53 protein-coding genes (1 of these 53 only partly in view) are annotated in these 57090 nt (G+C 71.4%); 32 read left to right on the top strand and 21 right to left on the bottom strand.

The features are described from left to right. A protein-coding gene (locus AB0B57_RS30285; RefSeq protein WP_357077385.1) for an AAA family ATPase crosses the window boundary here: on the top strand, positions 1–1078 show its final stretch. It extends 1619 nt beyond the left edge of the window; 1078 of the gene's 2697 nt are visible here — the last part of the coding sequence; its start codon lies beyond the left edge, outside the window; it ends in the stop codon at positions 1076–1078. Positions 1079–1142: 64 nt separating this feature from the next. Here AB0B57_RS30285 and AB0B57_RS30280 read toward each other — a convergent pair whose 3' ends face one another. From AB0B57_RS30280 to AB0B57_RS30260, 5 genes are all read right to left on the bottom strand, one after another. Continuing rightward, positions 1143–1790: an SRPBCC family protein gene (locus AB0B57_RS30280; protein WP_357077382.1), complete on the bottom strand. Its 648-nt coding sequence runs from the start codon at positions 1788–1790 to the stop codon at positions 1143–1145. Next, on the bottom strand, positions 1787–2272 hold the full coding sequence (locus tag AB0B57_RS30275) for an SRPBCC family protein (protein WP_357077379.1): 486 nt from the start codon (positions 2270–2272) through the stop codon (positions 1787–1789). The genes AB0B57_RS30280 and AB0B57_RS30275 overlap by 4 nt, the downstream gene beginning before the upstream one ends. Positions 2273–2432: 160 nt before the next feature. Further along, positions 2433–2753: an NAD(P)-binding domain-containing protein gene (locus AB0B57_RS30270; RefSeq protein WP_357077376.1), complete on the bottom strand. Its 321-nt coding sequence runs from the start codon at positions 2751–2753 to the stop codon at positions 2433–2435. Continuing rightward, entirely contained in the window at positions 2750–3658 is a 909-nt protein-coding gene (locus AB0B57_RS30265) for an SDR family NAD(P)-dependent oxidoreductase (RefSeq protein ID WP_357077373.1), read from the bottom strand. Before AB0B57_RS30265 ends, AB0B57_RS30270 begins: the two co-directional genes overlap by 4 nt. Positions 3659–3705: 47 nt before the next feature. Beyond that, on the bottom strand, positions 3706–4512 hold the full coding sequence (locus tag AB0B57_RS30260) for a helix-turn-helix transcriptional regulator (RefSeq protein WP_357077370.1): 807 nt from the start codon (positions 4510–4512) through the stop codon (positions 3706–3708). Between the two features lie 210 nt (positions 4513–4722). Here AB0B57_RS30260 and AB0B57_RS30255 point away from each other — a divergent pair, with 210 nt between their 5' ends. The 8 genes from AB0B57_RS30255 to AB0B57_RS30220 all read left to right on the top strand — a co-directional run bounded on the left by AB0B57_RS30255 (position 4723) and on the right by AB0B57_RS30220 (position 13975). After that, positions 4723–5526, top strand: a complete 804-nt coding sequence (locus tag AB0B57_RS30255; RefSeq protein ID WP_357077368.1) for a hypothetical protein — start codon at positions 4723–4725, stop codon at positions 5524–5526. Between the two features lie 1490 nt (positions 5527–7016). Further along, on the top strand, positions 7017–8780 hold the full coding sequence (locus AB0B57_RS30250) for an acetyl-CoA carboxylase carboxyltransferase subunit alpha/beta (protein ID WP_357077365.1): 1764 nt from the start codon (positions 7017–7019) through the stop codon (positions 8778–8780). Beyond that, complete coding sequence (locus AB0B57_RS30245; protein ID WP_357077362.1) at positions 8777–9259, top strand: biotin/lipoyl-containing protein; 483 nt, start codon at positions 8777–8779, stop codon at positions 9257–9259. The genes AB0B57_RS30250 and AB0B57_RS30245 overlap by 4 nt, the downstream gene beginning before the upstream one ends. A 69-nt stretch (positions 9260–9328) precedes the next feature. Beyond that, positions 9329–10015, top strand: coding sequence for a TetR/AcrR family transcriptional regulator (locus AB0B57_RS30240; protein ID WP_357077359.1), 687 nt, complete (start codon positions 9329–9331; stop codon positions 10013–10015). Between the two features lie 151 nt (positions 10016–10166). Further along, the gene (locus tag AB0B57_RS30235; RefSeq protein ID WP_357077356.1) at positions 10167–11804 is read left to right on the top strand and encodes a PQQ-binding-like beta-propeller repeat protein; all 1638 of its coding nucleotides are present in this window, start codon (positions 10167–10169) and stop codon (positions 11802–11804) included. Positions 11805–11910: 106 nt separating this feature from the next. Next, complete coding sequence (locus tag AB0B57_RS30230) at positions 11911–12387, top strand: MarR family transcriptional regulator (protein WP_357077353.1); 477 nt, start codon at positions 11911–11913, stop codon at positions 12385–12387. A 53-nt stretch (positions 12388–12440) separates the two neighbouring features. Then, complete coding sequence (locus AB0B57_RS30225) at positions 12441–13130, top strand: hemerythrin domain-containing protein (protein ID WP_357077350.1); 690 nt, start codon at positions 12441–12443, stop codon at positions 13128–13130. After that, a complete protein-coding gene (locus AB0B57_RS30220; protein ID WP_357077347.1) occupies positions 13127–13975 on the top strand; it encodes an SDR family NAD(P)-dependent oxidoreductase in 849 nt (282 codons plus the stop codon). Before AB0B57_RS30225 ends, AB0B57_RS30220 begins: the two co-directional genes overlap by 4 nt. Positions 13976–14053: 78 nt before the next feature. Here the strand turns inward: AB0B57_RS30220 and AB0B57_RS30215 are convergent, their stop codons facing one another. The 5 genes from AB0B57_RS30215 to AB0B57_RS30195 form a co-directional block, all read right to left on the bottom strand. Next, positions 14054–14902 carry an LLM class flavin-dependent oxidoreductase gene (locus tag AB0B57_RS30215; protein ID WP_357077344.1) on the bottom strand — a complete coding sequence of 283 codons (849 nt, stop codon included), beginning with the start codon at positions 14900–14902 and terminating at the stop codon, positions 14054–14056. Between the two features lie 8 nt (positions 14903–14910). Continuing rightward, on the bottom strand, positions 14911–15666 hold the full coding sequence (locus AB0B57_RS30210) for a TetR/AcrR family transcriptional regulator (protein ID WP_357077341.1): 756 nt from the start codon (positions 15664–15666) through the stop codon (positions 14911–14913). Then, entirely contained in the window at positions 15663–17051 is a 1389-nt protein-coding gene (locus tag AB0B57_RS30205; RefSeq protein ID WP_357077338.1) for a biotin carboxylase N-terminal domain-containing protein, read from the bottom strand. The genes AB0B57_RS30210 and AB0B57_RS30205 overlap by 4 nt, the downstream gene beginning before the upstream one ends. An 18-nt stretch (positions 17052–17069) precedes the next feature. Then, positions 17070–17558, bottom strand: a complete 489-nt coding sequence (locus AB0B57_RS30200; RefSeq protein WP_357077336.1) for a biotin/lipoyl-containing protein — start codon at positions 17556–17558, stop codon at positions 17070–17072. A gap of 556 nt (positions 17559–18114) precedes the next feature. Then, positions 18115–19164 carry a methyltransferase gene (locus tag AB0B57_RS30195; RefSeq protein WP_357077333.1) on the bottom strand — a complete coding sequence of 350 codons (1050 nt, stop codon included), beginning with the start codon at positions 19162–19164 and terminating at the stop codon, positions 18115–18117. Between the two features lie 406 nt (positions 19165–19570). Here AB0B57_RS30195 and AB0B57_RS30190 point away from each other — a divergent pair, with 406 nt between their 5' ends. The 7 genes from AB0B57_RS30190 to AB0B57_RS30160 are packed head-to-tail and all read left to right on the top strand — an operon-like array spanning position 19571 to position 26107. Beyond that, entirely contained in the window at positions 19571–20683 is a 1113-nt protein-coding gene (locus AB0B57_RS30190; protein ID WP_357077330.1) for a Gfo/Idh/MocA family oxidoreductase, read from the top strand. After that, positions 20680–21015 (top strand): antibiotic biosynthesis monooxygenase family protein, encoded by a 336-nt coding sequence (locus AB0B57_RS30185; protein WP_357077327.1) that lies wholly within the window; start codon positions 20680–20682, stop codon positions 21013–21015. The genes AB0B57_RS30190 and AB0B57_RS30185 overlap by 4 nt, the downstream gene beginning before the upstream one ends. Further along, positions 21012–22265: an FAD-dependent oxidoreductase gene (locus tag AB0B57_RS30180; protein WP_357077324.1), complete on the top strand. Its 1254-nt coding sequence runs from the start codon at positions 21012–21014 to the stop codon at positions 22263–22265. Before AB0B57_RS30185 ends, AB0B57_RS30180 begins: the two co-directional genes overlap by 4 nt. Further along, positions 22265–22996 (top strand): SchA/CurD-like domain-containing protein, encoded by a 732-nt coding sequence (locus tag AB0B57_RS30175; RefSeq protein ID WP_357077321.1) that lies wholly within the window; start codon positions 22265–22267, stop codon positions 22994–22996. The genes AB0B57_RS30180 and AB0B57_RS30175 overlap by 1 nt, the downstream gene beginning before the upstream one ends. Next, on the top strand, positions 22993–23967 hold the full coding sequence (locus AB0B57_RS30170) for an NAD(P)-dependent oxidoreductase (protein WP_357077316.1): 975 nt from the start codon (positions 22993–22995) through the stop codon (positions 23965–23967). Before AB0B57_RS30175 ends, AB0B57_RS30170 begins: the two co-directional genes overlap by 4 nt. Further along, entirely contained in the window at positions 23964–25067 is a 1104-nt protein-coding gene (locus tag AB0B57_RS30165; protein ID WP_357077313.1) for an amidohydrolase family protein, read from the top strand. Before AB0B57_RS30170 ends, AB0B57_RS30165 begins: the two co-directional genes overlap by 4 nt. Beyond that, complete coding sequence (locus AB0B57_RS30160; protein ID WP_357077310.1) at positions 25064–26107, top strand: methyltransferase; 1044 nt, start codon at positions 25064–25066, stop codon at positions 26105–26107. Before AB0B57_RS30165 ends, AB0B57_RS30160 begins: the two co-directional genes overlap by 4 nt. Before the next feature lie 57 nt (positions 26108–26164). Here AB0B57_RS30160 and AB0B57_RS30155 read toward each other — a convergent pair whose 3' ends face one another. Continuing rightward, positions 26165–26935: an SDR family oxidoreductase gene (locus AB0B57_RS30155; RefSeq protein ID WP_357077307.1), complete on the bottom strand. Its 771-nt coding sequence runs from the start codon at positions 26933–26935 to the stop codon at positions 26165–26167. Positions 26936–27423: 488 nt separating this feature from the next. Between AB0B57_RS30155 and AB0B57_RS30150 the strand changes: the two genes are divergently transcribed. From AB0B57_RS30150 to AB0B57_RS30115, 8 genes are all read left to right on the top strand, one after another. Next, entirely contained in the window at positions 27424–27888 is a 465-nt protein-coding gene (locus AB0B57_RS30150; protein WP_357077304.1) for a cupin domain-containing protein, read from the top strand. Beyond that, positions 27885–29153: a beta-ketoacyl-[acyl-carrier-protein] synthase family protein gene (locus AB0B57_RS30145; RefSeq protein ID WP_357077301.1), complete on the top strand. Its 1269-nt coding sequence runs from the start codon at positions 27885–27887 to the stop codon at positions 29151–29153. The genes AB0B57_RS30150 and AB0B57_RS30145 overlap by 4 nt, the downstream gene beginning before the upstream one ends. Continuing rightward, positions 29150–30400, top strand: a complete 1251-nt coding sequence (locus tag AB0B57_RS30140; RefSeq protein ID WP_357077297.1) for a beta-ketoacyl synthase N-terminal-like domain-containing protein — start codon at positions 29150–29152, stop codon at positions 30398–30400. The genes AB0B57_RS30145 and AB0B57_RS30140 overlap by 4 nt, the downstream gene beginning before the upstream one ends. A gap of 36 nt (positions 30401–30436) precedes the next feature. Then, positions 30437–30691, top strand: a complete 255-nt coding sequence (locus AB0B57_RS30135) for a phosphopantetheine-binding protein (RefSeq protein WP_357077294.1) — start codon at positions 30437–30439, stop codon at positions 30689–30691. Position 30692: 1 nt separating this feature from the next. Then, complete coding sequence (locus AB0B57_RS30130) at positions 30693–31166, top strand: SRPBCC family protein (protein WP_357077291.1); 474 nt, start codon at positions 30693–30695, stop codon at positions 31164–31166. Continuing rightward, positions 31163–32353 carry an acyl-CoA dehydrogenase family protein gene (locus tag AB0B57_RS30125; RefSeq protein WP_357077287.1) on the top strand — a complete coding sequence of 397 codons (1191 nt, stop codon included), beginning with the start codon at positions 31163–31165 and terminating at the stop codon, positions 32351–32353. Before AB0B57_RS30130 ends, AB0B57_RS30125 begins: the two co-directional genes overlap by 4 nt. A gap of 53 nt (positions 32354–32406) precedes the next feature. Beyond that, a complete protein-coding gene (locus tag AB0B57_RS30120) occupies positions 32407–33591 on the top strand; it encodes an acyl-CoA dehydrogenase family protein (protein ID WP_357077284.1) in 1185 nt (394 codons plus the stop codon). Between the two features lie 117 nt (positions 33592–33708). Continuing rightward, positions 33709–34491, top strand: a complete 783-nt coding sequence (locus tag AB0B57_RS30115; RefSeq protein WP_357077281.1) for an SDR family oxidoreductase — start codon at positions 33709–33711, stop codon at positions 34489–34491. A 66-nt stretch (positions 34492–34557) separates the two neighbouring features. On the opposite strand, the gene ahcY is transcribed toward AB0B57_RS30115, so the two are convergent. The 4 genes from ahcY to metK are packed head-to-tail and all read right to left on the bottom strand — an operon-like array spanning position 34558 to position 38451. After that, positions 34558–36045, bottom strand: coding sequence for an adenosylhomocysteinase (ahcY, locus tag AB0B57_RS30110; protein ID WP_357077278.1), 1488 nt, complete (start codon positions 36043–36045; stop codon positions 34558–34560). Beyond that, positions 36042–37049 (bottom strand): carbohydrate kinase family protein, encoded by a 1008-nt coding sequence (locus AB0B57_RS30105; RefSeq protein WP_357077275.1) that lies wholly within the window; start codon positions 37047–37049, stop codon positions 36042–36044. Before AB0B57_RS30105 ends, ahcY begins: the two co-directional genes overlap by 4 nt. 27 nt (positions 37050–37076) lie before the next feature. Then, positions 37077–37256, bottom strand: a complete 180-nt coding sequence (locus AB0B57_RS30100; protein ID WP_357077272.1) for a hypothetical protein — start codon at positions 37254–37256, stop codon at positions 37077–37079. Position 37257: 1 nt separating this feature from the next. After that, the gene (metK, locus tag AB0B57_RS30095; RefSeq protein WP_357077269.1) at positions 37258–38451 is read right to left on the bottom strand and encodes a methionine adenosyltransferase; all 1194 of its coding nucleotides are present in this window, start codon (positions 38449–38451) and stop codon (positions 37258–37260) included. Positions 38452–39060: 609 nt separating this feature from the next. Between metK and AB0B57_RS30090 the strand changes: the two genes are divergently transcribed. Both AB0B57_RS30090 and AB0B57_RS30085 read left to right on the top strand, forming a co-directional pair. Then, positions 39061–39648 (top strand): NAD(P)H-dependent oxidoreductase, encoded by a 588-nt coding sequence (locus AB0B57_RS30090; protein ID WP_357077266.1) that lies wholly within the window; start codon positions 39061–39063, stop codon positions 39646–39648. A gap of 321 nt (positions 39649–39969) precedes the next feature. Beyond that, complete coding sequence (locus tag AB0B57_RS30085; RefSeq protein WP_357077473.1) at positions 39970–40329, top strand: TcmI family type II polyketide cyclase; 360 nt, start codon at positions 39970–39972, stop codon at positions 40327–40329. A 78-nt stretch (positions 40330–40407) separates the two neighbouring features. On the opposite strand, the gene AB0B57_RS30080 is transcribed toward AB0B57_RS30085, so the two are convergent. The 4 genes from AB0B57_RS30080 to AB0B57_RS30065 form a co-directional block, all read right to left on the bottom strand. Continuing rightward, positions 40408–41841, bottom strand: a complete 1434-nt coding sequence (locus tag AB0B57_RS30080; protein WP_357077262.1) for an MFS transporter — start codon at positions 41839–41841, stop codon at positions 40408–40410. Next, positions 41838–42467: an NAD(P)H:quinone oxidoreductase type IV gene (gene wrbA, locus AB0B57_RS30075; protein WP_357077259.1), complete on the bottom strand. Its 630-nt coding sequence runs from the start codon at positions 42465–42467 to the stop codon at positions 41838–41840. The genes AB0B57_RS30080 and wrbA overlap by 4 nt, the downstream gene beginning before the upstream one ends. Positions 42468–43054: 587 nt before the next feature. Then, positions 43055–43873, bottom strand: a complete 819-nt coding sequence (locus tag AB0B57_RS30070; protein WP_357077256.1) for an MOSC N-terminal beta barrel domain-containing protein — start codon at positions 43871–43873, stop codon at positions 43055–43057. 1013 nt (positions 43874–44886) lie between these two features. Continuing rightward, positions 44887–45594, bottom strand: coding sequence for an SDR family oxidoreductase (locus AB0B57_RS30065; protein WP_357077254.1), 708 nt, complete (start codon positions 45592–45594; stop codon positions 44887–44889). Between the two features lie 930 nt (positions 45595–46524). Here AB0B57_RS30065 and AB0B57_RS30060 point away from each other — a divergent pair. The 5 genes from AB0B57_RS30060 to AB0B57_RS30040 all read left to right on the top strand — a co-directional run bounded on the left by AB0B57_RS30060 (position 46525) and on the right by AB0B57_RS30040 (position 51445). After that, positions 46525–47196, top strand: coding sequence for a Crp/Fnr family transcriptional regulator (locus AB0B57_RS30060; RefSeq protein ID WP_357077251.1), 672 nt, complete (start codon positions 46525–46527; stop codon positions 47194–47196). 110 nt (positions 47197–47306) lie between these two features. Continuing rightward, positions 47307–48128 carry a hypothetical protein gene (locus AB0B57_RS30055; RefSeq protein WP_357077248.1) on the top strand — a complete coding sequence of 274 codons (822 nt, stop codon included), beginning with the start codon at positions 47307–47309 and terminating at the stop codon, positions 48126–48128. An 89-nt stretch (positions 48129–48217) separates the two neighbouring features. Continuing rightward, a complete protein-coding gene (locus AB0B57_RS30050) occupies positions 48218–50179 on the top strand; it encodes a hypothetical protein (RefSeq protein ID WP_357077245.1) in 1962 nt (653 codons plus the stop codon). Position 50180: 1 nt separating this feature from the next. Then, positions 50181–50939 (top strand): hypothetical protein, encoded by a 759-nt coding sequence (locus AB0B57_RS30045; protein ID WP_357077242.1) that lies wholly within the window; start codon positions 50181–50183, stop codon positions 50937–50939. Beyond that, positions 50936–51445: a Pycsar system effector family protein gene (locus tag AB0B57_RS30040; RefSeq protein WP_357077239.1), complete on the top strand. Its 510-nt coding sequence runs from the start codon at positions 50936–50938 to the stop codon at positions 51443–51445. Before AB0B57_RS30045 ends, AB0B57_RS30040 begins: the two co-directional genes overlap by 4 nt. Before the next feature lie 183 nt (positions 51446–51628). Here AB0B57_RS30040 and AB0B57_RS30035 read toward each other — a convergent pair whose 3' ends face one another. Together AB0B57_RS30035 and AB0B57_RS30030 are read right to left on the bottom strand one after the other, a co-directional pair. Continuing rightward, entirely contained in the window at positions 51629–52831 is a 1203-nt protein-coding gene (locus AB0B57_RS30035) for a peptidoglycan DD-metalloendopeptidase family protein (RefSeq protein WP_357077236.1), read from the bottom strand. Between the two features lie 618 nt (positions 52832–53449). After that, a complete protein-coding gene (locus AB0B57_RS30030; RefSeq protein ID WP_357077233.1) occupies positions 53450–54580 on the bottom strand; it encodes a LacI family DNA-binding transcriptional regulator in 1131 nt (376 codons plus the stop codon). 561 nt (positions 54581–55141) lie between these two features. Between AB0B57_RS30030 and AB0B57_RS30025 the strand changes: the two genes are divergently transcribed. Continuing rightward, positions 55142–57090, top strand: a 1949-nt coding sequence (locus AB0B57_RS30025) for a glycoside hydrolase family 2 TIM barrel-domain containing protein (protein WP_357077230.1), incomplete at its 3' end; no start/stop codon positions are given.

The following is a 57090-nucleotide window of genomic DNA, read 5'->3' as shown; positions in this document are numbered from 1 at the left end:
CGACGCCTTCCGGGACCACGCCCGCACGTCCGACGCGGATCCGTGGTGGATGGAACGTGCCTGCGTGTTGAGCGTCGACCTCGGTGACAGCGACGCCATGGAGGAGATCGCCGACCGTCAGGTGGAGCTCGCCCGGGCACAGGGCGCCTACGCGATCCTTCCCCATGCACTGCGCTTCCAGGCGGTCGCCCGGACAATAGTGGGCCGCTTCGCCGACGCGCAGGTCAGCATCATCGAGGCGCGTGCGGTCGACGAGGCCGCCGGGACGTCAAACCTCGTCGGGTCCGACCTGATGCTTGCCGCCTGGAGCGGGGACGTCGAACGGTTCCGCGAGATCCGGGAGAAGCTGCGCGACTGGGTGGGGGTGAAACCCACCGCGCTGCACTACGCGATCGGGGTTCTGTGCAACGGCAGCGGCGACCATGAGGCCGCGATCGACGCGTTGCTGCTCGTACGGGATCAGCACCAGCGCGGGGCGTACGCCGCCTCCGTCTTCCACCACGAGCTGGTCGAAGCCGCCGCGTTCGTCGGACGTCCCGAGGAAGCCAAGGAATCGGCTGAATGGATCGGGGATGTCGCACGGGTCAATCCGAACGCGTGGACGACCGGTGCGCAGCTACTGGCGAGTGCGCTGCTCGATCCGGGGCTCGGCGCGCAGGACCACTACCGTGCCGCGATCAGCCGGTTCGCCGGGAGCAGGATGCGAGTCCACCACGCGCGTGCCCGACTGCTCTACGGGCAGTGGCTGCGACGGGTCGGCCGTCGCGCCGAGGCGCGGGTGGAGCTGCGCGCCGCGCACGAACTGCTCTCCACCATCGGCGCGCGCGGGTTCGCCGGCCGCGCCGCCCGCGAACTGGATGCCATCGGCGAGCCGACCCTGGCCGACGACGCCGATCCGCTCGCGGGGCTGACCGCCCGCGAACTACTCGTCGCCCGCAAGGTCGCCTCCGGCGCGGGCACCAAGGAGGTCGCCGCGCTGCTGTTCGTCAGCCCGCGAACGATCGACGCCCACCTGCGCAACCTCTACCGCAAGCTGGGCATCACCTCACGCCGGCAGCTACGAGAACTACTCCGCTGACGGAGCCGGGCCGACCGGGCGACGAAAGGGCCCCGCCGGTCCGAGACCGGCGGGGCCCGCCGGGTCACGTCAGCGCTGGGCGCCGGGCCCGGTCACACTCCCGTTCGGCACGCGTCTTCAGCTCCGTCAGCCACGTCTCCAGGCCCGCCCCGAGAGCCATGGTGGAGAAGGCGACGTCCTGCTCCACCTGGTCCCCGCGCCACGTCTCCTCGGTACGCACGAGAACGCGACCGTCGATCTCGGTGAACGTCCACACGTGCACCCCCTCGTCGATGCGCAGCCCCGCACCGATCGCCGGGCCGTCCCACCGAAGGCACCTCTGGTGTTGAAGCTGCCGGACGGTGGACGTGACGACGAGGGTCGTGGCGGGATTCAGCGCGGTCTCGAGGACCGGTGTCGTCCATCGGAAGGATGAACCGGGACGCAGTGGGCCACGATCGAGCCGCTTGCTGGAGGAAACCGGCTTCTGCCACGACGGCCAGCGTTCCACGTCAGTCTGCAACTTCCAGACGGTTCGCAGCGGAGCGTCGATCGTCGTCTCCGTCCGATAGCGAATCTTCGCCGCGGTGTCGACAGTCCGTCCCGCACATCGCACCGTCGCGTGGTCGGCACTGACATCGCGCCTGACCTCGGCCCGAGCCGGCGCACCCGCGGTGCCCACGAGGCCGGCCACGACCACTGCCGTCGCGACGGCAAACACACGATTCTTCACGGGGCGGTCACCGCCTCGGCGGTGGCCTTGAGTCGTTCCAGCCACCTGGCGAGGGTCGTGTCGAGGCCCTCCTGGAAAGGCCCAGGGTCGGCATCGACAGGCGGGCCGGCGAAGGACTCCTCGGTCGACACCTGCACGCCGTCGCCGGCCGGAGTGAGCGCCCAGACGTGGACACCGAGGACCCCGTCCGGTCCGTCACCGTATCCCCGCCACACGAGGCGTTCCCGCGGCCGTACCTGAACGATCGTCGACTCGATCTCCATGCCCGCGGCCGACCAGCGGAACACGGAGCCCGGGGCGAGCGGACCGGGTGTTTCCACGCGTGCGTACGGGATTTCTGGCAGCCAGGTCGTCCACGCGTCGATGTCGGTGAGGATCCGCCACACGGCTTCCGCCGACGCGGTCACCGTGACGCTGTGGCGGCTGACCACCGGTGCCGACACGTCAATGCCGGCTTCGCCGGTGTCCGTAATGTTCTCCATCGTGAAGCCCCTCTGCGGTCACTGACCATCGGATCGCCGGGCATGAGCGAGCCGCTAGATCCACACCCGGCAGAAGCGATCGTGCCAAGACGGCAACGGCTACACATCGGCAAGAACTACCTAGTGTGCGGTACGTGGGGGCCGCCCACGGGAAAGATCCTTACCTCCGTGCCTGCACCGGCCTCAGCCCGACAGGTTTTCGTCGAGTCGCAGCGGCGCTGCTGGGATTATCCCGGGACTCCTTGCCGTGCTGATGCTCGAGTTCGGCGTGAGTGGCAGGTGGGTTGTCTCCGCGGTGCCTCTCGATGTCGGCGTGAGCGGCGAGGTCGGCAGGGCTGTCGGCGACGGTGTGCGGGCTGCCGTCCAGGGCGCGGTAGGAATCGGGTCGGCGGGCCCACACGTACAGATCGAAGCCCTTGTCGGCGATCGCCCGCGCCATCGGTGCGCCTTGGTCGCCCCGGCCGATGAAACCGACGGTCATCGCTTCAGCAGACCCCTGGCAACGTCCCACAGGTGAGCGGCGTTGTCGGCGTCGACGGCCCAGGCGGCGACACCCTTGCCGAACATCTCTGGCGGGGCGGTCAGGGTCGGGGACTCGTTGCAGTCCTCGAAGTAGCGGCCGCCGACGCCGTCGAGCAGCGGGGAAGCGGCGAGCAGGACCGAGGTGGCGGCGCCCTGTGGCGGGGTCTTGCGCAGGTGTTCGGGCGTGCGCAGGCCGCCGGTGTGCTTTTGCAGGCCGGTGGCGATCGCTCCGGGGTTGAGCGAGTTGGCGACGATGCCCTCGGCGTTCCACCGGCGAGTGGCCTCGACGGCGAGCAGGACGTCGCCGGTCTTCGACTGGCCGTAGGCGGTCCAGGGGTTGTAGTCGCGGTGGACGTAGTCGATGTCGTCGTAGGTGATGTCGGACATGAAGTGGGCGTTGGAGGAGACCGACACGATCCGTGCTTCGCCGGCGGCCGCCAGGACGTCGTGTAGGCCGACGGTCAGCGCGAAGTGGCCGAGGTAGTTGGTGCCGAACTGCAGTTCGTGGCCCTGGGCGGTGAGCCGCCGGTCGGGTACGGCCATGACGCCGGCGTTGTTGACGAGGATGTGCAGCGGGCCCTGCCAGGCGCGGGTGAAGGCGTCGACCGAGTCGAGGTCGGCCAGGTCGAGGGGGACAACCCGAATGTCGCCCGGCGTGCTCTCGGCGACCTGTCGGCCCGCGTTCACGTCGCGGGTCGCGATGGTGACCTCGGCGCCGGCCGTGGCCAGGGCGCGGGTCGTCTCGCGCCCGATGCCGGTGGCGCCGCCGGTCACGATGGCGCGTTTGCCGGTGAGGTCGACCCCGGCGAGAACCTCGTCGGCGGTGCTCTCGAACCCGAATGGAGTGGTAATCAGATTGGACATGTCAACGACGGTACGGCCGTGCGGGCGGACGTACCTGGGGTTGTCGTTCATAGGAACGTCGCGCGCAGTTTCGCCAGTTTCGACTCCGACTCGCTGCCGGGGCGGGCGTGGTGGATGACGAGGAACTGGGCGTCGGTGCCGGTGATGTGCAGCCGCTCGTACATCAGCTCAAGGTCACCCACGGCCGGGTGGTGCAGGGTCCGAACGCCGGCGGCGGTCTCCCTCACGTCCTGCCGGTCCCAGATGGCACGGAAGTCGTCGTCGGTGGTGCGCAGCTCGTCCACCAGATCCTTGAGCTGCTCGGAGCCGGCGTCCGCGCCGAGGACGAGTCGGGCGTTGGCGACGACCTCGGCGACCACCGTGGACCACTGGTCGTACATTGCACGGACCGTGGGGTCGGTGAACGCCACCCGCAGCAGGTTGGCCCCTTCCGGTTGGCCCGGGAACAGCGCCCCGGCGAGCGGGTTGGCGGCCAGGACGTCCAGGTATTTGCCGTGGGCGAAGACGGGCACCTCGTGCAGCCCCTGGATCAACAGGCGGATGCCTTCCGGCAGCTGCTCGCGATCGTCGGAGGCGGGGGTGGTCCGGGGCTGGTCGGCGAGCTTGCGCAGGTAGCTCGCGCCGTCCTCGTCCAGTTGCAGGGCACGGGCGAGCGCATCGACCACCTGCGGGGACGGGCTGTCGTTGCGGCCCTGCTCCAGACGTACGTAGTAATCGGGGCTGATCGAGGCCAGCTTCGCCACCTCCTCGCGGCGCAACCCGCGGACGCGCCGCAGCTTGCCGTCGCGTTCGACGGGACGTAGGACAGCGCGCCGCGCGCGGAGGAAGTCACCCAGGGGCGTCGGCTCTGGCACGGGACCAAATCTACCGATGACCGAGCCGTTTCGTACGGACACGCCGACCCAGTCCAGGCGGGTCGATCGTCGTGGCGAGGCTCATCTGCGAGGTTTCGGCCGGCACGCTGGGTTGCGGTGCCGCCGGGGTGAGCGGGTAGATCGCGGTCTCGGCTTCGATGGTCCACGCGTGGTGGTCACAGACAATGATCTCTCGCAGCGTGCAGCCTAATGCTCCAGGGCATCCCCGTGCACCTGTTCACCGCCAACAGTGGCTGCTCGCTGCGCCGTGAGAGCGAACTGCTGCTCTACCTGCGTCGCCGCACCGAGCCGGCGGCCTGGAAGTATCGCGCCGTTGACGAACTCGACCTCTTCCTGCTCTTTCTGCACGGAGGACGCTATGTAGAACCGGACCCGCAGAGGAGATCGGAGGCGCTGCCGTGGGCGGCGCCCGCGTCTCCCGCAGACCTTCGTCGTTTCGAGGAACAGCAGCCCGAACTCGTCTGCAGCTATACAGAACCACTTGATGCTTGGTATGACGCGCAACTCGATCCGAACGAGGCTCCGGCAGACAAGTCACGTCTCACCGCAGACCAACGGCTCCTGGAACTTGTCGATCAGGTCACCGCGACCGGAGCATCGGGCTGGCTATCGACATCGACAGCACTGCTGGAAGGCAACTGGAAAGTCCAGCAGTCATTCGGCCGATACGCCGCCGATCTCGCCAAACTCGTGCGCCGCGACCGACAACATCACTCCATCACACATCTGATGGGCGAGACTTCCGGTAAGCCTGTCCTACTTGTATGGGCATGCCACGCTCCAGAGGAAGACGCCGGCACCGCCGCCTCCTACCTGATGCCATACCTGCAAGCAAAGAGGCACCAGACAAGCGGATGCAGAGCCACATGTCTGCTTTTCGACCCCACCGGCCGACATCTCACGCGTCTTCTATTCGACAACCGGCTACCTGGACCGGACTCCCTGCTCGACCAGGCTGCGGCTCGTCTCGTCTCGTCCCGCTCGAACGAATGAAGCAGGCCACGCCCCCGGCCCATCCGGCTACCGAAACCCCGTCGATGAACCCCGCCCAGCCTTGTGGTGGGGCCGGGATTGACCACCCGATGCCGAGGTGGGACCGGATTCGACGGCTATGCCGAGGGTCCAAAACCTACGAATATCGCCGTTTCGGAATCCGTCCCGCGTGGGGCTAGGTATCGATCCCCCCTCGGAGACAAACCATTACCTCACGGTGCGCGCCGAGATCGACCGCAGCGCGCACCGTTTGCGTTTCAGGCTGGTCGTTCAGCCGGCGGCCGAGTTGCCGGCCGTGTCGCACCTGCCGGGCGACGAAGGGTGAGCGACGGAATAGCCGGGCGGTTGCAGGTTTCCTACGGCGGGCGGGGCCCGTGCGGCTAATTGCACCACGCCCTGCGGGTGACTGTCGTATCCGTTCCGATCGGCGCCAGCGTCTCCCCGGCGACCCGCCGGAGGGTCACCGGGTCGGGTCCCGCGTGGGCCGCAGACGAGCCCGGGCCCTTCGCGGCACGACGCCGTGCCGGTCTGCCGACCCGTCGGCCTGCGGGCTCACCGACGCGAGGCCGCGCGAATGTCGACCCAACGGCCGACGATCCGCCGAATTTCCGGGAACGCGCCGACGGGGTGGCAGCCGACCATTCTTTGAGCACCGGCGAACACCGCTCGAATATTGGTGAACAATGGCGAGAGATTGTTCTCTCAGGTTTTTCGTGACCCGTCACAGGAAAGGTTGCTGCGATCTGGGCCGCCAGTGACGCGAAATGAGAGGGTGAATCTCTTGCCAGTCGTTTGCGGGCGGTCTGGTCATGGCGCGGCGACCGGTGCGGGTGTGTCAATTCCGGCGCCGGTGCGTCCGGTCGCCTCCCGGGATTCTGGGGACGGACACCCCTCGGCCGCACCGGCCCGGTGATCCGCTGCGGGCCGTCGTGGTGGTCGTCGCCGCTCGGCGGGCGTCCGCGCCGGTGAGCCGGTGCTGGTGCGCCGCCGTGCAGCGGGGCGGTGCTGACCTGCGGCGTAAGCGCTGTTCAGGAGGGCTCGCGGTGCTGGCTCGACCCGGTTCGTCCGGAAGGGAGGGGCCGGGCCGGGTGCGCGGGGAGCGCCTGCGGGGCGCCCGTCGGCGGCGCCGGGCACCCGGCCCGGCCCACGCCCGGCGCCGAATGGAGGAGCCGGGATTATGTCGGTGGTGGTTGCCCCGGGCAAAGGATCAAATCAGTCTCGCCATCGTCTCGAAACTGTGCTATCGCGCCTCGGGCGCCGTCGGATAATGGCCTCGGGTCGATTCCGCAGGATGCCGCTTTTGGCTTGGGGCTTTCTGCGCTACCGTTCGTGCAGGCACCGCTGCGGCCGTGCGGCTGGGTTGATAACCATCAGTGCTAGTCGATACGAAACGGGGGCGATTCTAATCCTTGCACATGGACCTGAGTCAGTAAGTATTCGACCAGGCGTGACGAAAAGTTGCGCGTGCGGCAGCAGACGGGGAGGAAATCGTGTCGGTCGGTGAGGTGGAGGTGGGCGAGCGGTCCGGCTGGCTGAGCTGCGCCGGGTGTCGCCAACTGGTCTACGGCAAGCGGTGGACGCGGAACCTCGGCGTCTGCCCGTTCTGTCAGCATCACGGGCGGCTCACCGCCCGGGCCCGGATCGCCGGTCTGGTCGACCCCGGGTCCTTCGCGGAGATCACCGCCCCCGAGGGGGCCGTCGACCCGCTGGGCTTCGTGGACTCGATGCCGTACCCGCAGCGACTCGCGCGGGCCCGGGGTGCCACCGGCGAGCGGGAAGCCGTGGTGGGTGGAACGGCCACGGTGGACGGCCACCCCGTGGCCCTCGCGGTGATGGACTTCCGTTTTCTGGGCGGCAGCCTCGGCACCGGCACCGGTGAACTGATCACCCGGGTCGCCGAGGAGGCCCTGGCGCGCGCGGTGCCAGTGCTGCTGGTCCCGGCCTCCGGCGGGGCGCGGATGCAGGAGGGCATCCTGTCGCTGTTGCAGATGGCCAAGGTCAGTCAGGCGCTGGACCGCCTGCACGAGGCCGGTCTCCTGGTGGTCTCGATCGTTACCGACCCCACGTACGGCGGGGTGGCGGCCTCGTTCGCCACCCAGGCCGACGTGATCCTTGCCGAGCCCGGTGCCCGGCTGGGGTTCGCCGGCCCCCGCGTCATCCGCGACACCATCGGCCAGGAGCTGCCGCTGGGCTTCCAGACCGCCGAGTTCCTCCGCGAGCACGGGCTGGTCGACCTGGTCGTCGACCGTTCCCGGCTGCCGGAGGTCGTCGGTCGACTCCTGGCGGCGGCAGGGCGCACCCCTCGTGCGGCGCGCGGACACGGTCCGGTCGGGGCTGCCGCGCCCGCGCCCCGGCCGCTCGAGCGGCCGGTGCGGCCCGGCACGGACGCCTGGGCGGTGGTGCAGCGCGCCCGCGCCCTGGATCGGCCCACGGTACGGGACTACGCGGGGCGGATCTGCGACTGGTTCCTGGAACTGCACGGCGACCGTCTCGGCGCGGACTCCGCCACCATGGTGGGCGGCCTGGCCCGCATCGGTGACCGGCACGTCGTGCTCGTCGGCACGCAGAAGGGGCACAGTACCCGGGAGGTGCTGGCGACCAACTTCGGGATGGCGGGCCCCGAGGGCTACCGCAAGGCGATCCGCCTGTTCTCGCTCGCCGAGAAGCTGCGGCTGCCGGTGGTGACGCTGGTCGATACCCCCGGAGCGTACCCGGGGCTGGACGCCGAGCGGCACGGGCAGGCGCACACCATCGCGGCGAGCATCCTGCGGTTGGTGGGTCTGCGGACGCCGGTGGTCTCGGTGATCACAGGGGAGGGGGGCAGCGGTGGCGCGTTGGCACTCGCCGTCGCGGACCGCACGTTCATGCTGAGCAACGCGGTGTACTCGGTCATCTCCCCGGAGGGCTGTGCGGCCATCCTGTGGAGTGCGCAGGACGCACCCCGGGCGGCCGCCGCCCTGCGGCTGACCGCGCCGGACCTGCTGGACCTCGGTGTCATCGACGGTGTCGTGCCCGAGCCGGACGGCGGTGCGCAGCGTGACCCGGACGGGACGGCGGTCCGGCTGCGCCGGACGATCGAGGACGCCCTCGCCGCGCTCGACGGCGTCGACGTCCAGGAGGTCGTGGCGCGGCGCCGCGCCCGGCTGCGAGCGATCGGAGCCCCCGGGGAGGCTGCGGTACCCCCGCCGGACGGGACGGTCCCCGACGGTGAGCGGCCGAGCGTCGGCTACCTCGTCGGGCCGGTGGCCCGATGAGCCGCGACGAGGCGGCCCCGCTGGCGGCGTTGCGCTCCGCCGCGCAGCGGATCGCCGGGGACGTGCGGGGTCCGCTGCGTCGGATCCGACTGACCGACGGGGCGGCGACCCTGGAGATGGTGTGGGCCGACGGCGACCACGTCGGCGAGGTCGCCGGAGCGGTCGCCGGGCACCCCGTCGCCGCCCGGGAGGTGTCGGAGCAGGCCGAGCCGCCGGCCGGCACCGTGCTCGTCCCGGCGCCCCTGGCCGGGACGTTCTACCGGGCGCCGGAGCCCAGTGCCGCGCCGTTCGTGCTGGCTGGCGACATGGTGGGCCGGCGGACGCAGGTCGGGATCATCGAGGCGATGAAGCTGATGATCGAGGTTCTCGCCGACGCGGAGGGCAGCGTCGTCGACGTGCTCGTGGGCGACGGTGAGCTCGTTCAGCACGGGCAGCCGTTGATGGTCCTGCGGGTGCCGGTCGGGGCGGAGAGGGGTTGAGGGTGATGGGGGAGCACGTGCGCGTTTCCACCGGTGCCCGGCCGGCACGGGGACCAAGGAGGGCCGGCGGTGACGAGTGATGTCGCGTACTGGCGGGTCGCGAAGCCGTCGCGCGCACGCGGACGCCCCCGCAAGTCCGAGGTGGATCGGGCGCTCCTCGCCGCCACCGTCCAGTTGCTCGCCGAGGGCCTCACTCTGGACGCGCTCTCCTTCGGCAAGATCGCGGATCGGGCCGGTGTGAGCAAGGCGACCATCTATCGCCGGTGGCGGGACAAGCGGGGGCTGTTGGAGGCCGCGCTCAAGGATCTCGAACGGCGCCCGGTGCGCCCCCTGCCTCGGGCCGGTTGCGCACACGACGATCTCGTGATGACGCTGCGGCAGATCCGCCAGTGGCTGCACGAGAGCCCAGAAGCGCAGATAATGCCGCAGTTGGTGGGCGAAATCCGACGTAATCCGCGACTGGTGGAGAACTATTTCGTCCGGATTCTCCAGACCGAGCGGCATCGGCTGCGGCAGATACTCGACCACGGCGTGGCGACCGGTGACTTTCGTCGGGATCTCGACACCGAACTGGTCAGTCGGATGCTCTACGGCATGCTGATGGTCGACATGTGGCGGCTGTTCCACCCGGGGCCGCCCGAGGCGGTGCCCGCCGTGGACGAGACCGAGCGGGCGGTCCGTGAGCTCACCCGGGGGTTGCTGTCGACGCAAGTCGGCCCTGCTCGGCGCCCGGTATTTAGCCGGCAAAAGGCATAGTGGCGCGGGGTGGCGATGCGGCCCTGATCGATGTCCGATTCGAGCAGTTAGCCCGCTATCTTTAGCCAATTATTTCCTGTTGATCACTTTATCCGTTCGAAGTATGCTGCCCTCGATTCTTGTCCGGTAGCAAGCTAACTATGGGGGATTCATGGGGTACGGAATTTTCAGTATGCGACGACGAGGGAGATCCGCCGTCGCCCTCGCGGTCCTGGCGCTGATGGGGACGACGCTCACCGCGGCGCCGGCGCCGGCGGCCGCCCCCGGGGCAGACAGCCGTCCGGCGATCTTGCTGAACGGCAACTGGCCGGGCTGGCAGAAGGACGTCCTCGGAACGCGCTTCAACCCGGCCGAGAAGAAGATCACCCAGTCCACCGTCGGCAACCTCAAGCTCAAGTGGGCGTTCGTCTTCCCGGACATCGACGGCGCCAACGGATCGCAGCCGGCGGTGGTGGACGGCGTCCTCTACGTGGGCTCCCGCGACTCGAAGTTCTACGCGCTCGACGCGGTGACCGGCGCCACCAAGTGGGTCTTCGACCGCACGCCGATCGCCGGTCCGTCCGATGTAAACAATCCCAACCCGTCACGCAGCGGCCCCGCCGTCTCCGGCAACCTGGTGGTCTTCGGTGACAACCGCGGCTACCTCTACGCGCTCAACAAGGAGACCGGGGCCCTGGTCTGGCAACGGCGCCTCTCCGACCACCCCGCGACGGTGGTGACCAGTTCGTCGCTCATCTTCAACGGCAAGGTGTACGTCGGGGTCTCCAGCAGCGAGGAGCAGTACGCCGCCAACGACCAATACCCGTGCTGCACGTTCCGGGGTCAGCTCGTCTCGCTCGACCTGAACACCGGTGCCGTCGTCTGGCGGCACTACACGATGCCGCCGGCCGTGCAGGTCGGCACGACCCCGGACGGCGTCGCCCGGTACGAGTCCTCCGGCGCGGCGGTGTGGGGCAGCCCCGTCATCGAGCCCATCTCCCGGACGGTCTACTTCGCCACCGGCAACAACTACACCGGCGCGGGCGGTGACGGGGACACCGTGGTCGCGGTGAACGCCGACACCGGAGCACTGCGCTGGAAGCAGCAGATGACCGAGTCCGACTCCTGGACCGTCGGATGCCTCCTGCCAACGCCCAAGCCCAACTGCGAGGGACTCGAGGACGGCACCAACCTCGACTACGACTTCGGCGCCACGCCCAACATCTTCTACGCCAACAACCGCCTGCTGGTGGGTATCGGCCAGAAGAGCGGCATCTACCACACCTTCGACGCCCGGACCGGCCAGGTCGTCTGGCAGCAGCAGCTCTCGATCCCACAGCCCAACGGTGGCAAGTCGGGTATCCAGTGGGGTTCCAGCTACGACGGTCGACGGCTGTACGTGGCCACCTGGGAGGCCAACCCGGGCACGCTGTTCGCGCTCAATCCGGCCACCGGCGCGATCCAGTGGACTACGCCGAACCCGTCGAACGGGTGCAGCACCGGCGGGGCGGTCGCGTTCCCGGACAACTGCCACCTGGCTCACATCTCGGCGGTGACCACCACGCCGGGCCTGGTCTACGAGGGCAGCGCCGACGGGAAGTTCCGCGTCTACAACTCGAACACCGGCGCGGTGCTGTGGTCCTACGATACCGTCCGCACGTTCACCGGGGTCAACGGCGAGACCGGGTCGGGCGGCTCGGTCTCCGGCAACGGCGGGGCCGTCGTCGCCAACGGCATGGTCTACGTGCAGTCCGGCTACTACAACTTCTACGGGATCCCCGGGCGGGTGCTGCTCGCCTTCGGGCTCTGACGATTCGGACAACGGTGCCGGTACCATCTGTGACCGGATGGTACCGGCACCGGTCCGGCCACCGACTCATTGGCTCGACCTTCCGTTACTTGGCTACGCTGCCGGGATGGCCGGCAATCCTGTTGATCGAAACTTCCTCACCACGCTGAGTCTGGTCTCGCGGCGGCTGAAGAGCGAGGCCGAACGCCGCCTCGTCCAGCACGGCGTGCACGCCGGCCAGCAGTTCATCCTGGAGTGCCTCTGGGACCGCGACGGCCTCACCCCCGGTGAGATCGCCCAGCGGATCAAGGTCGAGGCGCCCACCGTCACCCGGGCGATCCAACGCATGGAGGCCTCCGGCCTGGTGGTCGTCGGCGCCGACGAGTCCGACGGGCGGCGGATCCGGATCTGGCTCACGAACAAGGGAACCTCGCTGCGCAAGGTCGTTCCGCAGGTGGTGGCGAGCCTCGCGGCCGACGCCCTGGCGCAGCTCACCGCAGACGAACGCGACGAATTCGTACGGCTGCTCGGCCTGGTCTCCGACGCTCTCGCATCGACGGCGTCGGGCCGGCCGGCAGACGAGGCCCCGGCCGGGGTCCGCTGACCCAGGGGACGTCGGCCGGCTCCTCGGCCGTCCTGCCGAGAGGAGCGAACGACGTGCCCACCGAACCGATGTACCAGGGCGACCTGATGCCCTTCCTGCGTGCCCACGACTGCTTCCGGCGAGACCTCGCCCGGGTGGAGGCGCTGCTGACCGCCGACGAGCCCCTGACCGGGGCGCGCGCCGAGGCCCTGGCCGCCTACTGGGACGGTGTCGTCGAGCTGCTGGAGCACCACCACCGCACCGAGGACGACAACATGCTCCCCGCGCTCGTGGAACGGATGCCCTCGGCCGCCCGGATCGTCGACGACCTGGAACGGGAACACGTCGAGCTGCAACACCTGCTCGACGAAACCACTCCGCTGGTCACCGCCCTGGCCGGGCCGCAGGCCGACCGCCCGGCCGCCGCCGAACGGGTGACCCGGCTGCGCCGGCTCGTCGAGACGCACCTCGATCGGGAGGAGGAGACCTTCGTACCCCTGTTCAGCCAGGCCTTCACCCGCGCCGAGTGGTTCGACATCGAGGCCCGCACCACGGCGGCGCTCACCCGCGACGGGCTGCTGCCCTTCGCGCTTCCCTGGGCCGCGGAAGGGCTCGACCCGGCGGTCATGGACCTGGCCCTCCAGACGCTGCCCGGGGAGACCCGGGAGGCCTACCACCGCGACTGGCTCGCACGGCACCTCGCCCGCGTCCGGCTGATCTGGGGCGCCGCCGACCCCGCGCCGGCGGCGGAGACCCCGGCGTGAGCCGGACGACGCCCGGCACCGTGCTGGTCACCGGTGCGACAAGTGGCATCGGCCAGGCCACGACCGTCCACCTCGCCGAGGCCGGGTGGACCGTGCTGGCGCACGGCCGCGAGCCGGCGGGCGCCGAACGTGCGTGCCGGGCCCTGGCGCAGGCCGTTCCCGGCGCGCGGGTCGAACCGCTCGCGGCGGACCTCGGGTCGCTCGCGGAGGTGACGTCCCTGGCCCGGCAGGTGGCCGACCGCCCCGATGGCCTGGACGCCCTGGTGAACAACGCGGGTCTCTTTCTCGCCAGCGACGACCCGACCCGGCGGCGCACCTCCGCCGACGGCTTCGAACTCACCTGGGCGGTCAACCACCTCGCCGCCCTCGCGCTGGCACTGGACCTGGTCTCGGCGTTCGGCGACGACCGGCTGCGGCACGTCGTCAACCTCAGCTCCGGCATGCACCTGCGGGCCGACATCGCCTGGGAGGACCCGGACCTGCGGCGCGGCTGGGACGGGCGCGTCGCGTACGCCCAGTCGAAGCTCGCGCTCACCGCGTGCGCGGTCGAGCTGGCCCACCGCCGCCCGGCGGGTCCGGCGGTGACCGCCGTCAGCCCCGGCTATGTGGACACCCGGCTGGTGCGGGCCGCGTTCGGCGGGCCCGCCCTGCCCCCGGCGGTGGGCGGCTGGCACGTCGCCCGGCTGCTGATCGAGGATCCGTTCCCCGGGGTGCAGGGCGCCTACGTCGACCGTGTGGCGCTCGCCGAGCCGCACCCGCTGGTCGGTGACGCCGCCGCCCGCGACCGGCTCTGGGAGCTGAGCACCGGTCAGCTCGCCGCCGCGCGGGACCGCGCCCGCCAGTGACACCCGCCCGCGCCGGGTGCGCGGACGGCGAACGCTTCGGTGACACGGGCATCCGTGTCACCGAGGCGTCGCGTGCGCTCAGCGGAGCGCGTGGGCGAGCAGGTCGACCTGCTGCGGATCGGTGGTGCAGGGGAACAGGATCAACTCCGCGCAGCCGGCCTTGGCGAAGCCGGCCACCGCCGCGCGGAGCGAGTCCTCGTCGGTGAGTGCTCCGGCGGCGATGAACTGCGCCGCCGGGCCGAGGAACGAGTAGTAGTCGGTGAGGTACCGCTGCGCCGCGCCGCGCGCACCGGCGCCCAGCGCGAAGTGGCCGATGCTCACCAACCGGGGATCCCCGTCGCGCCCGTGCCTCTGCCAGGCCTGCCGGACCTTCTCGGCGAACTGCTGGAAGATGGCCGCGTCGCCGCCGGCCGCAATCCATCCGTCGGCCTGCCGGGCCACCCGCTCGATGGCGGCGTCGGCCCGCCCGCCGAGCAGGATCGGGCAGCCGGCGGCCGGACCGGCCGGTGCGTCGTGGCCCGATCCGTCGGTCCAGGCCCGGCGCAGGTCGTCGATCACCCGTGTCAGGCGGGCGCCGCGCTGCTCGTAGCGCGCCCCGGCGACGTCGAAGTCGTCGCGCCGCCCGCCCGCGCCGAGACCGAGAACGACCCGCCCGCCACTGAGTTCCGTGAGTGCCGCGACCTGCTTGGCGAGCAGCGCGGAGCTACCCCGGTACGGGGCCACCAGTACCGACGTGGCGAGCCGGATGCGGGAGGTGACCGCCGCGGCGGCCGCCAGAACGGTGAGCGGTTCCAGGTTGGGGTAGACGAGTCGGTCCAGGACCCCGAGCGAGCTGAAGCCGAGCGCTTCCGCGCGCCGGGCCCATTCCGTCACGTCCGCGCCGCGTACGCCGGGTACCGCCGCGGGCAGGCCGATGCCGATGTCCATGTCGCTCCTCACTGTGCCGGCCGGTGGCCGTTCGGGCCGGCGTTCGCGCCGACCTCCAGCCCGGTCAGGAATAGGTCGACGATCCGGGCCGCCGTCGCCTCGGGGTCCGGGACGATCCCGGAGGTGCCGTCGGGCTGCCCGTCGGGAAGCATCAGCCGGGACATGACGGTGCCGGCGAGCACCGTCACCGTCAGCTCCACGTCCAGGTCGCCCCGCAACTCGCCGCGGTGCACGCCGCGGCGCAGGGCCGCCCGCAGCGCGGCCATCCGGGGTTCGAGGACGACCCGGTGGTACTCCTCGCCGATGATCGGTGCGGCCCGCATGCCGCTGAGCAGGTGCGGCAGCGCCCGCGCCGACGGGCTGTGGGCGGCCCAGGTGAGGAGTTCTCGCAGGACGCCGACCAGTACCTCGCGGACCGGGCCGCCGGTCACCTGCGTCGGAGCCTCGCGCAGTTCGGAGAGGGCAGCGGCCACCATGACGTACTTGTTCGGCCAGCGCCGGTAGACCGTGGCCTTGCCCACGCTGGCCCGGGCGGCGACCGCCTCGACCGACAGGACGTCGACGGACACCCCCTCACCGAGCATCTCCAGCGTCGCCACCATGATCGCCTGGTTGGCCGTCTCACTGCGGGGTCGCCCCGGCGCTCGGCGGCCGTTCTGGCCGACGGCCTCGCGCCGCGGATGCTCCGGCCCGTAGTGCTGCTGCGCCGGCCAGCGGGCGACCCGACGCCGAAGCGGCTCCTCGGTCTCCGCCCCGGCGCTCATCGGGCACCCGCCCCGGCGTCCCCGGCGGGCCGCGCCGCGGTGCCGAGCAGCTGGGTCAGCAGGTCGGTCGAGTGCCGGCCGGCCGCGAAGTCGGCGCTGCGCAGCACCTGCCGCAACAGGTCCCGGGTGTGCCGGATGCCGGAGCCCTCGATGACCACCTCGGCCAACGCACGGTCCATCCGGGCCAGCGCCGCCGTCCGGTCCGGCCCCCACACCACGATCTTGCCGAGCAGCGAGTCGTAGTCGGCGGTCACCACGGTCCCGGGTGCGACATGGGTGTCCACCCGGGTGAACGGCCCGGCGGGCAGGCGTACGGCGTCCAGCCGGCCCGGAGTGGGCAGGAAGTCGCGGTCCGGGTCCTCGGCGTTGAGCCGGCACTCGACGGCGGCACCGCGCGCCACGGCGGACGACTGTTCCAGGGCCAGTGGCTCCCCGGCGGCCAGCCGGATCTGCTGGGCCACGATGTCCACGCCGGTGACCATCTCGGTCACCGGATGCTCCACCTGGAGCCGCGGGTTGACCTCCATGAAGTAGAAGTTCTCGTGCTCGTCGACGAGGAACTCGACGGTGGCCGCGCCCACCAGCCCGGCGGCCTTCACCCCGGTCAGCGCGGCCTCGGCCATGGCCTGCCGGGTCTCGGGGGACAGCCCGGGAGCCGGGGTCTCCTCGACGAGTTTCTGGTGCCGGCGCTGTACCGAGCAGTCGCGGTCCCCCAGGTGCACAGCCGCCCCGTACCGGTCGCCGAGCACCTGGAGCTCGACGTGGCGGGCGTGGCGCAGGTAGCGCTCCAGGTAGACGCGGTTGTCCGAGTAGAGGGCCTGCGCGGCGGCGCGGGTGTCCCGGACGGCGCCGACCAGCTCCCCGGGGTCCCAAGCCACCCCCATGCCCTTGCCGCCGCCGCCGGCGACCGCCTTGACGATGACCGGGTAGCCGATCCGCTCGGCCGTACGCAGGCCGTCGGCCTCGTCGAGCAGGATCGAGTCACCGCCGGGTAGCAGCGGCACGCCCACGCCGCGCATCAGGTCGCGCGCCGACGCCTTGTTGCCGAGGCATTCGAGGACGGCGGCGGCCGGCCCGATGAAGGTGAGCCCCTCCGCCGCGCACACCTCGGCGAAGTCGGGGTCCTCGGCGAGAAATCCGTAGCCGGGGTGGACGGCGTCGGCCCCGGTCATCCGGGCGGCTTCGACGAGGGCCGGAACGTTGAGGTAGCTGCGCGCGGCGGGGGCCGGTCCGATGTGGACGGCCTCGTCGGCGAGGTGGGTCACCGGTGAGCCGGCGTCGGCGCTGGAGTAGACGGCGACGCAGGGGATGCCGAGTTCGCGACAGGTACGCGCGATTCGGAGGGCCACCTCGCCGCGGTTGGCGATCAGGATCTTCCGGAACATGTGGCGACTCCTCGCGGGTCAGATGGCGTGGCCCGGCTGCGCGGCCGCGACCTCGACAAGTGGTTGGCCGTACTCGACCGCGCGACCGTCGTCGACGAGCACCCGGCACACGGTGCCGTGCACCCCGGCGGGGACCGGGCTGCCGACCTGCATCGACTCCAGCAGCCCGACCGGTGTGTCCGGATCGACCGGCTGGCCCGGTGTGACCAGCGGTGGGGCGCCCGGTTCGGGGGCGAGGCGGAAAACGCCGACGGTCGGCGCGGTGACGACCACCGGCACCTGCGCCGGGGGGTCCGGCTCGGGTGTCTCCGGTTCCGGTGTGCCGGGGAAGTCGGCAGGGGCCCACTCGATCTCCACCTGGGCGTCGCCGACCGACAGGACGACCGAGCGTAGTCGCCCGGTGGCGTCCACGGCGAGCTGTCGCGCCTCGTCGGCCAGGGCCGCGACCAGCGGGGACGGCAGGTCGGGCAGGGGCGTCGTGGCGATGGGATGCTCTACGTTGATCATTGCTTCCTTCCGGGTCGGATCGAGGCGCGGCCAGCACGGGTCGGCTCGATGAGGGAGGAGGGGCGGTGCCGTGCGCGGCTCGGGTGACGGGGCGACCGGTGTGGTCTCATGCACCTGGTCTCTCAGGTGACCGGATGTCATCGCCGAGCTATCGAGCAATCGCGGACCGTCATCAGAAAACCCCAGAAGGTGCGCCGCCTGCAAGTTCCAACATCGATTTACGAACCGCCGCGATCTCGTTTTCCCGACACCTACCGGACACATCGGCATGTCGTCGGGGTGGGCGCCCGCGGCGGGCGTGGCACACGCGACGCGGAGGTGACACCGGTGGTCTCAAAAATGGGGTTGCCACTGCCGGTCGGACGCCCGGCGGAGGCTCCCCGGGGGGCGATGCGCCGGCGGCGCCCCGGCCCCGCCGCTGGGGGGCGGGCGCGCGGGATCACCCTGCCGTGGTGACCTGGACCGCGACGCGCCGACGACCCGGCACCCTGGGCGGGGGGCCGGGTCGTGGGACGGCTGCGGGTGCCCGCGCCGACGGGCGTGGGACGGGTGCCGCTCAGTCGGCGGGCAGCGCCTCGATCAGCGACTCGGTGCGCGGGCTCACGCGTGCCTGGCTGGTCCGGACGCCGTTGACCCGGAACCCGCTCTGCTCCAGCAGCGCGCGCATCTCCGCCTCGGTCCGGTCCTGACCGCCGAGGACCACGAGCATGTGCAGGTCGGCGAGGACGCCGGGATGGAACCCGTCGGTCGTGGGAAGCAGGTGGTCGATGACGATCAGCCGCCCGTCCGGGCGGATCGCGTCGCGCACCGAGCGCAGCAGCCGCAGCGCCTCGTCCTCGGCCCAGTTATGCAGGACACGGGACAGGAGGTAGGTGTCGGCGCCCTGCGGGACGGAGTCGAAGAAGCTCGCCGCGACGATCTCGCACCGATCGCGTACGCCCTGCTCGGCGAGGTGCGCCGGTGCGTCGGTGACGCAGGAGGGCAGGTCCTGGAGGACGCCACGGGCGGTCGGCTGCCGCCGCAGGACGGCGGCCAGCAGCGTCCCGATTCCCCCGCCGAGATCGACCACCTGCTCGCAGCCGGAAAAGTCGTACTCGTCGAGGACGCTCGGCGTCGAGTCGGTCACCCCCATCGTCTTGTTGAAGATCTCGTTGAGCTCGGGATGGGTCTCCAGGTAGGCGAAGAAGGGTTCGCCGAAGACGTGCTCGAAGGCCGGCCGGCCCGTCCGTACGGTGTGCATCACGTCGGCCCACGCCCGGAACGTCTCGCTGCCGTGCAGCATTGTGCCCCAGCGCAGGCTGCGCGGTGCGTCCGAGCGCAGGGTCGCGCCCATCGGCGTGATGCTGAACGCCCGGTCGGGGTGCTCCCGCAACACGCCGAGCGCGGCGAGCGTGCGGCAGAATCGGTAGAGCGCGCCCTCGTGGGCCTCGCACACCTTGGCCAGGTCTGTCACCGGCGTCGGCTTGTCGCCGAGGTGGTCGGCGACGCCGAGGGTGGAGGCGACATAGATGGACTGTGCGATCCACGGCCCACCCATCAGGTGCAGCCGCAGCATCTCCTCGGTCGGGTCCTTCGGGGTGGGGTCGGTGCGGTCGGTTCCGGTCATGAACGCCACCTCTCTCGACATACTTTCCAGGCTAACGGAACACGATTCGCGCCCGGGTGGTCAAGAGCGCGACCGGTGCGAGATGTGAAGCCTCCGCGCCGGACAGTTCAGAATGGACCGCGCGCAACTTCTTGAGAACCGTTACGGAAGCGCTCCGTATTGCAATTTGTCAATTAATTCTCTGCCTTGACCGGCGGCCTACTGCGCCGGCATGATGAGGCAATCAGCGAATTCGAAACTGCGGCCACCGCCTGAACAGACGGTGTGCCCGGGCCCGTGTGCACTCCGGCCGCCGCAGGATCGTCCATCAACTTTTTCCAGCATGCGGCACCCGTCCGACGTCGACGGCGGCGCCGCACGGCTGGCCGTCCGACCACCATTACCGTGACCTCGAAAGGTGTACCGGATGTCGCAGCAGTTACGTATCGGAGTGCTCGGCGCGGGCTGGGGCGCCGGCCTGCACCTGGAAGGCTTCCGGCGGGTACCGGGCGTCACGCTCGCCGCCCTCAGCAGCCGGACCCGTTCCCGTGCCGAGCGGCGGGCCGCGGAGTTCGGCGTCCCGCTGGTAACCGACGACATCGACGAGCTGATCGAGGCCGTCGACGTGGTCTCGGTCGCGACCCCGCCGGCCGCCCACCTCGACGCCGTGCTCGCCGCCGTACGCGCCGGCCGGCACGTCCTGTGCGACAAGCCGGTCGCGCTGACCGCACCCGACGCCCGCGCCATGCTCGACGCGGCCGAGCGTGCCGGGGTACGACACGCGAGCGGCTTCATCTGGCGCAACGATCCCGCCCTCGTTGAGCTGCGACGGCTCCTGCGCGAGGGCGCGATCGGGCCGGTACTGGAGGTCCACTCGACCGGCGCGCTCGGCGTCCCGGTCCTGCCCATGACCTGGATGTACGAGGCGGGTGACGGCGGCGGGGCGCTGGCACAGCACGGCAGCCACGTCATCGACCGGGCGCGCTGGCTCGTCGGCGCGGAGGTGACCGCGGTCTGCGGCCGGCTGCACCACGACGTCAAGGAGGCCGTGGTGGCGGCCGACTTCCACGACATCACCGACGCCTTCGCCTGGGCCCGCCAACACCACGGCACCACGGTGGACGCGCCCCGCGCCCCGGTGCGGGCCGACACGGGGTACGACTTCGTGGCGACCTTCGACAGCGGCGTGCGGGCGCGGTTCTGGGAGGCCTGGCACCTGGCCGGACCGGCCGAGGACGAGGTCGTGGTCTTCGGGGAGACCGGCACGCTGCGCTGGCGGGGTGCCAGCGGTCTGACCCTGCACCGCATCGGCGCCGCCCCGGAGGTACGCGACGTGGACCGGGCCGCCGGCTCGGGCGCCAACACGCCCCGCGAAGTCGGGCTGGCCCGCTGGGGCGAGCTGGCCACCGCCTTCGTGGCGGCGATCAACGGCGCGGCGGACACCGGGCACCCCACCCTCACCGACGGCTGGCGGGTGGCGGGGATCTCCGACGCCGTACGCCGCAGCCACCACAGCGGACGGTGGGAGGAGGTCCGATGACGACCGACGACCAGCGCGTGCGCATCGTGTTCCTGCTCCGGCTGCGACCGGACTCGGCCGAGCGCTTCCGGGCCGCCTACGAGGCGGTCCGCTGGAACGTGGCCCGGACCGACGGGCACCTGGGCGACCAGCTCTGCCAGTCGGTGGGCGACCCCGACCAGTGGATGATCACCAGTGAGTGGGAGAGCCTGGAGCACTTCCTGGCCTGGGAACGGACGGACGCCCACCGGGAACTCGCGGCGCCGATGATGGCCTGCGTCGTGGAGCGATCCTCGCTGCGCTTCGTGGTGCGGGCGGCCACCTCCGGCGCCGCGTCGGGAGCGCGGTCGTGACCGCCCCGGGCCCGGTCGTCGTCGCCGGCGGCGGCGTGGCCGGGCTGGCCACGGCGCTCGGGCTGGTCCGCCTCGGGCTGCCCGTGACCGTGGTGGAGCGCGACCCCGAACCCGCGAGCGGCGGTGCCCTCGGCGTGCAGAGCAACGCCGTCCTGGCGCTGCGCTGGCTCGGCATGGCCGACCGGGTCGTCGCGGCCGGAGTGCCGGTCGAGGACTACGTTCTCACCTCGTGGCGCGGACGGCCGCTGGCCCGGTGGTCGCCGGGCGTGATCGGGCGGGAACTGGGCGCGCCGAGCGTCACCGTACCCCGCGCGGTGCTGTCCCAGGTCCTGCGTGCGGCCCTGCCGGCCGGTTGCCTGCACGCCGGCACGGTCACCGGGTTCGAGTCGCGACCCGACGGGGTGCGGGTGCGGTTGGCCGACGGCACCACGCTGGCCGGTGCGCTGCTGGTCGGCGCCGACGGCGTGCACTCCCGCATCCGCGAGCAGGTCGTCGGTACCGCCGCACCGCTGCGGCACGCCGGCTACACCTCCTGGCGGGGCACCGCGGAGACCACCACCGACACGATCCGGCGCGGCACGGCGCGGCACGTCTTCGGCGTCGGTCGGACCGTCGGCATGTGGCCGCTGCCCGGCGCGCGCACCTACTGGGTGGCCACGGTGGCCGCGCCGCCGGACCCGGACGGCACGCGCCTGCTCGACGGGAGCGGTTACGCCGAGCTGCGCCGAGCCCTGTCCGGTGCCCCCGAGCCGGTGGCCGCGCTGCTCGACCACACCGCGGCCGAGGGGGTGCTGCGTACCCCCATCTACGACCGGGACCCGGTCACCCGCTGGCACGTGCCGGGCGCCGTTCTGGTCGGCGACGCCGCCCACCCCATGCAACCGACCACCGGCCAAGGCGCCGCGCAGGCTCTGCTGGACGCGGTCGCGCTCGTCACCGAGCTGGCCGCGGCGGACTGGTCGGCGCCCGGCTCCCTCGACGCGGCGCTCGCCCGGTACGCCGCGGTACGCCAGCCGGCCACCGCCGAGGCCGTCCGGGACGCCCGCGAGATCGGACGGCTCCAGCACGCGGACAGCCCGGTCGCCGGATTCGTCCGCGACACGGTCCTACGGCTGACCCCGGGACGGGTCTGGCAACGCCGGGCCGCTGCCCGCCTCGACGAACTGGACCTGCTGCGCCGGGCCGGAGAGCGCACCGTGCTCCCCGTCCGCCCGGGCAGCGCCCCCACGACCGACGATGGAGGAGTGTGATGGAACGCTACGGCCTGACCTTTCCGGTCCGACCCGAGGCCGTCGACGAGGTGCGGCGCGTCCTGGCCGACTACCCCCGGCCGCAGACCCGGATCGCCGACGGGGTCGCCCTGCTCGCGACGACGGTCTTCCTCTGGCGTGACCGGGTGGTCCGGATCATCGACGTGACGGGTCCGTTCGAGCGAATCATGGCCCACCTCTCGGCCGACCCGGCGATCCGCGCGACCGAGGCGGCGCTCAATCCGTACCTGGTGGAGCAGCGGGACCTCGACCGTCCCGAGGCGGCGCGCGGCTTCTTCCGGCGGGCCATGATGCGCCGGGTCGTGCACCGCGAGACCGCGCCGGAGCTGCTGCCCAGCGACCCGACCGGACCACGGACGAGGCTCGCCCTGGCCTATCCGACGAGCCCCGGTCGGGGTGACGACCTGGCCGCCGTCCTCGCCGAGGCGGGCGAACTGCCGGTAAGGGCCGCCCCGCGAACGGCACTGGCCAACACCACCGTCTTCCAGCACGGCGACCTCGTCATCCGGTTCGCCGAGGTGGCGGGTGACCTCGACACGGCCCAACGGCATCTCAGCCAGGCGGTGAGCCGGGCCGCCACCACCGGCCGCCTCACCGGCCTGCTGCGACCGGGCACCGACCTGGGCACGCAGGCGGGCTTCGCGGAGTTCTTCCGCGACCACCGGTTGACCCTCGTCGCCGACCGCCGGGCCGAGGAGGTGGTCCGGTGACCCGCCCCGGCGGGGAGGGGCAACGCGGCCCCGGTGGGCGCGGCGGTCCCGGTGGGCGCGGCGGTCCCGGCGCGACGAGCACGCCACCGGACCTGTCCGACCGGACCGTGGCGGTGATCGGGCTGGGCACCATGGGCAGCGGCATGGCGAGCCGACTCGCCGCGACCGGTGCCACCCTGCGCGTGTTCAACCGGTCCCGGGCCGCGGCGGAGGCGTTCGCGGCGAGCCACGCCGCCACCGCCGCCGCCACACCTGCCGAGGCGGTCGACGGAGCGGACCTGGTCCTCGTCTCGGTCGCCGACGACCAGGCGGTTCGTGACGTGCTCCTCGGCCCCGCCGGGGTCCATGCCGCCCGTCGTCCGGCCGGGGTGGTGCTGAACACGAGCACCGTGTCCCCGGCGACCCTGGACGCCGTGGCCGCGCACCTGCCGCTGCTGGCAGCCGGCATCCTCGGCAACGGCGAGCACGCCCGGGAGGGCCTGCTCCGCTGGTACGTCGGCGGGCCGGAGCCGCTGCTGCGGCGGGCGGAGCCGGTGCTGGCGGCGCTCGGCCAGCAGGTGCGCCACCTGGACGGACTGGCCGCCGGGATGCGCCTCAAGATCGCCATGAACCTCCTGATGGGCCTGGAGATGCAGGCCATGGCGGAGGTGGTCGCCCTGGCCGAGTCGGCCGGCCTGTCCCGCCGCTTGGTACTCGACGCGATCGGCGAGAGCGGGTTCGCGGCGCCGGTGATGCGCTTCAAGGCCCGCCGGATGGCCACCGACTCCTACGCCGAGCCGGACTTCCGCCTGCGGCTGATGGCCAAGGACCTCGCGTTGGCCATGGCGCAGGCGGCGGAGAGCGGCACGTCACTTCCGATGACCGCCGCCGCCACCCGTACCCACGCCACGGCCGTCACCGTCGGGCTGGGCGACGCTGACTGCGCCGCCGTGCTGCGGGTGCTCGCCCCTGCGGTGGAGGCGGCGCGGTGACCATCGACGTGCACGGCCACATCAGCCCGCCGGAGTCGCTCCGGCGGTTCCCGATGCCGCCGAGCCTCGGCGACGTGACCGGCATGATCGAGCGCAAGCTGGCCCTCGGCGTGCGGATGACCATCGTCGGCAGCCCGGTCGGCGCTGGCGCGATGGTACCTCTGCCGGGGGTGGACAACTACGCGCAGAGCGACGACGAGCTGCGCCGGTTCCACGACTGGATCGCCGCGACCGTCGCCGCGCATCCGGCCCACCTGCGAGGCCTGGTGTACGCCAACCCGTTCGGCGACGACCGGCACCTGGCCGGTGTCGCCGATACCTACCGGGGCGGGGAATTCGTCGGGCTGATCGTCAACACCAGCGTCAACGGGCGCTACCTCAACGACGGCCGGGCGGACGCGTTCTTCGCGCTGGCGGCGGAGGTGGGCGCCCCGGTCGTGCTGCACGCTCCGGCGGCCCCGGTGGCCGGGACGGGCCTGTCGGATCTGCGGTTGCTCGAACAGCTCGGCCGGTTCGGTGACGTCACCATCGGCGTGGCCTGCTGCCTGCTCGGCGGCTGGTTGGACCGCTACCCCGGGCTGCGACTGGTGGCCACCGGTGGTGGGGGAGGACTGGCGCTGTTGACGGAGAGACTCGATCTGATCGCGTCCATGCCGCACTGGCGGGGTGCCCCCCGCGGCGGCCCGCCGCCGACCGCCGGGCCGCCCTCCCCGGTCGCCGCCCCGGACGCGGTCGCCGGGTTGCGTCGGCGACCCAGCGCCTACCTGGAGCACGTCTGGTTCGACACCGCCACCCCGAGCCGGGCCGGCCTGGCGGCGAACCTCGCCGCGTTCGGCGGGCGGCGGCTCATGTTCGGCACCGACTCGCCGCCGTTGCTGGACGTGGTGGAACCCGGGCTGGCCGCCATCGACGCGTTGCCGGTCGACGAGGCCACCCGGGACGACATCCGCTGGGGCAACGCCGCGCGACTGTTCGGTCTCGCCGCCCCCGATGCCAGAGTCGACGCCGGCCGTCCGGCGTCCGCCGCCCCGACACCCGTCGGGGCTCCCGACCACCGGCGCGCCAACGGCGCGGCTGCGACGCGCGAGGAGTACCCGTGACCCCTGCCACCGAAAGCACCGCCGTCCCCCCGCCCAGCGACCGCGCGGTGGTCATGCGGCTGATGTTCGGCGCGTGGCTGCAACAGGCCCTGTACGTGGTCGCCAAGCTGGGCGTCGCGGACGCGCTCACGGCCGGCACCGCGACGGCCGACGAGTTGGCCGCCCGCGTCGGCGCCCACCCCGGCGCGCTGGCCCGGTTCCTGCGCGCGCTCTGCTCGGTCGGGCTGTTCGCGGAGCCGGAGCGGGGCCGGTTCGCCCTCAACGGTCCCGCCGAACTGCTCCGCTCCGACGTCCCGGACAGTCATCGCTACATCGCCATTCTGCACGGTGAGGAGGCGTACGCGGCGTGTGCCGAGGCGCTGCACACCGCGCGCACCGGTCAGCCCGCCTTCGACCGGGTGTACGGCAAGCCGTACTTCGACTACCTGGCGGAGAAGCCGGAGGCCCGGGCCACCTTCGACGCGGCGATGGGGCAGCAGACCCTCGTTCCGTTGGTGGCCGAGACCTGCGACTTCTCCGGTGCACAGCGGATCGTCGACATCGGCGGTGGGATCGGGGTGTTCCTCAGCTCCGTGCTGGAGCGCACGCCGGGTGCCAGCGGGGTGCTGTTCGACCTGCCGCCGGCCGTCGAGCGGGCCGAGCGGAACATCGCGCGGCTCGGCCTGACCGACCGGGTGAGCGTGGTCGGGGGGAGCTGCTTCGACGCCGTACCGGCCGGTGGGGACGTCTACAGCATCGTGCGGGTGCTGCACGACTTCGACGACGGGCAGGTGCTGACGGTGCTGCGCAACGTGCGGGCGGCCGTCCGGCCCGACGGCCGGCTGTTCGTGTTCGACGCGCTCCTGCCGGAGAGCAGCGGTGTTAACCCGGGGCGCCTCGCCGACCTGGGCATGCTCATGGTGCTCGGCGGCCGTTACCGCACCGGAGCGGACCTGGCCGAGCTGGTCGCGCGGGCCGGCTTCGAGGTCGTCGGGATCCGGCACGCCCCGCCCGGGTCCGACCCGCGCGCCGAGAGCGTGCTGGAGGCCCGGCCGGTCTGAGCCGACCTCCGCCCGGCCGTGGGCCCGGTGACCGCCGGTCACCGGGCCCACGGTTGCTCAGGAGGTGCCGCCGGTGACCCGGATGATCTCACCGGTGATGCTCTTGTTGACCGGCGCGGACAGGAAGACGATCGCGTCGGCCACGTGCTTGCAGGACGGCAGGGCGCCGGTGGGCAGCCGGTCCGTCTGCTCCTTCATCAGCGGCTCGGGGATGTCGAAGGCGAGCTCCTTGCCGTCGATCACCCAGCCCGGCATGACGACGTTGGCCACGACCCCGTCCCGGCCGGCCTCCCAGGCGATCGTGCGGGTGGCCCCGTAGAGCGCGGACTTCGCCGCGACGTAGGGCACCGAACCGACCATGCCCCGCTCCACCAGGGAGGTGGAGAGGTTGACGATGCGACCGACGCCGCTGGCGCGCAGGGCCGGCATCGCCGCCCGGAGCACGCGCAGCGTGCCGGCCAGGTTCGCCTCGATCAGGTGTTCCCAGTCGGAGTTGTCCTTCTCGAAGGCGGAGACGCGCTCGGTGGGGTTGTGGTCGGCCCAGCGCACCGCGTTGTTGACCAGCACGTCCAGGCCGCCCCAGTGGCCGACGACCTCCTCGACCAGACGGGCGCCAGCGTTCGGCTCCTCCAGGTCGAACTGCGTGATGTACGCCTGACCGCCGGCCTGGCGTACATCCTCGGCGACCTTCTCGGCCGCGTCCTTGCGACTCTGGTAGGTCAACGCCACCCGGGCGCCCTCGCGCCCGAAGGCGACCGCGGTGGCCGCCCCGATGTTGGACGATCCGCCGGTGACCAGCACCGCGCGATCGCGCAGCCCAAGATCCATGTGTTCCTCCTCGACGAAGATACTTTCCCGGCTAATGTATCGGATCGGATGCGCGTCGCGCGCCCCTCGTCGTCGGGTGTCCCCGCCGACGCGCCGCGCGGGCCGCCGGCCACCGGCCGGCCGTGCCGGCGGTCGGCCGGTGGTGCCCGTCCGGGTTGGACAGAAATTGTGGAATCAATTTCCCGCATGCTTCGAAATATGATTCGAGTGGGTAGCGAATCGATTTGTCGAAGCATCTAAATCGTTGACAATGATGAATGCGGAAAGCTAATCTTGGGCTGCGATTGCCGGCACCGGACCACCCATTGGAGCGCCATCGGAAACCGGTGGGCGGCGGTGTCGACCAGCGGAGTCGGCCGGCATCAACACGGCCGGTTCCCCGGCGCGTCGTCTGCGCCGGCGCCGTCTTTTCGTCCACTAGCCGCCCCGCCGTTCGTGCTGACAACACACGACGGCCGGCGGTGCCTGCACGCCCGGGAAGGACCGACATGACCAGCATCGAATCCTTGGCCGACGGCGCGAGCACGGCAGTGCCGCTGCACCGTCGTCCCACCGATCGGCCCATCGGGTTCGCCCGGCTCGCCGACGCCCCGGTCGACCGCCGGCGCGGCGGTGTGCTCCGGCTGTTGCTCAGCCCCCGGACCGTGGGCAGCACCTCCGGTTTCATGGGGGTTGCCACATTGGAGCCGGGTGAATGGATCGCCGAGCACTACCACCCCTATTCCGAGGAGTTCCTCTACGTCGTCAGCGGTGACCTCCAGGTCGACCTCGACGGCGAGCCGCACCCGATGCGCGCCGAGGAGGCACTGCTGGTGCCGCCGGGCACCCGCCACCGCCTGCGCAACCCGGGCACGACGACCACCACCGTCGTGTACCACCTCGGCCCGCTGGCGCCCCGCCCCGAGCTGGGCCACGTGGACACCGAGGCGGGCCCCACGGGTGGTCGGGCGTGACCCGCCGCGTCGCGGTCACCGGGCTCGGCGTGGTCGCGCCCGGGGGGATCGGCAAGAAGGCGTTCTGGTCCCTGCTCACCTCCGGCCGCACCGCCACCCGCCCCATCAGCCTCTTCAACGCCACGAACTTCCGGTCCCGCATCGCCGCCGAGTGCGACTTCGACCCGGAGGCCGAGGGGCTCACCCCCACCGAGATCCGCCGGCTCGACCGGCACATCCAGTTCGCCCTCGTCGCCGCCCGCGAGGCCGCGGCGGACGCCGGCCTGGCGGTGACCGAGGAGTCGGCCGGGCGGGTCGGGGTCACCATGGGCTCCGCCGTGGGTTCGACCATGCGGCTGGAGGACGAGTACGTGGTGGCCTCCGACGGCGGTCGCAACTGGCTGGTGGACGCCGGGCACGTCCAGCCCTTCCTCTACCACGCGCTGATCCCCAGCAGCCTGTCTGCGGAGGTCGCCGCGGACGTGGGCGCGGCCGGGCCGGTGCTGACCGTGTCGACCGGCTGCACGTCCGGGCTCGACTCCGTCGGGTACGCCTTCCAACTCATCGAGGACGGCAACGCCGACGTCGTCGTCGCGGGCGCGTCGGACGCCCCGATCTCACCGATCTCGGTGGCCTGCTTCGACGCGATCCGGGCGACCAGCTCGCGCAACGACGACCCGGAGCACGCCTCCCGGCCGTTCGACGCTGACCGGGACGGCTTCGTCCTCGCCGAGGGCGCGGCGGTGCTGGTGCTGGAGGAGCTCGGGCGGGCCCGGGCGCGGGGCGCTCACATCTACTGCGAGGTGGGCGGCTTCGCCACGCGTGGCAACGCGTACCACATGACGGGACTCACCCGGGAGGGGATCGAGATGTCGGTCGCCATCGACGAGGCGCTGCGCCAGGCGCGCGTCGACCCGACCGGCATCGGCTACGCCAACGCCCACGGTTCGGGCACCAGGCAGAACGACCGTCACGAGACCGCGGCGCTCAAGCGCAGCCTGGGCGCCCACGCCTACCGGACTCCGACGAGCTCCATCAAGTCCATGGTGGGACACAGCCTCGGGGCGATCGGCGCGATCGAGCTGGTGGCCTGCGTCCTCGGCATGGAACACGGGGTGCTGCCGCCGACGGCGAACTACGCGACCCCGGACCCGGAGTGCGACCTCGACTATATCCCCAACGTGGCGCGCGAGCGCGCGGTCGACGCTGTGCTCAGTGTGGGCAGCGGCTTCGGTGGGTTCCAGTCGGCGGTCGTGCTCGACCGGCTGGGAAGGCGTAGCCGATGAGCGCCACGACGGTCGTCACCGGGATCGGCGCGCTCGCCGCCACCGGTACCGGCACGGAGGAACTGTGGCGCGCGGTACGCGAGGGCCGCCAGGGCATCGGACCCATCACCCGGTTCGACCCCAGCGGGTACCCGGTGCGCCTGGCCGGCGAGATCGCCGACTTCGACCCGGCCCGTTGGGTGGACAGCCGGGTCGTGGTCCAGACGGACCTGTGGACGCACTTCGCACTCGCGGCCACGTCGATGGCGCTGGAGGACGCCGGGCTCGACCCGGCCGCGCTCGACGACCCGTACTCGGTCGGCGTCACGACGGCGTCGTCGTCCGGCGGCAATCTCTTCGGCCAACGGGAGATCCACGCCCTGTGGTCGAAGGGGCCCCGGCACGTCGGGCCGTACCAGTCGATCGCCTGGTTCTACGCCGCCTGCACCGGGCAGATGTCCATCGCCCACGGCATCAAGGGGCCGTGCGGCGTCGTGGCCACCGAGTCCGCCGGCGGGTTGGACGCGCTCGCGCACAGCCGGCGGGCCGTGCGCCGGGGGACCGCGGCGATGGTGACCGGCGGCACCGAGGCGCCGGTCGGCCCGTACGTGCTGGTCTGTCAGCTCACCGGGGGCATGCTCAGCCGGGTTGCCGACCCGGCGGTGGCCTACCTGCCGTTCACCCCCGCCGCGGCGGGTTATCTGCCCGGCGAGGGGGGAGCGGTGGTCGTGCTCGAGGACGCGCGGCACGCGCGCGACCGCGGCGCGGAGCCGGTGGCCGTGGTGTCCGGATGGGGCTCGACCTTCGCCGGCCGGGTGCCTGCGGGCGCCGACGACCGGCAGGGCTGGGCCCGCACCGCCGCGCCGCTGGCCCGGGCCGTCACCGTCGCCCTCGACGACGCCCGGCTGGACCCCACGGACGTGGATCTGGTCTTCGCCGACGCGATCGGTCTGCCGGAGGCCGACGCCGCCGAGGCCGAGGCGCTGTACCGCGCGCTCGGCCCGCGGGCGGCGACCGTGCCGGTGGTCGCTCCGAAGACCGGCTTCGGCCGGCTGTACGCGGGCAGCGCCGCCCTCGACTCCGCCCTGGCCGCGCTGGCCCTGCGCGACGGTGTCGCGCCGACCGCGCCCGGCCTGCCCCGGCCCGACCCGGCGCTGGGCTTGGACGTGGTGACCGGTGACTCGCGGTCCGTCGCCGCCCGCCACGCGCTGGTGCTGGCCCGGGGAGTGGGCGGCTTCGCCTCAGCCCTGGTGCTCAGCCGCCCCTGAGACGCAACCCAACTTCACCGACGTCAAGGAGACGACATGTCCGACAAGCAACTGCACCTCGACGACCTGGCCGAGATGGTCACGCGGTGCGCCGGTGTCCCCGTCACCCCGGCCGTGCTCGCCGCCGACCCGGCCTTCGCCGAGCTGGGCGTCGACTCGCTCGGCGTGCTGGGGGTCGTGGCCGAGGTCGAGAACCGGCTGGCGGTCTCCCTGCCCGACGGGGCCGATGGCCTGGACCGGCCGTCGGACCTGATCAGCCTGGTCAACGACCGACTCGCGCGGAGCGCCTGAGATGGCGGCGCACACCGAGAACGAGATCGTCATCGACGCCCCGTACGAGCTGGTCTGGTCGATGACCAACGACGTCGCGCGCTGGCCGGACCTGTTCAACGAGTACGCCGCAGCCGACATCCTGCACCGCGACGGGGAGTACGTGCGGTTCCGGTTGACCATGAACCCGGACGAGCAGGGGCGGGTCTGGTCGTGGGTGTCCGAGCGGCTCACCGACCCGGCCCGTGGCGTGGCGCACGCGCACCGGGTCGAGAAGGGACCCTTCGAGTACATGTTCATCCGGTGGTCGTACGAACGGACGCCGGCTGGGGTACGGATGCACTGGACGCAGGACTTCGCGATGGCGCCGGGCGCACCGGTCGACGACGCGACGATGGCCGCGAACATCAACACCAACTCGATGCGTCAGCTGGCGCTCATCCGGGACCGCGTCGAGGCGGCGGCCCGGCCGCACCCGGCGGAGGTCACCCGGTGACCGCCGTCGAGTCGGGGCCCGTCCGCACGGCGGACCCGGTGGACGCGCGGGTGCTGCTGGAGCGGGCCCGCGACATCGGCGCCGAGACGGCCGGCCGGGGCGCGGAGATCGAGGCCGCCGGCACGCTCCCCACCGACCTGGTGGAGCGGCTGCGGGCCGCCCGCCTGTTCGCCATGGGACTGCCGCGCGACCTCGGTGGTGTGCAGGCGCCGCTGACCACCATCGTGGAGGTGATCGCCGAACTCGCCCGGGCCGATGCCTCCACCGCCTGGGCGACGCTCGTCGGCAACACCTCCGTGTTCCTGTCCTGGCTAGAACCGGACGCCGCCCGTGCCGCCACCGCCGGCGGCCGGGACCCGATCGTCGCCGGCTCGATGGCACCCACCGGCCGCGGGGAGCCGGTCGGGGACGGGTTCCGGGTCAACGGGCGCTGGGCGTTCGTCAGCGGGTCCCGGCACGCCGACTGGTACATGGGTGGGATGACGGTCGTCGACCAGCGGCGCTCGGGCCCGCCCGAGCTGCGTACCGCCTTTTTCCGGCCGGCGGACGTCACCGTCGATCCCACCTGGGACGTCATCGGCCTGTGCGGCACGGGCAGCAACGACGTGCTGGTCTCGGACACGGTGGTGCCGGCCCGGCACACGGCCGCTCCGCACACGGGGCCCGCCTCGTTCGACACGCCCCTGACCCGGCTCACGCCGTACAACATCCTGATGGTGTTGTTCGCCGGTGTGCCGCTGGGTGTCGCCCGCCGCGCCCTGGACGAGCTGACCGGGCTCGCCGCCACCAAGCGGCGGGCCGGCTCGACGGAGCGCCTCCTCGACGATCCGGCGGTCGGGGACTTCGTCATCGGCGCGGAGCCGGCCCTGCGGGCGGCCCGGCTGGTGGTGTTGGACGTCCTGCACCGGACGGAGGCGCGGCTGGGCGCCGGCGCCGAGCTCGACCCGACCGAGCGGGCGCAGGTGGCGGCGGCCGGCATGCACGCGATGCGGGTCGGCTGGGAGGTGACGCTTGGGGCGTCCCGGTTGGCCGGCACCGGCGCGACCGCCCGTGACAGTGCGCTGCAACGCTTCCTCCGCGACCTGGCGGCGGCCCGGCAGCACATCGCCTTCGGGCCCGACCTGCGGGTCCGTACCGCCCGTTCGCTGCTCGGCGCGCCCAGCGCGCCGGCCCTGTTCGGCGTGTGACCGGCCGGCACCGCCCGGCCCACCCGGCCGGCCCAGACAAGGAGACGAGCATCATGAGCACATCCATCGCGTACCCGCCCGGCCGGGGCGGGGCCACCGCGCCGCGCGCCGGCGACCCGGTCGCCGCCGCGGCGGCACTGCACGACGAGCTGAACCGGCGTGCGGCCGAGGCGGAGGCGTCGCGCCAGTTACCCGACGACGTCGTGCGGAGTCTGCGCGAGGCCGGCCTGTTCTCCCTCGCGCTGCCCCGGCGCCTCGGTGGACGCGAGGCCGACCCGCGCACCATCGTCGAGGTGGTCGAGCTGCTCAGTCACGCCGATCCGGCGGCCGGCTGGAGCGTCCTGATCGGTCAGGGCGCCGGGTTCCTGGCCTGGTTGGCTCCGGAGGTGGCGGACGAGATCGTGGCCGCCACGCCGGCGCCGATCGTGGCCAGCAGCTTCGCGCCACTGCCGCCGGCCGTTCCGGCGCCCGGCGGCCACCGTCTCGCCGGCCGGTGGCCCTACTGCTCGGTCAGTCGGCACGCCGACTGGCTGATGGGTGCCTTCCTGGCCCCGGCGCCCGGCGGGCCGCCGATGCTGCGGTTCGGGTTCCTGCCGGCCGGCGACTGGACCGTGGCCGACACCTGGGACCCGGCCGGTCTGGTCGCCACCGCCAGCAACGACGTCGCGGTCGACGGCGCGTTGCTGCCCGAGCGGCGCACCGCCGATCCACGGACCGAGGCGGCGCGCGAGCCGGGCCCGCTCTACCGGCTGTCCCTGTTCACCCTGCTGCGGGTCTGCCTCGCCGGGTTCCCGCTCGGTGTCGCCCGCCGCGCGTTGGACGAGATCACCACCATCGTCACCCGCAAGTCACGCTCGGCGAGCCGGCAGCCGCTGGCCGCCGATCCGCTGGTGCAGGCGGAGCTGGCCCACGCCGAAGCGGCGTACCAGGCCGCGCGGGCCGGTGTGCTCGCTGTTCTCGACGAGCTGTGGGCGCAGGCCCAGCGCGGCGAGGCCGTCGACCCGGTCCTGCGGGCGCGGTTCGCCGCCTCCGTGCAGTTCGCCATGCGGACCGCGCTGGACGTGGTGGAGTCCAGCTTCCGCATCGCCGGCGGCGGGGTGCTCTACCGCACGGGCACCCTGCAACGCCTCTGGCGTGACCTCCAGGTGGCGGCCAGCCACGTGGTGTTCGGGCCGGACAGCGTACGCCGCACCGGCCAGGCGTTGCTCGGCCAGGACGTGCCGGTCGCGCTGCTCTAGCGCGGACGCCGGGATCCGCCGGCCGGTGCGGCGGTGGCTTCCCGGTGTGAGCGATCGGCCCCGGGACGGTCCCGGGGCCGGACGGTGCGTGCGCCGTCGGCAGGAGGAGGGACGGAAATGGACACCGGACTGGCTGAGCGGGTCGTGCTCGTGACGGGCGGGTCGTCGGGGATCGGCGCCGCCGTCGCCGAGGCCTACGGCCGGGAGGGGGCGCGGGTCGCGCTCACCTATCGCAAGGAGGAACAGGCCGCCGCGGCCGTGGCCGACCGGATCCGGTTGGCCGGGGCGGCGGCACTGACCGTGCCCATGGAGCTGGAGGACCTCGACTCGGTGACCGCGGCGGTCGCGACCGTCGAGGCGACCTGGGGGCGGGTGGACGTGCTGGTGGCGAACGCGGTCCGCTGGGGCGGCACGGCACCAGACCCCACGGTGCGGTTCGAGGACGTGCCGGTCGAGGAGTGGCGGGCGATGCTCGGTGCCAACGTTGTGGGCGCCGTCGCGGCCGTACGCGCGGTGCTGCCCGGCATGCGCACCCGGGGCTGGGGACGGATCGTGCTGATCTCCTCGGGGGTGGCCGAGGAGGGCCGGCCCGGGCCGGGCCCGTACGGGACGGCGAAGTCGGCGCTGCACGGCCTCGCCCGCGCGCTGGCCTGGGAGGGGGGCCGAGACGGGGTGCTGACCAACGTGGTGGCCCCCGGGCTGACCCCCACCGCCGACCGCCGGCCTCCGGCGGCCCTGACCGACCGGCTCGCCGCCAGCGTGCCGTCGCGGCGGCTGTCGGGCCCCGACGAGGTGGCCCGGCTCGTGGTCTTCCTCGGCTCCGGCGCCAACGGCAACGTCACCGGGGAACTGGTCCGGGACGGCTCCTCGACCGCCCGCGCGCCGTACGTCGGCGGCTGACCGCCCCCCGCACCGATGCGAGAGCCCCCGACCCGTGGTACGGGCCGGGGGCTCCGACGTGTGCGCTCAGTACCGGTAGTGCTCGGCCTTGTACGGGCCCGCCACCGGCACCCCCAGGTACGCGGCCTGCGCCGGGGTCAACTCGGTGAGCCGGATGCCCAGCGCGGACACGTGCAACCGGGCCACCTTCTCGTCGAGGTGCTTGGGCAGCATGTGCACCCCGAGCGGATACCGGTCGGCGTGGCGGAACAGCTCCAGCTGGGCGATGACCTGGTTGGTGAACGACGTGGACATGACGAACGACGGGTGGCCGGTGGCGTTGCCCAGGTTGAGTAGGCGCCCCTCGGACAGCACGAGCACCGCGTGCCCGTCGGGGAAGACCCACTCGTCCACCTGCGGCTTGACCGGTACCCGGGTGACGCCGGGCTGGCGGGCTAGCCCGGCCATGTCGATCTCGTTGTCGAAGTGGCCGATGTTGCCCACCACGGCGTTGTGCTTCATCCGGGCCATGTGCGCCGCGGTGACCACCCCGACGCAGCCGGTCGCGGTGATCACGAAGTCGGCGCGGTCGAGGACCTCGTCCAGGGTGTTCACCTCGTAGCCGTCCATGGCGGCCTGCAGGGCGCAGATCGGGTCGACCTCGGTCACGACGACCCGGGCGCCCTGGCCCCGCAGGGAATCGGCGCAGCCCTTGCCCACGTCGCCGTAGCCGCACACGACGGCGAGCTTGCCGCCGATCAGGACGTCGGTGGCCCGGTTGATGCCGTCCACCAGGGAGTGCCGGCAGCCGTACCGGTTGTCGAACTTGGACTTCGTGACCGAGTCGTTGACGTTGATCGCGGGAAACCGCAGCGTGCCCTGCCGGGCCATCTCGTAGAGGCGGTGCACGCCGGTCGTCGTCTCCTCGCTGACGCCCCGGATACCGTCGGCCACCCGCTGCCACCGGTCGCCGTCGGTGGCCAGCGACCGCCGCAGCAGCGCCAGCAGGGCCACCTGTTCCTCCGGGTCGTCGTCGGCCGAATAGGGTACCGCGCCGGCGGACCCGTACCGGGCACCCAGGTGCACCAGCAGCGTGGCGTCCCCGCCGTCGTCGAGGAGCAGGTTCGGACCGGTCGCCGGTCCGCCGGCCGGGTCGGGCCAGCTCAGTGCCCGCTCGGTGCACCACCAGTACTCGTCGAGCGTCTCGCCCTTCCAGGCGTACACCGGCACGCCGGCGGGGGTGTCGACGGTGCCGTCCGGGCCGACGACCACCGCGGCGGCGGCGTGGTCCTGGGTGGAGAAGATGTTGCAGGACGCCCACCGCACCTCGGCGCCGAGCGCGACCAGGGTCTCGATCAGGACGGCGGTCTGGATCGTCATGTGCAGCGACCCGGTGATCCGCGCACCGCGCAGTGGTCGCGCCGGGCCGTACTCGTCGCGCAACGCCATCAGACCGGGCATCTCGTGTTGGGCCAGCCGGATCTCGCGGCGGCCGGCGGCGGCCAGCGACAGGTCCGCGACCCGGAAGTCGCCCTGGGCGACGGTACGGGGCGGGACGGCCAGGTCGACGGTCATGGCGTGGTCTCCTTCGTGGTCGGTGCCCGTTCGGCGCGGGCGGTACGGATGTCGGCGGCGGCGGCCCCGCCGTACGCCCCGGCGAGCCGGTCGAGGAACCCGTCCGGGTCCCAGCGGTACTCCTGGGCGCCCGGGTGTTCGAGCACCACGGCGGCGAGGCCGCAGCCGACCTGCGCGGCACGCTCGTCGCCCAGACCCCAGGACAGTCCGGCCAGGAAGCCGGCCCGGAAGGCGTCCCCGCCACCGGTGGGGTCGACCACCACCGTGCCGGCGACGCTGGGTACGTGCAGGGTGGGGCGCCCGGGGCGCTCGACGCGTACCCCGTCGGGGCCGTCGGTGGTCACCCAGCCGGCGACCCGGCGGGACACCTCGTGCGCCGCCCAGCCGCTCTTCTCCAGGAGCAGGCTGCGTTCGTACTCGTTGGAGAACAGCAGGTGCGCGCCCTCGACGAGTTCCCGGATGTCGTCGCGGCCGAGGGTGGCGAGCTGCTGGGACGGGTCCGCCGCGAAGCGGTACCCGTGGCGGCGGCACTCGCGGGTGTGCCGCAGCATGGCGTCCGGGTCGTCGGGGCTGATCAGCACGAGGTCGACCGGCCCATACGCGTCGACCAGCGCGGGCAACGCGATCTGAGCCGCCTCGGTCATCGCGCCGGGGTAGAAGGTGGCCAGCTGGTTGCCGGCGAGGTCGCTGGTGCACAGGAATCGGGCGGTGTGTCGGCTGGTCGAGGTGTGCAGGGCCCGCAGGTCGACGTCGTTGTCGGCGAGCCAGGAGCGGTAGTCGCCGAAGTCGAGGCCGACGGCGCCGACGGGGATCGCGTGGACACCGAGCCGGCGCAGGCCCAGCGCGATGTTGGCGGCCACGCCGCCCCGGCGGATCGTCATGCTGTCGGCGAGGAGCGAGAGGGAGATCCGTTCGGCCTGGTCGCGAATGATCTGGTCGGCGATCAGCCCGGGAAAGGTCAGCAGGTGGTCGAAGGCCAGCGAGCCGGTGACCATGATGCGCATGAGGGCACTCCTGGGGAGGATGCGGGTTCAGGACCGCGGCGAGGGTGTCCGGTCGGAGCGCGGCTGCTTGATCGCCGGCGGGTAGACGCTGGGCACCTCGGGGGCACCGGCGGACCGCCCGACCTCGATCAGGCCGAGCCAGAGGTGACGGCCGACGAGGCGAGCCACGCGACGCAGCCGTGCGCCCAGTGACGGGGTCGCCGCCATCTCAGACGCCCACCATCTGTCGCAGCTTGGCCGCCCGGTCGGTGGCCTCCCAGGTGCGCTCCGGCGTCTCCCAGCCGAAGTGTCCGTACGCGGCGGTGTCGGCGTAGATCGGCCGCAGCAGGTCCAGGTCCCGGATGATCGCGGCCGGGCGCAGGTCGAAGACCTCGTCGACGGCGGCGGTGATCCGGTCCACCGGCACGGTGTTGGTGCCGTGGCACTCGACGGCGAGGCTGACCGGCCGTGCCTTGCCGATCGCGTACGCCACCTGCAACTCGCACCGGCTGGCCAGGCCCGCGGCGACGACGTTCTTGGCCACCCAGCGCAGCGCGTACGCCGCCGAGCGGTCGACCTTCGACGGGTCCTTGCCAGAGAAGGCGCCGCCGCCGTGGCGGGCCATCCCGCCGTAGGTGTCGACGATGATCTTTCGGCCGGTCAGCCCGGCGTCGCCCATCGGCCCGCCGATCTCGAAGCGGCCGGTCGGGTTGACAAGCAACCGGTAGTCCCGGGTGTCCAGGTCCAGGGTCGCCAGGACGGGGTCGACCACGTGCTCCCGGATGTCGGGTGCCAGCATGCCGTCCAGGTCGATGCCGGCCGCGTGTTGGGTGGAGATGACGATGGTGTCCAGCCGGACCGGGCGGTTGCCGTCGTACTCCACGGTCACCTGGGTCTTGCCGTCCGGTCGCAGGTACGGCACGGCGCCGTCGCGGCGGACGTCGGTCAGCCGGCGGGCGAGCCGGTGTGCGGCGGCGATCGGCAGCGGCATCAGCTCCGGCGTTTCGGCGCAGGCGTAACCGAACATCAGCCCCTGGTCACCGGCACCCTGCCGGTCGGCGTCGTCCAGCAGGTCACCCTCGCGGGCCTCCAGGGCTAGGTCGACACCCTGGGCGATGTGCGGTGACTGCACGTCGAGCGAGACCGAGACGCCGCAGGAGGCGCCGTCGAAGCCCTTGGCGGACGAGTCGTACCCGATGGCGAGAATGCGTTCCCGAACCAGCGCGGCCACGTCGACGCGGGCGCGGCTGCTCACCTCGCCGGCCACGTGGACCTGTCCAGTCGTGACGAGTGTCTCCACGGCGACCCGGCTGGCCGGGTCTGCGGCCAGCATGGCGTCGAGCAGGACGTCGCTGATCTGGTCGGCGATCTTGTCGGGATGCCCTTCCGTCACCGACTCGGATGTGAACAGGTGTTGACCCACTGGTCCCCCTCGGAGCGTGATGGCACGGGTCGGCGGGTGGTCGGGCGGCGGTGCCGTCGGAACCGGCGGGGTGCCTCGTTGCGCCCCGGGGTCGGCCGGTCTGGTCCGCGCCGGGCGGGTGCCGCCGGCACCCGCCCGCCCTGCGCCGGTACACAATTGGACGGTCGTGCGCGGTTCTTTGATCGCCGCAGCATATTCGCGAACGACGATTAAGTAAAGGCGCTCGGCGGTACGATCGGTCGAATCGCTGCTCTGCGGTATTACGAGCCGCATCGTTCTGGATAACGTCGTGCCAAAGCCCGGATGAGGCACTTACGCGGGCCCGCTCCGGTGCGTTATCTTCGACCTCGGAAGCGACCCGTCTGCCCTATGAGCTGCGCGGGGTGGGGCGCCGTTCCGACCGTTGCGTCCCGCAGGTGCCCTGCGAGACGCTGTCGGCGCCGGGGGAGGAAACGTGTGCCACTATTTTTCCCGAACGTCGTCCGACCTTTTTGATAATTGTTCTACGGTCCCGTCTCGTATCTGTTCGGCACCGCGCCGGTGACGTCGGATCGTCGATGGGAATGGTCGCAGTCGGCCGACGCCGACGTCGAGGAGAGGAACCAGGCCGTGACCGAACGCCCTGTCCGCATCGCTGTCATCTACTACAGTTCCTCGGGCACCGTGCGACACCTGGCAGAGGGGGTGGCCGACGGTGCCCGGCAGGCCGGTGCCGAGGTGCGGGTGCGCCAGGTGCCCGGCTTCGACCCGGACACCGAGCCGCTGGACGCGTCGCCGCCCAGCAACGGCGACCTCGCGTGGGCCGACGGCATCGCCCTGGGCACCCCGGCCCGGTTCGGCAACGTCGCGGCCGAACTCAAGCGCTTCATCGACGGCACGCACCCGCTGTGGGCCGAGGGCGGTCTGACCGACAAGGCTGTCACCGGTTTCACCGCCGCCGCCTCCACGCACGGTGGCCAGGAGGCCACTCTGCTGGCCCTCTACCAGTCGGTCTACCACTGGGGTGGGCTCATCGTCTCGGCCGGCTACGTCGACCCCGTGCAGCGGGCGGCGGGCGGCAACCCGTACGGCGCTTCGGCGCGCAGCAACCGCCTGGGGGAGGTGGACACGGACACGGTTGGTGCCGCCCGGGTCCTCGGCGGCCGGCTCGCCTCGGTGGCGGGTCGACTCCGTCTCGTGCCCGTGCCGATCGGCTGACCCGGCCGGGCTGGTCGCCCGGCCGGCCCGGCAGCACCCGCGTCCTACGTGAGGAGTCCGATGCCCAGAATCGCGTTCGTCCTTCGCCGCCGTGCCACCGACCCGTCGGTCGCGATCCCGCCGCCCGCCGCCCCGCTGCCGCCGCGCGCCGGAATCGACCAGGGCGTCTGGTACGCCTTCCACGACCTGCTCATCGACCTGGTGGACCGCGACGGCCCGCCCGCCGCCGACGCCCCGCCGGACCTCGACGGCGAGGTGGACGCCCTGCGGACCGCGCTCGCCGGCCTGGCCGTCCCCTACGGCGAGGGCGCGGCGGGGACCGTGGCCCACGAGTTCTACCGCTACCAGTCCGCCGAGCGCTCCGCAGGCCGGCACCGCAGTCTCATCGTTGCCCGGGTGGCCGAAGGCGCGGAGGAGAAGGTCGCGGACTTGTTCGCCGAGTCCGACGCCGGCGAGCTACCCGCTCTCGTCACCGTGACCAGTCGCAGCCTGCTGCGGGTGGGATCGCTGTACCTGCACTACATCGAGGCCGAGCAGCCGGTGGCACCACTGGTCGCGCGGCACCGGGACCACCCGGAGTTCCGCTCGGTCAACGAGGGGCTGGCCGAGTACGTCGCCCCGTACGATCCGTCGACCTGGCGCGGGCCGGCCGACGCGATGGCGCGGGAGCTGCGCCACTGACGCCGTACCGGCGCTGTCACGTCATGCCCGTGCCCCGACCGACGTCGGTCGGGGCACGGGCGGGTGCAGCGGCGGGCCTCAGGCGCCGGCTGCCTCCGGGGCCGACGGGCCCGCGCCCGGCCCGGGCACCGACGCGGAGCGCCGGGGTGCGGCGAGCAGGGCGAGGACGGTCAGCACGGCGGCGACCGCCCCGACCGCGTAGGCGGGCGTGGTGCGGGCGATATCGGTGTCGACCAGTTGCCAGGCCAGCGCGCTGGCCGCCGGACCGACCGCGAAGCCCAGGTTGAGCACGAGGGCGGAGAGCGCACCGGCGGTGGCACCGAGCTGCGGCGGCGTGGAGGTCATCACCGCGGTCTGGGTCGAGCTGGCGATCAGGCCGGTGCCCGCCCCGACCAGGGCGAGCCGCCAGGCCACGTCCCCCACGCCCCACGTCGGACCGGCGGGCAGCATCAGCACGGCGCCGGCCAGCAGGAGGAGCGCGCCGAGCACCGCCATCGGATGGGCGCCCCAGCGGTCGGTAAGTGTCCCGCCCAGCGGCGCGAACACCACCATGCCGGCGGACAGCGCCAGGATGGTGAACCCGGTGACGCTGGTGGAGGCGCCGATGCCCCTGGTCAGCAGGAACGGGGTGAGGAACGTGAGCACGCCGTTCAGCGTCGCCGCGAAGAACAGGCCGAGCATCCACCGGTTGACCATCCGGTTGCGCAGCAGTTGCACCACCGGCCGGGCGTCGCGGCGGCGCAGCCAGAGCGCCCCGGCCACGACGGAGGCCACCAGCAGCACCGCGCCCACCGCGAGACCGGCGCCGAGCCGACCGAACTCCTGCAAGCCCAGCACGAGCGCGGCACCGGCGATGCCGAGCAGCGCGGCGTCGACCAGCCAGCGAGCCCGCGGCGGCCGTAGCCGGGCGTCGGAGGCGGGCACCGCGGTCCACGCGAGCCAGCCGGCGACCAGGCAGACCGGCACGTTGATCAGGAAGACCCACTGCCAACCGGCCCAGTCGATCAGCAGACCGCCGCCGGCCGGGCCGATGGCGCCACCCAGCGGGCCGAGGGACGCGGCCACGCCCATCGCGCGGCCCATCGTCGCCGGGCGCACCGAGATCGCGATCGTCGCGAGCACCAGCGCGGAGATGAGCGCGCCGAAGAGCGCCTGCACGACCCGCGCGGCAACCATCATCTCCAGGGACCGGGAGGTGGCCACCAGGATGCTCGCGAGGCCGAAGCCGGCCACCGCGAGCACGAACGCCTTCCGCTTGTCGACACCGTCGCCCCACCGCCCGGCGGGGAGGATGAAGGCCACCATGGGCAGCGCGTAGGCCAGGATCACCCACTGCATCGCCGACGGGGACGCGTCGAACTGCCGGCCCAGCGTCGGCAGGGCGACGCCCACCACGTTGAGGTCGACGGCCGTGATGAACACGGCGAGCCCGCACGCGACCACGGCGCCCCACCGGTCGCGGGGCTCCGGAGCGGCGGCGGTGGGCCCGTTGACCGCCGCGGAGGCCGTCATGCCGCGGCCTGCCGTCCGGCCACGAAGTGCCCGGCGGCGGTGGCCAGGCGGGCGCCGTACGCGCGCGCGGCGTCCAACTCGTCGTCGCGCGGCGCCACCTGCCCGTAGCGGGCGTAGGCGGAGACGCCGTACGGGTTGCCGGCGCCCCGCAGGGTCTCTCCGGCGTACCCGGGCGGCACGATGATGGCCGCCCAGTGGTGGAAGGTGTGGGTGAGCGCCAACAGGGTGCTCTCGTGCCCACCGTGCACGGTGCTGGCGCTGGTGAAGCCACCGACGCACTTGTCGACCAGCTCGTCGCCGAACCAGAGGCCGCCGGCCTTCTCCAGGAAGGCCGAGATCGGGGTGGCGAGGTTGCCGAAGCGAGTCGGGCAGCCGATGGCGATGGCGTCGGCCCACCGCAGGTCGTCCGGCGTGGGCGGGGGCAGGTGGTCGGTCTCGGCGAGGTTGGCCTGCCAGTCGGGGCGGGTGGCGATCGCCTCGGGCGGCGCGGTCTCGGGAGCGCGCAGCAACCGCACCTCCGCCCCCACCTTCTCGGCCCCGTCCACCATGGCCTCGGCGAGCCGGCGCACCGTGCCCGAGGCGCTGTAGTAGACGACGGCGACCTTGACCTGGGTTGCGAGCGGCACAGTAACTCCTTACTGATCGCTTTGTTTAGCCGGCTTAGCTTATCGGCCGTATCGGGCATCATCAACGCGGCCGACCCGGTTGGTTCGCGCGGTGTCGGACACGTGCCGGGCCGTGGGCTGGGCGGTCGCCGAGCACCTGCGCACCGATCTGACCGACGCCGCCCGCACCGATGCCCTCGTGCGGCGCCGCCCGCCGGCCGGGCTGGTGTTCCACTGCGACCGCGGCTGTCAACTGAGGTTCAAGGAGTCGTCGCAACACCGGCTCGTTGCAGCGACCTTAGGTGGGAACTCCTCGAAGATCTGTCCAGCAAGCAGCCGTTGGCGACGAACGTACGGAAGTATCTGCTCTCGGGTGGCTTCAGGCCGGAAACACCGTTAGCGAGACAGCCCTGCCGACTCGGCGAGCTGGGGGCCTGGGCGGTGGTGTTGTCCGGCATCGGGCTCTCGACGATGACGGCAGAGGCGCCAGGGTGGGTCTCGCCGATGACCTCGGGCTTCTTCGCGGCGAGTTGGTCGCGGCGTTCGCCGACGGGGTCTCGGGCGATGGTGACCACCAGGCTGGTGCGGTGTCCAGGAGGGTCGGCTGCTTAGTGAACGGACTGCCCCAGTCGGAGCCGGCCTGGCTGGACAACATCGGCATAGGTCCCGAAGCAGGCCGCACGCCCCAGCCCGGCCACCGGGATGCGGTAGTGCCGGGCCAGGGCGCTCAGCACCGAGAGGTCGGCCGGCAGTTCGGCCTGGGGGAGCCCGGGAATGACGCACCTCGGAGTGGGCAGGACCACCCGGAGCACGACATCGCCCAGGCGTAGTTCCTGCCCCGGTTCGGGGTCACGCGGTGCGTCGATGACCAGGTTCGGGCGAAACCGCTCTGCGTCCACACTGATACCTCCCATGCGCTCACCCAGCAAAGACAGCGCACCAGTGGTCACAATATGAACGGCGCCGAAGTCGACGAACCGGCCGACCCGCTCCGCGCCCGCGATCGCCGTGATCGTTTCCTGACCGGGCCGGGCACCGCCCATCCAATCCGGCACCATGCCGACCTCATCAGGCAACGTCCGGTGCAGCCTCGCGTTGGGCGGCAGCTCCCGGCTTAGCCGCACCGGCCGGCCGAGGTGCTTGCTGAGTGTCGAATCTGCCGCGGCGCTTCCGGCTCGCAGCGACGTGCCGTCGACATGCAGCGTCAACGTCGTCTCCGGGCCGTCATCCCGCATTGTCGTACCGACATCGAACAGGCGACCCCATCGTCGGGGGTGTTTGGCACTGCCGACTGTCCCATCCAGGCAGTCGATGCAGGCCCACGTCCGATCGCCGCGCAGACCGGTCGACTCGACATCAGCCGCCTCGAGAGCCTCACCCCGGGCGCTCTTGAGCGGGTAGCGCCGGAGGGCGACAACCGTCTGCATGACGATTATGCTGCCTTACCGCCGTGAGCACCGAGGTGCTCACCGGTGCCGGACAGAGACGAGGAGCTCTGACCTGCGGTGATGGAGATCGATCGGTGCAGCGTGACCTCCCAGTGACATCCGAAGTGGTCACCTCTCGCTGCTCCAGACACGCCTGGCGCAGCGCGGATCTCGGGCCGCCGAGTCTCGTCGCCGCACGGGCGGCGACCATCGACGACCGATCCCGTCCTCGGGCGCGCGGTCGAAGCAATCGACGCCTGGCGCATTCGCTGGTTCCTCGACGACGCCGCCGATGACGACTACAACCATGAGGACATCGTCGAGGCGGGTATCCGCCTTGCCCGCGAGGGTTGCCTACGCGAGGTGGTCGAGGGCCTTTGGTTTTCGTTGCCTGATGCTCCAGGTGGCTCAGCCTGAGATACCCACACAAAGCAACCAACCGCCGTACGTCTTGAAACTCGCACCTCGCAGATAGCCGGATCTGCTGCGGGGCCGACGCCTGGGCGGTCGGGTGCCGACCATCATTCGTCGCGGTTCTGCCAGCGGAAGCGGACAAGCTGCCGACCTCGAGGGCTTCAACTGGCGAGGATCTACCAACGAGCGCCGCGGCGTGAAGTCCAAGCCGTGGATCAACGGCTTGCGGTGCTCGGCGACCTTCTCGTGATTCCGCGTCGACTCTGCTGATCCCGGGCACGGCCGACATTCGGCACCTAGACGAGAACCTGTCCGCGAGCGCGATCACCCTGGACCGGCGAGACCATGGCCGCGCTCGACGTGATCCCGACGCCCGGACACACCGCACCGGACCAGTGACCTCCGGGAGCCCTCGGTCGCACCTTGGCGGCGCCAGCCCCAAGACCACGAAGTCGATCACGATCTTCAGGGTTTCGCTCGACGTCCGCATCTCTGCGGCGGTCAGGCGGAGGCCCGGCTTCATGAGAATCCGGGTCCGCCCGCCGGGCGTGCGCCCGTTGACCAAGCCGCTTACTCCGGCAGGCGGATTACCGGTGAAGTCAGGCGAAGAGGTTGCCGGTGATGTCGGCGTAGAAGTCGGCGGGATCGCGGGAGAGGGAGGCCTTGACGTTGGCGGTGGGCTTGTCAGCGATGACTTCGATCTTGCCTGCTTCCAGTCCGTCGAGGGCCTGGGCGACCACCTCGTGGGGCGGGAGCTTGGGGATGTCGATGCCAGCCATCATGTCCGTGTCGGCGATCGCCAGCGCCAGGGCGGTGACCAGAGTCTTCTGGTCGGCCAACTCGAGTCGGATGCCGTTCGTCAGGGACCACTCCGCGGCCTTGGAGGCGGCGTAGCCGTTGCTGCCGGGGCTGAAGGTGTACCAGCTCAGCGCCGAGATGACGTTGAGGATGGCGCCACCGGCCAGCTTGGGCGCGAAGGCGCGGGTGACGTTGAGAGTGCCCCAGAAGTTGGTGTCGAGGTCGCGGCGGATGTTCTCCGTGGAGGGGCCGAGCAGCGGGGCTTCAGTGGAGGTGCCGGCGTTGTTGATGAGGATGTCGAGGTCGCCCACCTTGCCTGCGGCGGCCTCGATGGACGCGGGATCCGTGATGTCCAGCTGGAGCGCGATGGCACCGGGGATGTCGATGCTTTCCAGGCGACGGGCGGTCGCATAGACGGTGGCGCCCCGGGCGAGGAGGGCCTCGGCGAAGGCCTTGCCGAGGCCGCGGTTAGCTCCGGTCACGAGAGCTGTTGAGCCGTTGATTTGCATATCGCCAGGCTAAAACCTCACGTTGACGTCATGGGCAAACTTGTGCGAGGTGAATCACGCTCGCCCGTGTCGGCGGCGCTCGGCGCTCGGCGACCCGGGTGCGGCCGGTAACGCCCAGTCGGGCGGACCGCCGGCGGGTACAAAGGGGGAAGCGCGACCCCAGCCGAGCTTCCGAGGCACGAAGGGATCGCGCCGCCGGTGACCGAGCCGTTCGACAACTGGCTCGACGGCGACCTGCACTGGAACGGTGCCCAGGTCTGGGGCATGTGATGAAGTCCGTCACAGCCATTCGTCGATGGCGGCGAGTTGGATGGTGGCTTCGTAGTGGACGGCCTGCTTGTCGGCACGCCATGGAGGGAGGCCGCGTCACTGCATAGCGGTGGCCCGAGTCTGCCCACCGGCGATCACCGACGCCAGCCTGGTGCTGGGCATGGCTCTTCCGGCCCGCTGTGGCCGGGTGAGCGCGCAACACCTCCTACGCGCTGGGGTGGCGCCCGCACCATCGCCTAGACATTCAGCCGCGCCACGGCATGCTCGTCATCCGCTCGGCCGGCGACGGCCGCCACCAGGTGGGCAGCCGTGGTGACCTACCCTTGCCGGCGAATGCCCGGCACATGTGCCGCATCGCGCCTGGCCAACCCGTGCTGCTCGCCGCCATCGTCCCGCACGGCCTGCTCGTCGTGCATCCCGTCAACACCGTCGTACGCCTGCTCGCCGACCCGCACACGCACCTAACGGGAGTCGGCAATGAACGCCGCCGTCGCTGCCGCTCGCCGCCCGGGTCAGCCAGTTGCCGCCCTCGGTGCCGGCGGCTGACCACCTCCGCTCAGTCCCCCGGAAATTCGGCGCCGTCTCAGCGTGGTGCTGCAGTTCTGGGCGGGGTCCGGCTTGAGGGTAGGCCGGAGGGAATCTAATCGTTACCTTCTGTGCGTGGACGTTGACGACCTGTTCGCCAGCAGTGGCGGTCTCGCTTCCTTTCTTTCGACGACCGACTGGGCCGCGATGTGCTCGCTCGGTTCCCGGTGCCTCATGGCCGCCGACTACCCGTTATTCCGACAGGGCGACGAGGGGGAGCACGCTTACGTGATCCTCAGCGGCGCGGTCAAGGTAGTTCGGGGCGAAGCAGCGGGTAAGAGCGCGATCCTGACGATTCGCGGGGCTGGCGACGTCGTGGGCGACCTGGCCGTGATGGACGGTGGCCGCCGCTCCGGCACGGTTTCGACGCTGACCCCCATGGTGGTCCGGGTGGTCCCAGGGGCGAGCTTCAAACGGTTCATCGAACGACCCTCCGTCACAGCCGCCTACGCCCGGTATACCGTCAACCGCCTCCGACAGTCTGACGTCCAGCGGACCGAGATCGCCGTCCTTCCGGTACGGCAGCGCCTAGCCCGGGCACTGCTCCGGCTCTACGTGACGGCTGACGCCGCCGGTGGCCAACGCGCCTTCGAGTTGCCACAACAGGATCTGGCAGAGCTAATCGGCGCGTCCCGGAACGCCGTCGTCCTCGCGCTCGGGGTTCTCCGCGCCGAAGGCGTGCTGGACACCCATCGCATGCGGGTATCGATCCTCGACGTCGATGCACTGCACCGGCAGGCCGGATGAACCAGTGATTGATAACCGCGTCACCTCTGCGGTGCACAGTGGTGGGCAGCGCTACCCAAGCGGGCCGGACACGATTGCCTTCATTCGGCCGCCTGCGAAGGGAACGCGACATGGAGCAGTCACCCCCGTTCGAGCAGTCCCGCCCGCTGCCGCCGTACCGCGCGGTGCTGGCGGTCGACGCCAAGGGCTTCACAGATCTGCCCGGCTCAACGCACGAGAACGTCTCCCGCACCATTCACCGGCTCGTAGGGGACGCGATGCGGGATGCCGGGCTGGACGCGGAGTGGTCGAGCCCCGACTTCTACGGCCCAACCGGGGATGGCCTGGCCGTGGGTTTGCCCACCCGGATACTCCCGTATCTCGTCCATCCCTTTCCGGCAATGCTCCAGAATCGTCTGGACGACCACCGGCGCCAACACCCGGGGGAGGAGCCTCTGCGGTTGCGGGTGAGCCTGCACGTGGGTCCCCTGCCGACTGACTCGGCGGCAGTGGGGCAGGGGGGCAATGGGACAGCACGTAACGAGACGCACCGACTACTGGACTCCGGGGTGGTCAAGAGCGCGCTCACGGAAGCCAAACCGCGCATCACCCTGGTTGCCATGATCGTCTCGGACCGGGTCTTCCACGATGTGATCAGTGCTGGTTACTCCGGTCTGCACCCGGACCACTTCGTCGACGTGGAGGCCCGGGTGGAGGGCAAGGCGTTCGCGCAGCGTGCGTGGCTGCACCTGCCCGCCCCGTCGGGCGCTTGGCCGGTGGGCCGGATGAACGAAGCGGAACCCGCATCTGAGTCTCAGTCCCCGCCAGGGCTGGCCAACCGGCCGTCGCAGCAGCCGGTGGGCACCAACTACGGGCAGGTGGTCGGGGGTGGGACCGTGCACGGCGGAATGCACCAGTCCTTCGGCGGTAACCCCCGCGGGAGCCGATCGTGAGCCCCGAAGAGACCGTGACTCTCGCCGAGGACGACCGGCTCGAGGAGGATCTGTACGCGGAGGCGGTCAGCGGCATCAACGTCGGGCAGGTGGTCACCGGCGGCACCGTGCACGGCGGAGTGCACCAGACCTTCATCGAGAACAAGCTGATCAACGAAGCCATTCGCCGGCACCATCTGCTACAGGCCTATGTCGAGCAGGTCGTGCAGTCACTCGCGACACGCAGCTACCGACTGGCCAGCCAGGACCAGGATCTCACTCTCGACCGGGCCGCCGCAGCCCGCGTCCTCGGCGACCAGCCATGGGTGGTGGTGCTGGGCCCGGCCAACTCCGGGCTGCGGACCGCTGCGGTCGCGCTGCTGTACGAGTCGAGCCAGGCGGGGCGGCGATTGGAGGAAGTTCTGATCGACGAGGAGCGGGGGCGCCCGTTCGCTGCGGCGGAGCTTCCAGCGGAACGGGGGGTGACATACCTGTTATGTCTGCCGGACCAGCGGGAACGGGTGAGCCCCGACCTGGGCCGCCGGTTGCAGGCCCACGCGGCGCACCTGGCGACCCTGGACGCGAGTCTGGTGGTCGCGGCAACCCCAGCCGTCTGGGCCGCCGCCGGCGGCGTCGGGACCGTCTCCATCTTTCAGGTCCCGCCCCCAGACCTTGCGGAGGTGGTACGTCGCGAGTGCGCAGTGCACGCTGTCGACGCTTCCTCCATCATCGGGAATCCCACCATCGGCGACTTGCTGACCCGAGCCACGGTAATGGACGCTATGCGCCTTACCGGGATCATCGTGACGGCCCTCCGTAACCATCCCGAGCATGACGTGACGAAGCTCGTCGAGGAGGTGTGCGGGGCCTACGGTGACTGGGACGACGTCCTGGCCAACTGGTTCAGCGCAGCCAGGAGTGTCCGGCATCGGCTGTTCCTCGTCGCAGCCGCCCTGCTTGAGGGAGAGCCACCGGCAGAGGTGCTGGACGCAGTCAACTCGCTCGGCCAGACCCTCGGTGACCTGCCCTCCGCCCGCTCCGACGGGCTCACGGAAATCGGACTACGGACGCTGATGACCGAGATCAAAGCCGAGGTGGTGGACGGTGGGCTTCGGTTCGAGCGGGCGAACTACGGCACGGCAGTACTGACCTTTCTGCACGGTGACCGCTCTGCCTGGTTCCACAAGAAGCTGTGGGAGTGGGCCATGGACCTGCCGTTACGGCGAAACGACTATCGGCAGACCCGGCTGGCGGAACGGATTGTCGGGAATCTTGTGGCCATCGTGCTGCGGAGCCGGGACACCCGCCCGCTGGTGTGGCTGAATCGCTGGACCGGACGGCCGAATCTGCGGCCCCACGTGGTGCAGGCCCTGACGGCCACTGCCATGAGCGATGAGGTCGGGGCTGACGTGCGGAGCCTGCTCTACCGCTGGTCGCGCTTGGAGCGTGCGAGTGACCAGTCCCTCTGCACCATCGCCGAGGTCTGCTCTGGTGAACTCGCCCGGCTCTATCCCCGGGTGTCGCTGACCCGTCTGAGCCACATTGCCCACCGTGATTCTCCGGTGGTCCGGGATGCCATCGTGACGGCGGTGAGCCGGCTCTGGGAGATACCCCGGCTACGCCCTCGGATCGTCGAGGTGGTTAGCAACTGGTCCGAGGGTGAACCTGGTGGTCGTACGAAAACGGCGTGGGCGGTGTTCGCAGCGCTCGCCCGTAGTGAGGCTCACCCCGTGTTGCTGACCTGGCATGACGAGTCGTCGCGCACCGGACTCGTCGGGGCCGTGGCTGGACTCTTCGATCAGACCGAGGGCGATGAGGCCCGTACGGAGTTCGGCGAGAGTCTGCTCGACGCGGCGCTCTTGTCCGAGGCTAGTCGGATTCGGATTGTCGAGTTCCTCGGGGACGTGGTGCGTCGTGGGGACGGCGGGACCCGCCGTCTCGTGCGCCTCTCCAAGCTGGCGTTCGCGTGGCAGCCGGTCGATCGCGACGTGGCCAACCCGGATCGGCGTGACGTGCGTGACCACGTCGTCGAGAGCCTGCACCAGGTCGATCCACTCACCGTAGGAGCATGAAATGCGTGATCTCTTGCGGGGTTTCTCCCGGGAATGGACGTCCGGGAATGAGGAGCACCCCCCCTTTCCGTCCCCGTCCCACAGGTTCGAGGCCACGCTGGCTAGCGCGCTGCCCGGCGCGAACTTCCAGGCGGAGGTGACCGTTGAGTGGCGGGGACGTGAGCCGGAGGCCGAGGCCAAGGTTCGTGCCTTTGCCTGGGATCACCTCGCCCGGTGGGCTGCCACCCGGCGCGTCACGGTTGCGAGTCACCTGGCTGATCTAATCAATGCCAGGGGCGTCACCGAGATTGCCGTGCCGCAGACCAGTCTGGTCCTCACCCATCTGCATGTCCGGATCACCGTGCCTGCCGAGGCGCTTGCCGTGACCACCGCCTGGGAGGAGGCCGAACGACGCGCGACTCTGGAGAAGCAGCGTCGCGGAGACGAACTGCGTCAGCTTCGGTGGCTGCGTGACGAGATCTTCGGCAGGCCGGACATAGCTCGGATGTACTGGCATCTCCACCACCCGGCCGATCTTCGGTCCTTGACAGACCCTGTCTTCGATACGATCGCCGCTCAACTTGGCGGTGATGAGCGTGTGACTGCGTCCCCGCAGGTCGAGGAGGACCCGATCAGTGTGCTCATCGGAAAGTTTGTCGACGGGCTCAGTGCGGACGAGCGCAGGCACCTAATCGGCCAGCTCGGTCGGGTGTTCCGTAGCTTCGACCGCACGGACCTCGCCATGCAGCTGGGGGACCCGAGTGACCGAGTCGAGTCGTGACGGGCGCGCTCCGGTCCTCCTGTTTGCAGAGCGAAGCGGGCTGGAACGCCCTCCAGCAACTACACGAGACAATTCGTTTCGCTGACGTGAAGGCGGCTGCGGTCCTCGCAGCCGCCGGGCTTCTGGGCGGCAGCCTGTGGTCCGGCCAGGACTCCCTGACCGTGACGGGCCCGGCCTGGTCGCCGGTGCTCCCGGTGCTTTCCGCGGTAGCGGCCGCGACGAGTGCGCTCCTCGCGTTGCACACGCTGATGCCGCGACGACAGGCGGCTGCGTCGGAGCCTCTACACCACTTCGCGTACGTGGCCGAGCGTTACGGACGCAACAGCCAGGGATTCGTCGACGCTTGGTTGGCAACCACAGCCGACGAAGATGCCACCGCCAGGATGCTGGCGGGACACGTCTGGGCGGCGCACATGGTGGCGAGTCGCAAGTTCGCCTATGTCACGTGGGCGATCCGACTTCTGGTGCTCGGAGTGTCGGCGTGGCTCGTGGCCGGGCTGGTCTGACGACGCCGTTGTCGTTGAGGGCGCGGGCGATGCTGGCCACGCTCCGGCCGGCAAGCCGCTACTCGAAGATCCATCAAGCGGGGGAGACTCCCGGCGGGCTGCCCCGATAGCTCACCGGCTCACCGGGCGAGTCGGTGACGCGAACGCCAGGACCGGGAGCCGTGACGTTCGCGCCGCCGCTCGTCAGTAGCTGCAGCCCGAAGTCGGCAGGCTGGTCACCGGCGGGGGCGTGGCCCCGTCGTACACGGCCAGAAGCCACGGCTGGGGGCAGCGGGGGCCGCCGCCTACCTGGATCGCCAGATGCAGGTGTGGCCCGGTGGAGTTGCCGGTGTTGCCCGTGTCGCCAATCTGCTGACCTGCGGACACCTGCACACCAGACCCGACACGGTGGGCGGAGAAGTGGCAGTACGTGAAGACCGCGCCGAGCGCGGTGAGCGTGGCGCCATTGCCGCAGCTGGCGTTGTAGAACGTCTGGACGGTGCCACTCGCCACGGCCAGGGCCGGCGTTCCCGTCGGGACCCCGATGTCGACGGCCGGGTAGTCATGATGCGGGTCGTCGTACTTGCTGCGGGGCGCGGCGCTGGGCGGCAGCGGAAGCGAGTGCTGCCCCACGACGGTGTTGGTGTACCAGATCGCCGTGGTGCCCTGGTACAGCACGAGGTTTCCGTCGTTCTGCAGTACGAGGTGGGCTCCGGCCCGGCCGCGTGTGCTCGTCTGCCAGAGGGACGTGTTGTTGGCTCGGTACAGCACCAGGTTGCCATCGGTCTGCATATCCAGGTAGGCGCCCGGGTGGCCATCAGTGTCGGTCTGCCACGAGTACGTGCCGCCCGGCCGGTACAGGACCAGGTTGCCGTCGGTCTGCATGGCCAGCTTGTGGCGCCTGTCCGCCGAATACATGTCCTGACCGGGCGTCAACCGCTCACCCGGCGACAGGACACTCCTGGGGATCCAGGTGTCGGTCTGCCACAGCACCCGGCCGGACTGCAGCAGCACGAGGTTGCCGTCGTCCTGCAGTTCGAGGCGGGCGCCGGCCCGGCCGGGCGTGTTGGTCTGCCAGATGAACGTGCCGTTGGCCCGGTACAGCACCAGGTTGCCGTCGGTCTGCATATCCAGGTAGGCGCCCGGGTGGCCATCAGTGTCGGTCTGCCACGAGTACGAGCCGTCCGGCCGGTAGAGGACCAGGTTGCCGTCGGTCTGCATGGCCAACCTGTGCTGCCGGTTGCTGGAGAGCAGATGCTGCCCGCCGGTGAGTCGTTCGCCAGGGCCCAACAGGCGGGTGCCGTGAGCCGCCTGGACGGGCGATGCGACGGCGGCGATCACGCCGACCGTCATGATTGCCGCGGACACGGCTGCGGCGACCGCGCGCCGCCATCGTGTTGTTGTCACTGTTCGTCTCCTCAGGGTTCCGGGCCGCTGCCCCGGAACGTGGTCTCACCGGTTCTGCGGCGAGGGTCAGGCGGTTGGTCCGGTCCGCGTCCGCAGCCGGCAGCCGGCAGTCGAGAAGGTATCGGCGCGGTCGTCGCTGCTGTTGGAGCGCGTCGAGCCCGGGTTCGAGCTGATCGATACGGTCGCCGAACGTCGGTCAACCGGGGTCGCTCCCCGGTGCGGTTGCCCTACCGGCCTTGCGGCGGCGGGCTCGCGTCGCGCAGCGCCACAGCCACCGGCCGTTCGGGCTCCGCCCGGCTACCGGCTGAGCGTGTCAAAGGATTGATCATTCGGTCCCCTGCCGGGTCGGACGGTGCCACCCTTGTGCGACGAGTCCAACGACGCAGGAGCGTCCAACGCCGGGCACACAATACATGTGCATTTGTCGCTCGGGTACGGCACCGCCAATCCATAGCTGGGGGTGCGTCGGGGGGACCGGCGCGCCGGGCAACGGAGTGCTGAGGACGGGGGGGGTATCGAGAGAGGTGCGCGTCCGTGCGGGTGCTACCGCCGCTCGTCAGCGGCGGCCGACGCGGGCCTCGGGTGACGTGCCGCCGTAGGTGGACGGATCGACGCTGATCAGGGCTGGGTGGATGGGACTTCGCTGCCGGCGGGCTGACCGTGCGGGTCACCGTGGGCAGGGGGGATCGCTCGGCGGCCACGTTCCGGGATCGGCCGGGGCGGAGGTGGCGCCGTCGAGGCGCGGACGACGAGCTCGACCGGTTGGTCGGCCGCCGGTGGAAGCTCGACGTCCGGCTTCTCGATGACCTGTACCAGCAGCGCGAGGCCCTGCCGCGCGGCCGCGTCGAACGGCTGCCGCACGGTGGTGAGCGGGGGAGTGACGTAGGCGGCGACCGGGATGTCGTCGAACCCGACGACGCTGATGTCCTCGGGCACGCGGCGCCCGGCCTCAAGCTGCGCGCGGATGAGACCGATCGCCATGTCGTCGTTCGCGGCGAACACCGCGGTCACGGTGCCGTCGCCGGCCAGTTCCCGGCCCGCCGCGTAGCCGGACGCGGCCGACCAGTCGCCCTCGACGACCGGCGGCTCGTCCGCGCCGTGTGCTCGCAGCGCCTCGCGCCAGCCGGCGAGACGGTCCCGTGCCGAATACCACCGCTGCGGGCCGGCCAGGTGATGGACGGTCGCGTGCCCCAACTCCAACAGGTGCTCGGTCGCGGCCCGCGCGAGCCGGCCCGCGCCGACCCTGGCGGTCACCACCTGCGGCGCGGCGAAGGTGGGCGGCGCGCCGAGGACCAGGACCGGCACGTCGACGCTGATGAGGCCGACGCCCTCGTCGATCGGCTCGGAGATGACGACGCCGTCCACGCCCTGGTCCAGCAGCGACGCCAGGGCGCTCGCGATGCCGCCCGGGTCGCCCTCGATCGTGGTGGCCACCCGCAGCGTGTAGCCCACCTTCCGGACCGCCCGCTCGATGCCCATGAGCCACGACGCCGGCCCGTACAAGGCGCTGCCGAGCGTCACCACGCCGATCGACCGGGTCCGCCCGGAGGCCAGCGCCCGGGCCGCCTGGTTGCGCCGGTAGCCGAGCTCCGCGGCGGCGTCCAGGACCCGCCGGCGCACGTCGGCCGAGACGTACGGCTCGTCGTTGAGGACCCTGGACACCGTCTTCTGGGAGACGCCGGCCAGCCGCGCGACGTCCACGCTGCGCGGCGTCGGAGGGCTTCCGCCCGGCCTCGCCAGTCGCGTCACGGCACCTCCCATCGCCGGGCATAGTCCTGTATGATTGCGCAGTCATGTCTACGCGACTCTCACCGTAAAGAGCCCGAAACCCGCCCGTGACGCTGGCGAAGCACGTTCCCTGCCAACACCCTAACTCCAGTTTTGCACCGAACAGGTCAGGCCGCGCCGCCCGCCGACTTCGCCGAGGACCGCGTTTGCTGTCCACGCATTCGACGTGTCACGCGGCCGGGCGCCGCAGAGGCGAACCGGTTCGCTATTCGATCGGCGCCGCGTCGGTGGGTCGGCGACACGGAATGCCTGAGGGCGATGCCCTGGCACTTCGGAATGGTCGTACTTATCGGCGGCAGCTCGAAGCTTGCGAGGGGTCAGGAGCAGGAAGTAACCGTCTTGAAGCCTTGACTTCACGCTCGCTGCACCCATTAATGCATATCTATGTATCTGGGCCGCAACCACCCTTCCCGGGTGGTCGGCGGCGCCGGCAGGTTTGTCGAATCGATTCGAGTCTCGGCCTTGTGGCTGTGCCCCGAACCGATGTTGCGGAGCCGGCGGATGAGTCACAGGAGGGTTACCGTGCATCGTACGAACGTCCACTGGGGTGGCCGATTGTCGGCGTTGGCCAGAGGGCTGGCCGCGACCGTGGCGCTCGCGCTGCCCATGACGCTGGGTGGTCTGACCCTGGCGACCCCCGGATCGGCCCTGGCCGCGCCGGTCGCGACGCAGAGTGTCGCGGCCGCCGGACTTGACGGTGTGGCGGCCGGCAACGCCGCGGTCGCCTCGGTCGACCTGGCCGGGACGTGGAACTTCACGCCCGCGGGTCGGGGGGCGACCACGATCGCGGTGCCCGGTGGCGGCTGGTACAAGCAGGGCTTCACCACCGTGAACGAGGCGGTGTACTCGCGCAGCATCACGGTGCCGGACTCGGGGCAGCCGCAGTCGACCTGGATCGAGTTCGGCGCCGTCAACCACCAGGCGACACTGTCGGTCGACGGCCGGGTGGTCGCCACCCAGACGACGGGGTTCACCCCGTCGAACTTCGACATCAGCGCATACGCGGCGCCCGGCACCACCCACACGATCACGGTGAACGTGAAGGGCCGCGGCGCGTTGAAGGCATCCAACGGCCGGTATCTGGTGCCCGACGCCGCCACGTGGTCCGAGGCGGTCCCGCAGGGGATCTTCGGGTCCGCGTTCCTGCGGGTGTACCCGGCGGTGTACGTCAGCGACACATTCGTGCGTACGTCGGTGGCAAACAAGACGCTGACCTACGACGTGACGGTGCGGAACACGTCGGGCAGTGCCCGGTCGGTGACGTTGACCGGGTCGCTGTCGTCCAGCAACGGAACGGCTTTCAGCTACCCGGATCTGCCCAGCCGTACGGTCACCGTGGCGGCCCGCTCGACCGCGACCGTGACCGTCGGGCCGGTCGCGTGGAACCTCGACAGCACCTCGTACTGGTGGCCCAACGTGCCGTACCGGTCGGGGTACCGGGCGCAGCTGCACGGGCTGGCGGTGCATGCCGCCACCGACGACGGCCGGACGAGCGACGCCGAGTACCGGTTCGGGTTCCGGGAGGCTACCCAGAACGGGGACTACTACTACCTCAACGGCGTGCGCGTGAACTTCCGCGGCGACAACCTCCAGGGTGCCGACTATGACCGGATCAACAACGGAGGCAAGGGCGACGCGTACCACACCCTGCCCGGCTTCCTGCCCCCGTCGTCCGGCAACGGCGGCTGGCCGCAGGCGGTGGACAACTACCAGCGGCTGAACTACAACGTGGTGCGCATCCACCAGGAGCCCGGAAGCCCGTACATGTTGGATGTCGCCGACGAGATGGGCCTGATGATCATCGACGAGGTCGCGATTCGCGGCTCCCAGTCCTCGCAGGAGTGGCAGAACTCCGTCGGGCGCGAAAACATGATCAACCACGCCCGTGCGCTGGTCCTGCGCGACCGCAACCACCCCGCGATCATCCGCTGGAGTCAGAACAACGAGCCGAATCAGAGCGGCCAGGATTCCGAACAGTTCGAGAAGGACCTCTACGCGGCGATGAACGGCGCCGACGGCACCCGGCCGATCATTGTCGAGGTGGGCGTCGGCAACAATGTCAGCCTGTATCCCGGGATGACGTACGCCAACTTCGCGGTGATCCCGCACTACGTCGACGGCTTCGGCAGGTACGGGGAGGGCCTGGTCACCGTGAACGGGCGGCCCGACGGCGAGGGCGAGTTCATCTGGCCGGCATGCAACAACAAGCAGGGCTTCGAGTGGTTCGCCACCGCGACTGCTGCCAAGCGCGGCAAGGGCGCCACCGACCTGCGTCCGTACACGCTGCTGTCCGCCTGGGCCAGCGTCGTGCCCGGCGTGCGGTCCACCGACTTCACCCCGGAGGAGGGCGGTCACCCCATCTACGGAGTGGACAACCTGCCCGATCCGTGGAGCAACCCGCAGATCCAGCGCGTGCAGGCGGCGTTCAACCCGGTGGCCGCGATCGACCTCCCCTACTGGTCCGCCTCCGG

This window comes from Micromonospora sp. NPDC049101, assembly GCF_040648675.1.
Lineage (GTDB): Bacteria > Actinomycetota > Actinomycetes > Mycobacteriales > Micromonosporaceae > Micromonospora.
The sequence above is the reverse complement of the archived record's forward strand: the minus strand, read 5'-3'. Positions and strand labels throughout refer to the sequence as shown.

Excerpts from the sequence above, each read along its gene's own strand:
- AB0B57_RS30065 (WP_357077254.1), bottom strand. The coding sequence starts at position 45,594 with ATGCAAATCAACGGCTCAACAGCTCTCGTGACCGGAGCTAACCGCGGC.
- AB0B57_RS30070 (WP_357077256.1), bottom strand. The coding sequence starts at position 43,873 with ATGCAGACGGTTGTCGCCCTCCGGCGCTACCCGCTCAAGAGCGCCCGG.
- AB0B57_RS30275 (WP_357077379.1), bottom strand. The coding sequence starts at position 2,272 with ATGGAGAACATTACGGACACCGGCGAAGCCGGCATTGACGTGTCGGCA.
- AB0B57_RS30215 (WP_357077344.1), bottom strand. The coding sequence starts at position 14,902 with ATGGACATCGGCATCGGCCTGCCCGCGGCGGTACCCGGCGTACGCGGC.
- AB0B57_RS30045 (WP_357077242.1), top strand. The coding sequence starts at position 50,181 with ATGCGTGATCTCTTGCGGGGTTTCTCCCGGGAATGGACGTCCGGGAAT.
- AB0B57_RS30120 (WP_357077284.1), top strand. The coding sequence starts at position 32,407 with ATGAGCACATCCATCGCGTACCCGCCCGGCCGGGGCGGGGCCACCGCG.
- AB0B57_RS30270 (WP_357077376.1), bottom strand. The coding sequence starts at position 2,753 with ATGACCGTCGGTTTCATCGGCCGGGGCGACCAAGGCGCACCGATGGCG.
- AB0B57_RS30100 (WP_357077272.1), bottom strand. The coding sequence starts at position 37,256 with ATGGCGGCGACCCCGTCACTGGGCGCACGGCTGCGTCGCGTGGCTCGC.
- AB0B57_RS30200 (WP_357077336.1), bottom strand. The coding sequence starts at position 17,558 with ATGATCAACGTAGAGCATCCCATCGCCACGACGCCCCTGCCCGACCTG.
- AB0B57_RS30255 (WP_357077368.1), top strand. The coding sequence starts at position 4,723 with ATGCTCCAGGGCATCCCCGTGCACCTGTTCACCGCCAACAGTGGCTGC.
- AB0B57_RS30185 (WP_357077327.1), top strand. The coding sequence starts at position 20,680 with ATGACGACCGACGACCAGCGCGTGCGCATCGTGTTCCTGCTCCGGCTG.
- AB0B57_RS30265 (WP_357077373.1), bottom strand. The coding sequence starts at position 3,658 with ATGTCCAATCTGATTACCACTCCATTCGGGTTCGAGAGCACCGCCGAC.
- AB0B57_RS30105 (WP_357077275.1), bottom strand. The coding sequence starts at position 37,049 with ATGCGCATCATGGTCACCGGCTCGCTGGCCTTCGACCACCTGCTGACC.
- AB0B57_RS30205 (WP_357077338.1), bottom strand. The coding sequence starts at position 17,051 with ATGTTCCGGAAGATCCTGATCGCCAACCGCGGCGAGGTGGCCCTCCGA.
- AB0B57_RS30130 (WP_357077291.1), top strand. The coding sequence starts at position 30,693 with ATGGCGGCGCACACCGAGAACGAGATCGTCATCGACGCCCCGTACGAG.
- AB0B57_RS30115 (WP_357077281.1), top strand. The coding sequence starts at position 33,709 with ATGGACACCGGACTGGCTGAGCGGGTCGTGCTCGTGACGGGCGGGTCG.
- AB0B57_RS30080 (WP_357077262.1), bottom strand. The coding sequence starts at position 41,841 with ATGACGGCCTCCGCGGCGGTCAACGGGCCCACCGCCGCCGCTCCGGAG.
- AB0B57_RS30175 (WP_357077321.1), top strand. The coding sequence starts at position 22,265 with ATGGAACGCTACGGCCTGACCTTTCCGGTCCGACCCGAGGCCGTCGAC.
- AB0B57_RS30195 (WP_357077333.1), bottom strand. The coding sequence starts at position 19,164 with ATGACCGGAACCGACCGCACCGACCCCACCCCGAAGGACCCGACCGAG.
- AB0B57_RS30155 (WP_357077307.1), bottom strand. The coding sequence starts at position 26,935 with ATGGATCTTGGGCTGCGCGATCGCGCGGTGCTGGTCACCGGCGGATCG.
- AB0B57_RS30055 (WP_357077248.1), top strand. The coding sequence starts at position 47,307 with ATGGAGCAGTCACCCCCGTTCGAGCAGTCCCGCCCGCTGCCGCCGTAC.
- AB0B57_RS30150 (WP_357077304.1), top strand. The coding sequence starts at position 27,424 with ATGACCAGCATCGAATCCTTGGCCGACGGCGCGAGCACGGCAGTGCCG.
- AB0B57_RS30140 (WP_357077297.1), top strand. The coding sequence starts at position 29,150 with ATGAGCGCCACGACGGTCGTCACCGGGATCGGCGCGCTCGCCGCCACC.
- AB0B57_RS30245 (WP_357077362.1), top strand. The coding sequence starts at position 8,777 with ATGAGCCGCGACGAGGCGGCCCCGCTGGCGGCGTTGCGCTCCGCCGCG.
- AB0B57_RS30235 (WP_357077356.1), top strand. The coding sequence starts at position 10,167 with ATGGGGTACGGAATTTTCAGTATGCGACGACGAGGGAGATCCGCCGTC.
- AB0B57_RS30135 (WP_357077294.1), top strand. The coding sequence starts at position 30,437 with ATGTCCGACAAGCAACTGCACCTCGACGACCTGGCCGAGATGGTCACG.
- ahcY (WP_357077278.1), bottom strand. The coding sequence starts at position 36,045 with ATGACCGTCGACCTGGCCGTCCCGCCCCGTACCGTCGCCCAGGGCGAC.
- AB0B57_RS30230 (WP_357077353.1), top strand. The coding sequence starts at position 11,911 with ATGGCCGGCAATCCTGTTGATCGAAACTTCCTCACCACGCTGAGTCTG.
- AB0B57_RS30210 (WP_357077341.1), bottom strand. The coding sequence starts at position 15,666 with ATGAGCGCCGGGGCGGAGACCGAGGAGCCGCTTCGGCGTCGGGTCGCC.
- AB0B57_RS30190 (WP_357077330.1), top strand. The coding sequence starts at position 19,571 with ATGTCGCAGCAGTTACGTATCGGAGTGCTCGGCGCGGGCTGGGGCGCC.